This is a genomic window from Ensifer sp. ENS03, from assembly GCF_014852035.1.
GTDB lineage: Bacteria > Pseudomonadota > Alphaproteobacteria > Rhizobiales > Rhizobiaceae > Ensifer > Ensifer adhaerens.
The window spans coordinates 1-56,745 of the sequence record NZ_JACVAV010000018.1 but is presented as its reverse complement, the minus strand read 5'-3'; the positions used below and the strand labels follow the sequence as shown (position 1 = coordinate 56,745).

The 56,745-nt window shown below is 62.6% G+C and carries 53 protein-coding genes, 1 tRNA gene and 1 pseudogene (1 of these 55 only partly in view); 30 read left to right on the top strand and 25 right to left on the bottom strand.

Features of this window, described 5'->3' with window-relative positions; all coding sequences use genetic code 11:
• Positions 1 to 45, bottom strand: the 5' end (the start) of a protein-coding gene (locus tag IB263_RS33150) for a hypothetical protein (protein WP_246811158.1). 216 nt of this gene lie to the left of the window's left edge; only the first 45 of its 261 coding nucleotides appear in the window; it begins with the start codon at positions 43 to 45; the stop codon falls past the left edge of the window.
• A 160-nt stretch (positions 46 to 205) separates the two neighbouring features.
• On the bottom strand, positions 206 to 826 hold the full coding sequence (locus tag IB263_RS33145) for an FMN-dependent NADH-azoreductase (RefSeq protein ID WP_034795463.1): 621 nt from the start codon (positions 824 to 826) through the stop codon (positions 206 to 208).
• 137 nt (positions 827 to 963) lie between these two features.
• Here IB263_RS33145 and IB263_RS33140 point away from each other — a divergent pair, with 137 nt between their 5' ends.
• Positions 964 to 1,905, top strand: coding sequence for a LysR family transcriptional regulator (locus IB263_RS33140; RefSeq protein ID WP_043614179.1), 942 nt, complete (start codon positions 964 to 966; stop codon positions 1,903 to 1,905).
• A 196-nt stretch (positions 1,906 to 2,101) separates the two neighbouring features.
• Here IB263_RS33140 and IB263_RS33135 read toward each other — a convergent pair whose 3' ends face one another.
• On the bottom strand, positions 2,102 to 2,575 hold the full coding sequence (locus IB263_RS33135) for a hypothetical protein (protein WP_210338373.1): 474 nt from the start codon (positions 2,573 to 2,575) through the stop codon (positions 2,102 to 2,104).
• Between the two features lie 27 nt (positions 2,576 to 2,602).
• Here IB263_RS33135 and IB263_RS33130 point away from each other — a divergent pair, with 27 nt between their 5' ends.
• On the top strand, positions 2,603 to 2,929 hold the full coding sequence (locus IB263_RS33130; RefSeq protein WP_200949988.1) for a hypothetical protein: 327 nt from the start codon (positions 2,603 to 2,605) through the stop codon (positions 2,927 to 2,929).
• A gap of 106 nt (positions 2,930 to 3,035) precedes the next feature.
• Here IB263_RS33130 and IB263_RS33125 read toward each other — a convergent pair.
• A tRNA-Thr gene (locus IB263_RS33125) sits at positions 3,036 to 3,111 on the bottom strand.
• 157 nt (positions 3,112 to 3,268) lie between these two features.
• On the opposite strand from IB263_RS33125, the gene IB263_RS33120 reads away from it, so the two are divergent.
• Entirely contained in the window at positions 3,269 to 4,042 is a 774-nt protein-coding gene (locus IB263_RS33120; RefSeq protein WP_192439582.1) for an NAD kinase, read from the top strand.
• A gap of 102 nt (positions 4,043 to 4,144) precedes the next feature.
• Complete coding sequence (locus IB263_RS33115; protein ID WP_192439581.1) at positions 4,145 to 4,633, top strand: hypothetical protein; 489 nt, start codon at positions 4,145 to 4,147, stop codon at positions 4,631 to 4,633.
• A gap of 68 nt (positions 4,634 to 4,701) precedes the next feature.
• Here the strand turns inward: IB263_RS33115 and prfB are convergent.
• The 3 genes from prfB to IB263_RS33100 form a co-directional block, all read right to left on the bottom strand.
• Positions 4,702 to 5,833 (bottom strand): peptide chain release factor 2 gene (gene prfB, locus IB263_RS33110; protein WP_110818441.1). Its coding sequence is split into 2 segments (ribosomal slippage): positions 4,702 to 5,763 and positions 5,765 to 5,833, totalling 1,131 coding nucleotides; the frame shifts between segments, so codons are not numbered across the junction.
• A gap of 97 nt (positions 5,834 to 5,930) precedes the next feature.
• Positions 5,931 to 8,384 (bottom strand): penicillin-binding protein 1A, encoded by a 2,454-nt coding sequence (locus tag IB263_RS33105; protein ID WP_034795452.1) that lies wholly within the window; start codon positions 8,382 to 8,384, stop codon positions 5,931 to 5,933.
• A gap of 338 nt (positions 8,385 to 8,722) precedes the next feature.
• On the bottom strand, positions 8,723 to 9,943 hold the full coding sequence (locus IB263_RS33100) for an N-acetylmuramoyl-L-alanine amidase (RefSeq protein WP_051659335.1): 1,221 nt from the start codon (positions 9,941 to 9,943) through the stop codon (positions 8,723 to 8,725).
• Between the two features lie 771 nt (positions 9,944 to 10,714).
• Between IB263_RS33100 and IB263_RS33095 the strand changes: the two genes are divergently transcribed.
• Positions 10,715 to 13,519, top strand: coding sequence for a ribonuclease E/G (locus IB263_RS33095; protein ID WP_192439580.1), 2,805 nt, complete (start codon positions 10,715 to 10,717; stop codon positions 13,517 to 13,519).
• 113 nt (positions 13,520 to 13,632) lie between these two features.
• Here the strand turns inward: IB263_RS33095 and IB263_RS33090 are convergent, their stop codons facing one another.
• Positions 13,633 to 14,790, bottom strand: a complete 1,158-nt coding sequence (locus IB263_RS33090; protein ID WP_192439579.1) for a pyridoxal phosphate-dependent aminotransferase — start codon at positions 14,788 to 14,790, stop codon at positions 13,633 to 13,635.
• A 233-nt stretch (positions 14,791 to 15,023) separates the two neighbouring features.
• On the opposite strand from IB263_RS33090, the gene IB263_RS33085 reads away from it, so the two are divergent.
• The 5 genes from IB263_RS33085 (at position 15,024) to aat (ending at position 18,830) form a co-directional block, all read left to right on the top strand.
• Positions 15,024 to 15,791: a DsbA family protein gene (locus IB263_RS33085; RefSeq protein WP_034795449.1), complete on the top strand. Its 768-nt coding sequence runs from the start codon at positions 15,024 to 15,026 to the stop codon at positions 15,789 to 15,791.
• A gap of 106 nt (positions 15,792 to 15,897) precedes the next feature.
• Positions 15,898 to 16,344, top strand: coding sequence for a type II 3-dehydroquinate dehydratase (aroQ, locus tag IB263_RS33080; protein WP_034795448.1), 447 nt, complete (start codon positions 15,898 to 15,900; stop codon positions 16,342 to 16,344).
• A gap of 25 nt (positions 16,345 to 16,369) precedes the next feature.
• Positions 16,370 to 16,849 carry an acetyl-CoA carboxylase biotin carboxyl carrier protein gene (gene accB, locus IB263_RS33075; protein ID WP_090294493.1) on the top strand — a complete coding sequence of 160 codons (480 nt, stop codon included), beginning with the start codon at positions 16,370 to 16,372 and terminating at the stop codon, positions 16,847 to 16,849.
• A 12-nt stretch (positions 16,850 to 16,861) separates the two neighbouring features.
• Positions 16,862 to 18,205, top strand: a complete 1,344-nt coding sequence (accC, locus tag IB263_RS33070; protein WP_192439578.1) for an acetyl-CoA carboxylase biotin carboxylase subunit — start codon at positions 16,862 to 16,864, stop codon at positions 18,203 to 18,205.
• 10 nt (positions 18,206 to 18,215) lie between these two features.
• Positions 18,216 to 18,830, top strand: coding sequence for a leucyl/phenylalanyl-tRNA--protein transferase (gene aat, locus IB263_RS33065; protein ID WP_034795444.1), 615 nt, complete (start codon positions 18,216 to 18,218; stop codon positions 18,828 to 18,830).
• A gap of 37 nt (positions 18,831 to 18,867) precedes the next feature.
• Here the strand turns inward: aat and IB263_RS33060 are convergent, their stop codons facing one another.
• From IB263_RS33060 to gatB, 5 genes and pseudogenes are all read right to left on the bottom strand, one after another.
• Positions 18,868 to 19,320, bottom strand: coding sequence for a DUF2155 domain-containing protein (locus IB263_RS33060; RefSeq protein ID WP_034795441.1), 453 nt, complete (start codon positions 19,318 to 19,320; stop codon positions 18,868 to 18,870).
• 125 nt (positions 19,321 to 19,445) lie between these two features.
• Positions 19,446 to 19,841: an NADH:ubiquinone oxidoreductase subunit NDUFA12 gene (locus IB263_RS33055; protein WP_034795438.1), complete on the bottom strand. Its 396-nt coding sequence runs from the start codon at positions 19,839 to 19,841 to the stop codon at positions 19,446 to 19,448.
• 108 nt (positions 19,842 to 19,949) lie between these two features.
• Positions 19,950 to 20,418, bottom strand: a pseudogene (locus IB263_RS33050) (N-acetyltransferase family protein).
• Between the two features lie 126 nt (positions 20,419 to 20,544).
• Entirely contained in the window at positions 20,545 to 21,039 is a 495-nt protein-coding gene (locus tag IB263_RS33045) for a GNAT family N-acetyltransferase (protein WP_192439577.1), read from the bottom strand.
• Between the two features lie 2 nt (positions 21,040 to 21,041).
• Positions 21,042 to 22,544 (bottom strand): Asp-tRNA(Asn)/Glu-tRNA(Gln) amidotransferase subunit GatB, encoded by a 1,503-nt coding sequence (gene gatB, locus IB263_RS33040; RefSeq protein WP_034795650.1) that lies wholly within the window; start codon positions 22,542 to 22,544, stop codon positions 21,042 to 21,044.
• Between the two features lie 160 nt (positions 22,545 to 22,704).
• On the opposite strand from gatB, the gene IB263_RS33035 reads away from it, so the two are divergent.
• Both IB263_RS33035 and IB263_RS33030 read left to right on the top strand, forming a co-directional pair.
• Positions 22,705 to 22,983 carry a DUF1294 domain-containing protein gene (locus IB263_RS33035; protein ID WP_060583564.1) on the top strand — a complete coding sequence of 93 codons (279 nt, stop codon included), beginning with the start codon at positions 22,705 to 22,707 and terminating at the stop codon, positions 22,981 to 22,983.
• Between the two features lie 207 nt (positions 22,984 to 23,190).
• On the top strand, positions 23,191 to 23,445 hold the full coding sequence (locus tag IB263_RS33030; RefSeq protein WP_034795416.1) for a YjhX family toxin: 255 nt from the start codon (positions 23,191 to 23,193) through the stop codon (positions 23,443 to 23,445).
• A gap of 77 nt (positions 23,446 to 23,522) precedes the next feature.
• Here IB263_RS33030 and IB263_RS33025 read toward each other — a convergent pair whose 3' ends face one another.
• The 5 genes from IB263_RS33025 to IB263_RS33005 form a co-directional block, all read right to left on the bottom strand.
• On the bottom strand, positions 23,523 to 24,974 hold the full coding sequence (locus IB263_RS33025) for a diguanylate cyclase (protein ID WP_089045735.1): 1,452 nt from the start codon (positions 24,972 to 24,974) through the stop codon (positions 23,523 to 23,525).
• A 132-nt stretch (positions 24,975 to 25,106) separates the two neighbouring features.
• Positions 25,107 to 25,598, bottom strand: a complete 492-nt coding sequence (locus tag IB263_RS33020) for a GNAT family N-acetyltransferase (RefSeq protein WP_060522219.1) — start codon at positions 25,596 to 25,598, stop codon at positions 25,107 to 25,109.
• 87 nt (positions 25,599 to 25,685) lie between these two features.
• Positions 25,686 to 27,167 carry an Asp-tRNA(Asn)/Glu-tRNA(Gln) amidotransferase subunit GatA gene (gatA, locus tag IB263_RS33015; protein WP_034795412.1) on the bottom strand — a complete coding sequence of 494 codons (1,482 nt, stop codon included), beginning with the start codon at positions 27,165 to 27,167 and terminating at the stop codon, positions 25,686 to 25,688.
• Between the two features lie 50 nt (positions 27,168 to 27,217).
• Positions 27,218 to 27,505, bottom strand: a complete 288-nt coding sequence (gene gatC / locus IB263_RS33010) for an Asp-tRNA(Asn)/Glu-tRNA(Gln) amidotransferase subunit GatC (protein WP_034795408.1) — start codon at positions 27,503 to 27,505, stop codon at positions 27,218 to 27,220.
• A gap of 109 nt (positions 27,506 to 27,614) precedes the next feature.
• Positions 27,615 to 28,319 carry a metal-dependent hydrolase gene (locus tag IB263_RS33005; RefSeq protein WP_034795392.1) on the bottom strand — a complete coding sequence of 235 codons (705 nt, stop codon included), beginning with the start codon at positions 28,317 to 28,319 and terminating at the stop codon, positions 27,615 to 27,617.
• An 81-nt stretch (positions 28,320 to 28,400) separates the two neighbouring features.
• On the opposite strand from IB263_RS33005, the gene ruvX reads away from it, so the two are divergent.
• Positions 28,401 to 28,886: a Holliday junction resolvase RuvX gene (ruvX, locus tag IB263_RS33000; protein ID WP_090294502.1), complete on the top strand. Its 486-nt coding sequence runs from the start codon at positions 28,401 to 28,403 to the stop codon at positions 28,884 to 28,886.
• Here the strand turns inward: ruvX and IB263_RS32995 are convergent.
• Complete coding sequence (locus IB263_RS32995) at positions 28,832 to 29,173, bottom strand: DUF6105 family protein (protein WP_060522216.1); 342 nt, start codon at positions 29,171 to 29,173, stop codon at positions 28,832 to 28,834. The genes ruvX and IB263_RS32995 overlap by 55 nt on opposite strands.
• Positions 29,170 to 29,310: a hypothetical protein gene (locus tag IB263_RS32990; protein ID WP_089045732.1), complete on the bottom strand. Its 141-nt coding sequence runs from the start codon at positions 29,308 to 29,310 to the stop codon at positions 29,170 to 29,172. The genes IB263_RS32995 and IB263_RS32990 overlap by 4 nt, the downstream gene beginning before the upstream one ends.
• 241 nt (positions 29,311 to 29,551) lie before the next feature.
• Here IB263_RS32990 and IB263_RS32985 point away from each other — a divergent pair, with 241 nt between their 5' ends.
• Positions 29,552 to 30,487, top strand: coding sequence for an AEC family transporter (locus IB263_RS32985; RefSeq protein ID WP_192439576.1), 936 nt, complete (start codon positions 29,552 to 29,554; stop codon positions 30,485 to 30,487).
• Positions 30,488 to 30,512: 25 nt separating this feature from the next.
• Here IB263_RS32985 and IB263_RS32980 read toward each other — a convergent pair whose 3' ends face one another.
• Entirely contained in the window at positions 30,513 to 32,165 is a 1,653-nt protein-coding gene (locus IB263_RS32980; protein WP_192439575.1) for an acyl-CoA dehydrogenase family protein, read from the bottom strand.
• 157 nt (positions 32,166 to 32,322) lie between these two features.
• Between IB263_RS32980 and IB263_RS32975 the strand changes: the two genes are divergently transcribed.
• The 10 genes from IB263_RS32975 (at position 32,323) to rpmG (ending at position 44,256) form a co-directional block, all read left to right on the top strand.
• The gene (locus tag IB263_RS32975) at positions 32,323 to 33,264 is read left to right on the top strand and encodes an aspartate carbamoyltransferase catalytic subunit (protein ID WP_034795379.1); all 942 of its coding nucleotides are present in this window, start codon (positions 32,323 to 32,325) and stop codon (positions 33,262 to 33,264) included.
• Positions 33,261 to 34,553 (top strand): dihydroorotase, encoded by a 1,293-nt coding sequence (locus IB263_RS32970; protein WP_034795376.1) that lies wholly within the window; start codon positions 33,261 to 33,263, stop codon positions 34,551 to 34,553. The genes IB263_RS32975 and IB263_RS32970 overlap by 4 nt, the downstream gene beginning before the upstream one ends.
• A 30-nt stretch (positions 34,554 to 34,583) precedes the next feature.
• A complete protein-coding gene (gene plsY / locus IB263_RS32965; RefSeq protein WP_060583553.1) occupies positions 34,584 to 35,195 on the top strand; it encodes a glycerol-3-phosphate 1-O-acyltransferase PlsY in 612 nt (203 codons plus the stop codon).
• On the top strand, positions 35,195 to 36,343 hold the full coding sequence (gene dprA / locus IB263_RS32960) for a DNA-processing protein DprA (protein ID WP_192439574.1): 1,149 nt from the start codon (positions 35,195 to 35,197) through the stop codon (positions 36,341 to 36,343). Before plsY ends, dprA begins: the two co-directional genes overlap by 1 nt.
• A 229-nt stretch (positions 36,344 to 36,572) precedes the next feature.
• On the top strand, positions 36,573 to 39,239 hold the full coding sequence (topA, locus tag IB263_RS32955) for a type I DNA topoisomerase (RefSeq protein ID WP_060522211.1): 2,667 nt from the start codon (positions 36,573 to 36,575) through the stop codon (positions 39,237 to 39,239).
• Between the two features lie 2 nt (positions 39,240 to 39,241).
• Positions 39,242 to 41,614, top strand: coding sequence for a ribonuclease R (gene rnr / locus IB263_RS32950; RefSeq protein ID WP_192439573.1), 2,373 nt, complete (start codon positions 39,242 to 39,244; stop codon positions 41,612 to 41,614).
• A 26-nt stretch (positions 41,615 to 41,640) separates the two neighbouring features.
• Entirely contained in the window at positions 41,641 to 42,096 is a 456-nt protein-coding gene (locus IB263_RS32945) for a DUF983 domain-containing protein (RefSeq protein ID WP_034795645.1), read from the top strand.
• Positions 42,093 to 42,797, top strand: coding sequence for an NUDIX hydrolase (locus IB263_RS32940; protein WP_060583546.1), 705 nt, complete (start codon positions 42,093 to 42,095; stop codon positions 42,795 to 42,797). Before IB263_RS32945 ends, IB263_RS32940 begins: the two co-directional genes overlap by 4 nt.
• A gap of 13 nt (positions 42,798 to 42,810) precedes the next feature.
• Positions 42,811 to 43,995 (top strand): MFS transporter, encoded by a 1,185-nt coding sequence (locus IB263_RS32935; RefSeq protein ID WP_034795359.1) that lies wholly within the window; start codon positions 42,811 to 42,813, stop codon positions 43,993 to 43,995.
• A 93-nt stretch (positions 43,996 to 44,088) separates the two neighbouring features.
• Positions 44,089 to 44,256 (top strand): 50S ribosomal protein L33, encoded by a 168-nt coding sequence (rpmG, locus tag IB263_RS32930; protein WP_034795357.1) that lies wholly within the window; start codon positions 44,089 to 44,091, stop codon positions 44,254 to 44,256.
• A gap of 579 nt (positions 44,257 to 44,835) precedes the next feature.
• Here the strand turns inward: rpmG and IB263_RS32925 are convergent.
• Positions 44,836 to 46,203 (bottom strand): PleD family two-component system response regulator, encoded by a 1,368-nt coding sequence (locus IB263_RS32925; protein WP_113505879.1) that lies wholly within the window; start codon positions 46,201 to 46,203, stop codon positions 44,836 to 44,838.
• Positions 46,204 to 46,220: 17 nt separating this feature from the next.
• Positions 46,221 to 46,592 carry a response regulator gene (locus tag IB263_RS32920; protein WP_003537642.1) on the bottom strand — a complete coding sequence of 124 codons (372 nt, stop codon included), beginning with the start codon at positions 46,590 to 46,592 and terminating at the stop codon, positions 46,221 to 46,223.
• Positions 46,593 to 46,748: 156 nt separating this feature from the next.
• On the opposite strand from IB263_RS32920, the gene IB263_RS32915 reads away from it, so the two are divergent.
• From IB263_RS32915 to IB263_RS32900, 4 genes are all read left to right on the top strand, one after another.
• The gene (locus IB263_RS32915) at positions 46,749 to 47,018 is read left to right on the top strand and encodes a DUF3572 domain-containing protein (protein ID WP_034795349.1); all 270 of its coding nucleotides are present in this window, start codon (positions 46,749 to 46,751) and stop codon (positions 47,016 to 47,018) included.
• Between the two features lie 2 nt (positions 47,019 to 47,020).
• Positions 47,021 to 47,662: a hypothetical protein gene (locus IB263_RS32910; protein ID WP_192439572.1), complete on the top strand. Its 642-nt coding sequence runs from the start codon at positions 47,021 to 47,023 to the stop codon at positions 47,660 to 47,662.
• A 167-nt stretch (positions 47,663 to 47,829) separates the two neighbouring features.
• A complete protein-coding gene (locus IB263_RS32905) occupies positions 47,830 to 49,122 on the top strand; it encodes a DNA polymerase IV (protein ID WP_089045727.1) in 1,293 nt (430 codons plus the stop codon).
• 139 nt (positions 49,123 to 49,261) lie between these two features.
• The gene (locus IB263_RS32900; protein ID WP_192439571.1) at positions 49,262 to 50,491 is read left to right on the top strand and encodes a L,D-transpeptidase family protein; all 1,230 of its coding nucleotides are present in this window, start codon (positions 49,262 to 49,264) and stop codon (positions 50,489 to 50,491) included.
• Between the two features lie 109 nt (positions 50,492 to 50,600).
• Here IB263_RS32900 and dnaE read toward each other — a convergent pair whose 3' ends face one another.
• Positions 50,601 to 54,098, bottom strand: coding sequence for a DNA polymerase III subunit alpha (gene dnaE / locus IB263_RS32895; RefSeq protein WP_192439570.1), 3,498 nt, complete (start codon positions 54,096 to 54,098; stop codon positions 50,601 to 50,603).
• A gap of 418 nt (positions 54,099 to 54,516) precedes the next feature.
• On the opposite strand from dnaE, the gene IB263_RS32890 reads away from it, so the two are divergent.
• Both IB263_RS32890 and IB263_RS32885 read left to right on the top strand, forming a co-directional pair.
• A complete protein-coding gene (locus tag IB263_RS32890; RefSeq protein ID WP_192439569.1) occupies positions 54,517 to 55,086 on the top strand; it encodes a hypothetical protein in 570 nt (189 codons plus the stop codon).
• Positions 55,087 to 55,169: 83 nt separating this feature from the next.
• A complete protein-coding gene (locus tag IB263_RS32885) occupies positions 55,170 to 55,637 on the top strand; it encodes a DUF5680 domain-containing protein (protein WP_034795326.1) in 468 nt (155 codons plus the stop codon).
• Positions 55,638 to 55,801: 164 nt separating this feature from the next.
• Here IB263_RS32885 and IB263_RS32880 read toward each other — a convergent pair.
• Positions 55,802 to 56,745 (bottom strand): lipoprotein-releasing ABC transporter permease subunit (locus IB263_RS32880; protein ID WP_192439568.1); only part of this gene is annotated, 944 nt, incomplete at its 5' end.

Here is a 56,745-nt window from a genome sequence, read left to right as displayed (position 1 = left end):
AAGGGTCGCCTCGGCGGCGAGCAAAAAGGCCACCGCAGCGGTCATGCCCCAAAGGATCGTCCGCCCATCCATCATGAGGGCATTATAAAGCAGATATCGATATTCGAAAACGGACAATGCCGGCTGCTTGCGCAACCGGCATTGTCCGCACGTGGGGCATACGCCCCTCCCACCGGATCACCTCGGTGATCCGCTGAATTTGGTCTTAGCTCGCCAGGCGAAGCACGCTGCCTTCGGAGATGGTCTTTTCGGCCTCGGCGATCGCAAACTGCTTGCTGTCGGCGCTGAGGTTCAGGCCTTCGGCGCGCACGAATTCGACATCGGTGATGCCAAGGAAACCGAAGACCGTCTTCAGGTAAGATTCCTGGTGATCCATGACGGCTGCCGGGCCGGCGGAGTAGTGGCCGCCGCGGGTCGAGGCGACGATGATCTTCTTGCCCTTGGCGAGGCCTTCCGGACCATTCTCGGTGTAGCGGAAAGTCTTGCCGGAGACGGCGATGCGATCGATCCAGGCCTTCAGCTGGCTCGGAATGCCGAAGTTGTACATCGGAGCGCCGATGATGACGGTGTCGGCGGCGAGGAATTCTTCCAGCATGTCGCGGCCAAGCTTGACGTCGGCAGCGAGACCCGCGTCGACGCCTTCGAGGTCGGCCGGGGCCATGATCTGGGCGCCGGTCAGATGGGGCAGCGAGCTGGCAGCGAGGTCGCGATAGGTCACCTGCGCATCCGGGCGGTCAGCCTTGACCTGGGCGGCAAGGGCGGCCGTCAGACGGCGGGAAACCGAGTGGTCGCCAAGGATACCGGAGTCGATATGAAGAACGTTCATGGGAACACCTTTGTGTTTACGTTGCGGTGATCCACATATGAGGGGAAAACAATGGCCCGATAAGCCAGCGGATATTTGACATACTGTTTCCAGACGGAAACAATCATACCCATCATCCGCACCTCGGAGACAGGACAATGCAGGATCTGAACGACCTCGGGCTTTTTGCCGCCGTCGTGCGAAACAACGGCTTCAGTGCTGCGGCACGGGACCTCAATATACCCAAATCCAAGCTCAGCAAACATGTGGCCCGCCTGGAGGAGCAGCTCGGTGTGCGGTTGCTGGAGCGCTCGACCCGCAAGCTGCGTGTCACCGATATCGGCCGGGTCTTCTATGAGCATTGCCAGAGCCTTCTCGACGGGGTGGCTGCCGCCGAAGCCGAGATCGCCGCCGTGCGCGCCGAGCCCTCGGGCACGGTGCGGCTCGCCTGCCCGCTCGGTTTCACCCCTATGCTTGCCGACATCCTGCCGGCGTTTCACCGCCGCTACCCCGGCGTCCGCCTGCTGATCACCGCCACCAACCGTCGCATCGATCTGATAGAAGAGCGGGTCGACGTGGCGCTGCGTGCCCGCGGGCAGCTCGATACGGACAACCAACTCATCATCCGCAAGTTCGGCGAGGTTCGCGAGCGGCTTGCAGCCAGCCCCACCTTCCTCGCCCGCTCCGGCGAGATCACGATCGAGAACCTCAGCCAGCAGGCGACGCTGTCGATGAACGAACAGCACCCGACCGATGTCTGGCGGCTGGTTTCGATCGATGGCAACACGACGGAAATCACCCATCGTCCGATCGTCGGCTGCAGCGATTTCCTGATTCTCGAACGCGCCGCGATCGAAGGCATGGGGGTCGCCCTCTTGCCTGACCATATCTGCGAGCGCGCTTTCCGCGCCGGCGTCCTTGCGCCGGTGCTGCCGGAATGGACGTCGAACGACGTCGTCGTGCACCTCGTCTTCCCGTCCCGCCAGGGCATGTTGCCGGCGACGCGGGCGCTGATCGACTATCTCGCCGAAAACCTGCTCAACGCCCTGCAGAAATGCCGCGAGGTTCCTGTGCGCATGGGGCCGTCCTTCGACATCTGATGCCGCACGGCGCGGCTTTTCCGATCAGCAGCGGCAGATCATCAGCACGTTGCCGTCGGGATCGCGAATCGTGAACCATTGCTCGGACTGCACCGGCGTCACGATCTCGAGACGCACGGAGAGCGCCGGACCAAGCGATGCGGGAGCCGGTGATCGATCGAGCGTTGACCGCTTACTCCGACCAAGGCTCCGCATCTCATCGGCGGCAAAGCTCGCCGCCGTCTGCAAGCTCGGCAAAAGACTTGGCGCCGACGTCATATCGATAGGCGATCACCTCCACTGTGCAGGCGTTCGTCGATCGCGCGCAAGCCTCCATCGAAACGCAGAGAAGGCCTTTAGCACCCCAGACCTTCGCAGGGGGATTGTCATAGATGCCTTCGTAGATCGTCTGCGTCCGCTTACCGCCATCACGCCACTCAACCACGATCTCCGAACGAAAGTGGTCATAACCGATGTTGCTGTATCCCACGGAATAGCGGACCGCCCCCAAACCGGAAACTTGGGTCGCGCTCGAACTCATCTCAGTCCAATCGGATCCCTCCTGCGCGCTGGCAGGGCTCCAGACGACAAACCCACAAAGCAGAACGACCGCCCATCTGACCGGCGCCAGTGCCGCGGGGTTGGTAAGGCTGCTTTTGGCGGCAGCCGAAAGAACGTGTTCGATGACCAAGACCTTTCCAAGAGAGCCAGCTGACGAATGCTCGTCCTCCGTTCATCGGCGCTGGAGAAACAATCGGCGGTGGCCGAAACCACTGATTCCCTATATTTCAGGAGGATGAGAACTCTTGGAAGACTGATCATCTCCGCCGTCCTGGCGTTCCTTGTCAGCCTTATCGTCGCGGGGCTGTTCCTACCCGTCTACGGCATATTCGAGGGCGGGCCGTACAACTGCCTGAAGGATGGCATTGCGGTATGCATCGCCGGCATACCGCTGAGCGCGCTGATCTATGGGCCGCTATTTTCGATTGCCGGCGTTCTGATCGGCACACCAGTGTTCATGGCCATCTTTGCGATGCGTGACTAACTGCTCGCTTTGCGCCGACGGTGTACCCGCGGCAACACGCCGAACCTGAAATTCCGGCTCGAATAGCCGCCAAAAATTCGGAAAAAACAATGGGGAAGAAATGAAGTGGTGCCCCCAGAGAGACTCGAACTCCCGACCTACTGATTACAAATCAGCCGCTCTACCAACTGAGCTATAAGGGCACTTGCTTTGGTGGGAGTTACCATAATCTCATGTGGTGTAAAGCAAAATTGCGAATTCTCCCAATTTTTCAGATGCGTTCGGTTCCGGGCCATGCCAGAAACGACAGAGAGAGATTGCCGCTGGCGGCGCATAACATATCGAGCGGACTAGAGTTTCATGGCCCGAACGTTCACTTCCCTAGCCTTTCTCGCCTCGTCCGCGGAAGAGGCACAAAAGGCTGCGGCTGATCTCAAGACGATCTATGGCGACCATGATCCGTCGAAGGCCGATGTGATCGTCGCGCTTGGCGGCGACGGCTTCATGCTGCAGACGCTGCATCAGACCATGAACAGCGGCAAGCTGGTCTACGGCATGAACCGTGGCTCGGTCGGGTTCCTGATGAACCGCTACAGCACCGAGAACCTGACGGACCGCATCTGCCAGGCAGTCGAGAACGCGTTTCATCCGCTGGAGATGCAGACGACCGACGTCTATGGCGAGAGCTTCACGGCACTTGCGATCAACGAGGTCTACCTTTTCCGCCAGTCCTACCAGGCGGCGAAGCTCCGCGTCCTGATCGATGGCAAGACAAGGCTGGAGGAGTTGACTTGCGACGGCTTGCTGGTCGCCACCCCTGCCGGCTCCACCGCCTACAATCTCTCCGCCCACGGGCCGATCCTGCCGCTCGAGGCCCCGCTTCTGGCGATGACCCCAGTCAGTGCCTTCCGCCCGCGCCGCTGGCGTGGCGCGCTTCTGCCGAACCATGTCACAGTCGAGATCGAAATCCTTGAGGCCGACAAGCGGCCGGTAAACGCGGTGGCCGACCATCAGGAAGTGAAGTCCGTGGTCAAGGTGAAGATCGCCGAATCGGAAAACATGACGGCGCGCATCCTCTCGGATCCCGATCATTCCTGGTCGGATCGCATCCTCGCCGAGCAGTTTTCGAACTGAGCGCACGTTCTCCGCGCGACCTATGGTATCATCATGCCGGCCAGGTTTCCGCCGGCCCGCAGCAAACGGCAACCGAGCCGCCGCCTTAAGGACGACGACCCAATGCACAGATCCGCCCTCCTCGCGCTGTTCCTGTTTCTCAGCAGTGCCGGCGCCAAGGCTCAGGCTGCCAACATCGTTCCGCCTGAGGCGACCTTCGTGACCAGCACCGGCTACTGGGAGGAAAGCGGAGAGCCGCTTTCATCCCTCGATCCGAACGCGGCCGCCGAGAAGCCGGGCGACGCCCGGCGCGGTTACTACAAGCTGATCGCGCTTCGCCAGGCGGATGGAACCGCCCAGATCCATCTGCAGCAGGTAGCAGCGACCCCGGCCGGCCCTGTGGTGATTTCGTCGGCGGAACTCGAAGAATTCTCCGCGCTCAAGGCCTACGTCACCGACATCCGCCCGGAGACCTCGACCGGTGTCACCGCGCAGCCCGGCATGTTTGCGACCGTCTATCTGAAGACGGACCCGTCGGTGAGAGAGCCTGAGAGCTGGACCGTGCTCATCGACGATCTCGGCGACATCAAGATCGAGCGTGCCTCCAACTGAGCAAAAGAAAGGGCCGGATGCGAACACCCGGCCCTCTTCAATTGCACTGGTGCAGACCGCTGTCTGCCTTAGTTCAGATCATCCACGACGGCATCCGCGCCGCCGCTGACGCGGTGCGCAAGGGCGGCCTCCATGAACTCGTTGAGTTCACCGTCGAGAACGTCGCCCGGTGCCGTGCTTTCAACGCCGGTGCGCATGTCCTTGACCAGCTGATAGGGCTGCAGAACGTAGGAGCGGATCTGGTGGCCCCAGCCGATGTCGGTCTTCGACGCGGCTTCGGCGTTGGCGGCCTCTTCCCGCTTCTTCAGTTCGGCCTCGTAGAGGCGCGCACGCAACATGTCCCAGGCCTTCGCCCGGTTCTTGTGCTGCGAACGTTCCTGCTGGCACTGCACGACGATGCCCGACGGGATGTGCGTGATGCGCACGGCCGAGTCGGTCGTGTTGACGTGCTGACCGCCGGCGCCCGACGAGCGGTAGGTGTCGATACGGCAATCGCTCTCGTTGATGTCGATCTGGATCGAATCATCGACGACGGGGTAGACCCAGATCGAGGAGAACGAGGTGTGGCGGCGCGCGTTGCTGTCGTAGGGCGAGATGCGAACCAGGCGGTGCACGCCCGATTCGGTCTTCAGCCAGCCATAGGCATTGTGGCCCTTGACGAGCAGCGTCGCGGACTTGATGCCGGCCTCTTCGCCGTCCTGGATTTCCAGAAGCTCGACCTTGTACCCCTGGCGCTCGGACCAGCGGGTGTACATGCGCAAAAGCATGTTGGCCCAGTCCTGGCTTTCGGTACCGCCGGCACCCGAATGCACTTCGAGATAGGTATCGTTCTGGTCCGCCTCGCCCGAGAGCATGGCTTCGACCTGCTTCTTCGCCGCTTCGTTTCTGAGATCCCGCAACGCCTGTTCGGCGTCGGCGATGATGGCGGCGTCGCCCTCTTCCTCGCCGAGTTCGATGAGTTCGATGTTGTCATTGAGCTGCTGCTCGAAACGGCGCAGGCCATTGATGCCGTCATCGAGTTGCTGGCGCTCGCGCATCAGCTTCTGCGCTTCCGAAGCGTCGTTCCAAAGCGCCGGATCTTCCGCTTTGTTGTTCAACCAGTCCAGTCGTCTTACCGCCTGATCCCAGTCAAAGATGCCTCCTCAGCAGGCTTATGGCCTGCTTGATTTCGTCGACAATGTTCTCGATTTCGCTGCGCATGATCCTGCTTCTTGTGAACCGATAGGAAAGTGAGCGTCAAATAGCGATGCCCACCGCTGATGTAAAGGCGGCGGGCATCGCGTGAAGGGGATAAGGATTAGAACAGGCCGTTGGAACCGGAGGTCACTGCCTGGTTCGCCTGCGGCGAGTTCTTGAGGATCTCTTCTGGCGGCACGTACTGGTCAAGACCGCCGATGACCGAGAAGGTGTCGGCCGGGCCGGTGCCGGGCTTGAAGGCCTCGATGATCGTGTCCGGCTCGCCCTCTTGGGCGGCCATGCCGGTCTTGCGGTTGACGGCGACCATGCTCATGCCCTCGGGCACGACGAACTTGCTCGGGCGCGTGCCCTTCACTGCTTCTGTCATGAAGTCATTGAAAATCGGCACGGCGAGGCTGCCGCCCGTCGCGCCGCGGCCAAGCGGGGCCGGGTTGTCGAAGCCGAGATAGAGGCCTGCAACCATGTCCGGCGTGTAGCCAACGAACCAGGCGTCCTTTTCGTCATTGGTGGTACCGGTCTTGCCGGCAACCGGACGATCGAGCTTGATCTTGCCGGCAGCCGTGCCGCGCAGCACCACGCCCTCCATCATCGACGTGATCTGGTAGGAGGTCATCGGGTCGAGCACCTGCTCGCGGTTGTCGGTGAGAACCGGCTCTTCCTGGCTCTGCCAATCGCCGGCGTTGCAGTTGTCGCAGGTGCGGTCCTCGTGACGGAAGATCGTCTTGCCGTAGCGGTCCTGAATGCGGTCGATCAGCGACGGCTTGATCTGCTTGCCGCCGTTGGCGAGCACGGAATAGGCCGAGACCATGCGCAGAACAGTCGTTTCGCCCGAGCCCAGCGACATCGCAAGCAGCGGCGGCATCTTGTCGTAGATGCCGAAGCGCTCGGCATATTCGGCGACAAGGTTCATGCCCATGTCGTTGGCAAGGCGAACGGTCATCAGGTTACGCGACTTCTCGATGCCGAGACGCAGCGTCGACGGACCGGCCGAGCCGCCGCCGTAGTTTTCCGGGCGCCAGACTTGGCCACCGGCGACGATCTCGATCGGCGCGTCGAGAATGACCGATGCAGGCGTATAACCGTTGTCGAGGGCGGCCGCGTAGACGAAGGGCTTGAACGACGAACCCGGCTGGCGCATCGCTTGCGTCGCGCGGTTGAATTCCGACTGGCCATAGGAGAAGCCGCCGACCATCGCCAGAACGCGGCCGGTCTGCGGGTCCATGGCGACGAGGCCACCCTGCACCTTCGGCGGCTGGCGCAGGCGGTATTCGCCCTTCTCCGGCAGTGGCTCGACATAGATGACGTCGCCGGCGCCGAAGACGCCTTCAGGCGATTTCGCCGACTTGCGGTCGCCGCTGGCGGAACGGTAGGCCCACTGCATGTTCTTGGCGGAGATATGCCCGGTGACACGCTCGGCGACAATCTTGCCCGAGGCTTCCTTCTCCGGCTGAATGCCGATCTCGGCGCCCTGTCCATCGACGGAGAGAACGACGGCAAGCTTCCACTCCGGCACGTCGTTGAAGGCAACGACAGCGCCCAGTGGCTCGCCCCAATCGCCGCCGATTTCGATCGACTTGACCGGGCCGTGGAAGCCGCGACGCTCGTCGTAGCTGAGCAGACCCGCCTGCAGCGCCTTGCGCGCGGCGATCTGCAGCCGCGGATCGAGCGAGGTGCGGACCGACAGGCCGCCTTCATAGAGGGCGTTGTCGCCGTATTTCTGGATGATCTGCCGGCGGACTTCCTCGGCGAAGAAGTCGGAGGCGAAGAGATGCGCCCCGCCGCGACGCGGGTTGACGCCGAGCGGCTGCTTCTTGGCTTCTTCGCCATCGGCCTTGGTGACGTAGCCGTTCTCGACCATGCGGTCGATTACCCAGTTGCGGCGCTCAAGCGCCGCTTCGGTCTTGCGGAACGGATGATAGTTGGCCGGGCCCTTCGGAAGCGCTGCGAGATAGGCGGTCTCGGCAATGGTAAGCTCAGTCACAGACTTATCGAAATAGGTCAGCGCCGCACCGGCTATGCCGTAGGAATTCAGGCCGAAGAAGATCTCGTTGAGATAGAGTTCGAGAATGCGGTCCTTGGTGTAGGCCTGCTCGATGCGGAAGGAGAGGATTGCTTCCTTGACCTTGCGGTCGATCGTCTGGTCGGACGAGAGCAGGAAGTTCTTGGCCACCTGCTGCGTGATCGTCGAGGCGCCGACCGGGCGACGGCCGGAGCCGAAGTTCTGCAGGTTCACCGCGATGGCGCGCGCAAGACCGGTGATGTCAACGCCCGGGTGCTGATAGAAGTTCTTGTCTTCAGCCGAGATGAAGGCCGCCTTGACGCGATCCGGGATGGCCTGGATCGGCAGATAGAGACGCCGCTCACGGGCATACTCCGCCATCAGCGCGCCGTTGCCGGCGTGGAAGCGCGTGGTCACCGGCGGCGAATATTTCGCCAGCACCTCGTAATCCGGCAGGTCCTTGGTGACGACACCAAGATAGAGCGCCACGGCCCCGGCCACACCCAGCAGCAGAAACGCGCCAATCCCGAAGAAATATCCAATCAGCCTGATCATCAGTCAGATACCGGTACCTTAATTATCGTCCAATTGCCGAACCGCCCGACTGACAGTCCATGCTCTGTCCTGCCGGCTTCTATACAGCGGGCCGACCAAACTCTTTCACGAGAAATCGTCTGGCGTCGCAACGCCCTACCTAGCCCGGCTCCTCATATGGCGGGGAACTCCGGGCTTCAACTCGTTTCTCAACAAATCCGGGCGCAATTCCGGTTAGGTCCCGGATTGTGCGTAAAATAGGGCTGTTATGCGATAATCCCGTGCGCATCCCGTTGAAAAGCATAGCGCTGTTACCGGGGCGACACAAATCACTTCGTTCCCGGGCCTGCCTTCAAGCGTCAGCCGCCGCTGGCGATGGCCTGCTCGCGGTATCGCTGAACAGCGACCGCAAGACGCTCTGAAACCTTCTTGCGCCACTCCGGATCCAGCAGCAGCTTTTCGTCCTCCTTGTTCGACAGGAAGCCCAGTTCAAGCAGGATCGAGGGCACGTCCGGCGCCTGCAGCACGCGGAAGCCGGCAAAACGGTGCGGATTGTTGATGAGATTGATCTGGCCCTCGAAGGACGTAACGACGGCGCGCGCCATGTTGACCGAGAAGGCCTGCGTCTCGCGACGCGTCAGATCGATCAGGATGTCGGCCACTTCCGCCGGCTCGCTCTGAAGCGGCACGCCGGCGATTTCGTCGGACAAATTTTCGCGGGCGGCAAGACTTGCGGCCAGATGGTCGGAGGCCTTGTCGGAGATGGTATAGACCGTCGCGCCGCGGATGTCCTTCTGGCGCAGCGCGTCCGCATGAAGCGAAATGAAGAGATGGGCGCCCTTGTTGCGGGCGATCTGCACGCGCTGGGGAAGCGAGAGGAAGACGTCCTTGTCGCGGGTGAGGAAAGCCTCGATCCCGGCGCCCTTGTTCAGGGCCTCGACGAGATCTTTCGCGAAGGCGAGCGTTACATGCTTCTCCTCCGTCTTCGTTTCGCCGGCGAGCGCACCGGTATCGATGCCGCCATGGCCCGCATCGATCGCGATGATGAACGGCCCGCCTTCCCTCGTGGGAGCGACGGCAACCGGCCTGTCGGTCTTGGCGGCGGCGACCGATCCGGTCCACTGCTGTTCGCCGAGAAGCGCATCGAAGCGCGCCTGGTCGACGCGCTCGGCATCGAGCACGAGCCGGTAGCCCTTGCCCCCCTCTTCCGCGACGACTTCCGCATGGGTTACCGCCACAGGGCCTTTCGCCGAAAGAACGATGCGGGAGTTGCCCGCCCCCATGCCGCCGTAGCGGATCGCATCGAAGAGGCCGCGCGGTTCAAGACTGTCCGCCTTGAGACCGAAGGCCGTTTCCGGCAGGTCGACCACGACGCGAACGGGATCGGCTACGTAGTGCAGGGAGAATTCCGGTTTGCGATCGAACTCGACGACGACGCGCGTGCGTGCATCGTCACCGGCGATCCGCGCAGCAAAGGCGAGCAAAGGACCCGGCTCGGCGGCAACCGCCGCCGGCACGTTCAAAAGAAGACCGCCGGCAAGCAGCGATGCTCCGAGCAGAAGCCTGCCCGTGCGCGACATCAACGACAACAGCGAACCACGCATACAAACTGCCAAAGGCCTCACCTCGGGCTCTCCACCACTTTCTCAGAAAACCAAACAGCAGCCGACGCACGGCTGCTGGACGCACAGGTTGATCAATGAACCCTTATGGTTAACCAATGCTTGACAATGATCATCTTCCCCGCCCCGCCGGGACAATCGATTTACCGTTTATCGCCCTACTCCACGTGGACAAGCGAATCGATCATTATTGTGGCGGCACGGGCTTTTCCCTTGCCAATGTGACATAGAAAACATAAAAGCGTCACAAGGAGAAAGTGTTGACGGGATAGAACAGTCGACCGGGCAGCCGGAGCTTCTCCAAAGCTTGGCGCCAGGGTGCGGTCGAACCGGATTGACCGGTTAACTTATCGCAATTCCGCGGTCGCAAGTGTTCATCCGCCGTCGCTGCATTTCCTCCCCGTACACTGGATCGCAAATTTCCGGCGGTGGCCGGAGTTCTTGATGGTGATTTTTCACCGACGCCCGCAAGCGGGCGCATTCATCGGGTCTTCATGAGACCTTGGACATTGGCATTCTTGTTTGGTCATTGATGTTGACTCAGCAGTATCGGTCAGAAGTAGCGCGGCCCCGGGACACACATGTTCCGGCTGTCGTCTGGCTGCTGCACCATCGCCTGCGCCAAACAGGAACTTTCATATCCGGCGCACCTTCCGACGTGTTTGGCAGTCTTCCTAAGGAAGCAGGTCTGTCTCCCGTTCCGCTGGCGCGCCGAGGAGCACAGCTTAGATGGCAGAGAAAATGCTTATCGATGCGTCTCATTCTGAAGAGACGCGCGTCGTTGTCGTTCGCGGGAACCGCATAGAAGAGTTCGACTTCGAGTCGGAACACAAGAAGCAGATCCGCGGCAATATCTATCTGGCGAAGGTCACCCGGGTGGAGCCCTCGCTCCAGGCCGCCTTCGTCGACTACGGCGGCAACCGCCACGGGTTCCTGGCTTTCGCCGAAATCCATCCCGACTACTACCAGATCCCGCTGGCCGATCGTCAGGCGCTCTTGAAGGCCGAAGCCGAAGAAGCGCGGCGTGACGACGACATCGAGCATGTCGAGACCGCTCCTGCCCCGGCAAGCGAACTTTCCGTTCCCGTAGACCTCGAAGTCGTCGCGGAAACTGAAGCCGAGCCGGTCGCAGCCGTCGCTGACGCCGCACCGGTCGTCGAAGAGGAAGCGCCGGCCGAAAAGCCGAAGGCGAAGCCGAAGCGCACCCGCAAGACCAAGGCCAAGGCCGCTGAAGAAGCGGCTGCTGCATCGACCGACGGCGACGAGAGCAATGGCGGCGAAATGGCTGCCATGGTCGATACCGACGCCATTTCCGAGGATGTCGACAGCCGCCGTCGCCATGACGATGACGATGATGACGACGACAGTCACGACGGCGAAAAGGAAATCATCGAATCCGTCGGCGCCGAAGACGCCATGGAAGAAGTTCCGGATCGCCAGGTTCGCAAGCCGCGCAAGCAGTACCGCATCCAGGAAGTCATCAAGCGCCGCCAGATCCTGCTGGTTCAGGTCGCCAAGGAAGAGCGCGGCAACAAGGGCGCGGCACTGACGACCTATCTGTCGCTCGCCGGTCGCTACTCGGTGCTTATGCCGAACACCGCACGTGGCGGCGGCATCTCCCGCAAGATCACCAATCTGCAGGACCGCAAGCGCCTGAAGGAAATCGCCCGCGGCCTCGAAGTGCCGCAGGGCATGGGCGTGATCCTGCGCACCGCCGGTGCCAACCGCACCAAGGTCGAGATCAAGCGCGACTTCGAATATCTGATGCGCCTGTGGGAAAACGTCCGCACGCTGACGCTGAATTCCACGGCCCCCTGCCTCGTCTATGAAGAAGGCAGCCTGATCAAGCGCTCGATCCGCGACCTCTATAACAAGGACATCAGCGAGATCATCGTTTCCGGTGAGGAAGGCTACAAGGAAGCCAAGGGCTTCATGAAGATGCTGATGCCCAGCCACGCCAAGGTGGTTCAGCCTTACCGCGACGTGCATCCGATCTTCTCGCGCTCCGGCATCGAAGCGCAGCTCGACCGCATGCTGCAGCCGCAGGTAACGCTGAAGTCCGGTGGCTACATCATCATCAACCAGACCGAAGCCCTGGTTTCGATCGACGTCAACTCCGGCCGTTCGACGCGCGAGCACTCGATCGAAGACACCGCTCTCCAGACGAACCTGGAAGCGGCGGAAGAAGTGGCACGCCAGCTCCGCCTGCGCGACCTTGCCGGCCTCGTCGTCATCGACTTCATCGACATGGAAGAAAAGCGGAACAACCGCTCGGTCGAGAAGCGTCTGAAGGATTGCCTGAAGAACGATCGCGCCCGCATCCAGGTCGGCCGTATCTCGCATTTCGGCCTGCTCGAAATGTCGCGCCAGCGCATTCGCGCCTCGGTGCTCGAATCGACGATGCAGACCTGCCCGCACTGCAACGGCACGGGTCACGTCCGCTCGCAGTCTTCGGTTGCACTGCACGTCTTGCGCGGCATCGAGGAACACCTGCTGAAGAACACGACGCACGACATCACCGTGCGCACCATCCCGGATATCGCGCTCTACCTGCTCAATCAGAAGCGCGGCACGATCATGGACTACGAAGGCCGCTTCGGCGTTTCGATCATCATCGAGGCTGATGCCCATGTCGGCGCACAGCACTTCGCGATCGATCGTGGCGAGCCGGTCGAAAATCCGGTCAAGATCGAACAGCTGCTGCACTTCGAGCCGGAAGAGGAAGAAGACGATGTCGTGATCGAAGAGGATCTCGACGAGGAAGAAGCAGAAGAAATTGCCGGCGAACAGCGGCAGGAACAGCCGAAGGCTGCTGCCCAGTCCGACGATCAGAACGGACGCAAGCGCAAGCGCCGTCGCCGCCGGCGCGGCAAGGGCGGCCAGCAGGCCGAAGGCAGCGCTCTCCAGGTCTCCGAATCGGCAGGCGATGCCGACGACGGTTCCGATGAGGACGAAGGCGATGACGAGGGCGTCGATGCAGACGCCGCGACCGCCGATGGCGATCAGAAGCGCAAGCGCCGCCGCCGCGGCAAGCGTGGCGGCCGCCGCAACCGTCCGGAAGGCGAAGGCGAAGGCGAAGGCCAGCTTGAAGCCGGTGCCGATGCGGAAGCCGGCGACGATGGCGCAGAAGAAGCAGAAACCGTAGAGGCACCTGCTGTTGCGGCCGAGGTCGAAGTGGCTGTCGCTGTTGAGGAAACAGCTGTGGTTGCCGAAGAAGCCGAGGTGGCGGACGTAAAGCCTGCCAAGCCGAAGCGCACCCGCAAGAAGGCCGTCAAGGCTGAAGAACCGGCAGTAAGCGTCGACGAAGTTGCCCAGGCAGTGATCGAAGACCAGCCTGCGGTTGCCGACCCGGCCGTCGAAGCGGTGGAAGAGGCTGCGGCCGACCTTGCCGAAACCAAGCCTGTGCGTGCGAACCGCGACCTCTCGAAAATCGCTTCCGAACCGGTGGTGACGTCGAGCGCGACGAAGCCCGAAGAGGAAGAGCCGGGCAAGCCCAAAAAGGGCGGCTGGTGGCAGCGCCGCGGCTTCTTCTAAGAAGCCGCCCGGCCAGCGCCAAACTCTGAAAACACGAAAGGCCCGGAGCGATCCGGGCCTTTTCCTTTGGGCGGATGGCAGAAGGGACCTGCCCTGCCTGCCTGCTCAGAGCGTCACGCCAGCCACCGCGCGATCCTGTCCATGGCCTCGACCATGTCGGCCTCGGCGCCGGCATAGGAGAAGCGCATCGTGCGGTGCCCTTCCTGCGGATCGAAGTCGAATCCCGGGGTTGCCGCGACGTTGATCTCGGCGAGCATCCGCTTGGCAAAGGCCATGCTGTCATTGGTAAAGCGGGTGACATCCGCATAGGCGTAGAAGGCACCGTCCATCGGCGAGGCGATCGAGAAGCCGATCTCCGGCAATCGCTTCATGAGCATGTCCCGGTTGGCGGCATAGGCGGCCTTGTAACGGTCGAGCTCCTCATGCGCGTTGAGTGCTGCTTCTGCCGCGATCTGCGAGAGCTCGGGCGGCGAGATGTAGAGGCTCTGGGCGATGCGCTCGAAGCCGCGCACCTTGTCGGCCGGCAGCACCATCCATCCGATCCGCCAGCCGGTCATACAATAGTATTTCGAGAAGGAGTTGATGACGATTACCTCGTCGGTCACCTCCAGCGCGCTTGCCTCTTCGCCGGCAAAGGTCAGTCCGTGATAGATCTCGTCGGAGATGAAGGCGATCGATTCGGCCCGGCAATAGTCAGCCAGCGCCTTGAGGCCCGCCCTGCCCGTCACTGTTCCGGTCGGGTTGGCTGGGCTCGCCAAAAGCACGCCCTTCAATGGACGGCCTATTCTCGCAGCCGCACGCGAAAGACTTTCAGGCGTCAGAGTGAAGCCGGTCTCGGCATTGGCCTCGACCTCGACGACCGTCAGGCCAAGCGCTGCGAGGATGTTGCGATAGGCCGGATAGCCGGGCCTCGCGATCGCGACGCAATCGCCAGGATCGAAGAGGGCCAGGAAAGCGAGATTGAAGCCTGCGGATGAGCCGGTGGTGACCGCGACCCGCTGCGGATCGAGCGCGATGCCGTGGCGCTTTTCATAGTGCCGGGCGATTGCTGTGCGCAGCGACAAGGTGCCGAGCGCGTCGGTATAGCCGAGCCGGCCATGTTCAAGCGCTTTGCGCGCCGCTTCAAGAGCTGCCTTCGGCGCCGGGTGGGCGGGCTGCCCGACGGCCATCGAGATCACCGGGTGGCCGGCATCCCGGCGACGGGTCGCCTCCGCCAGTACGTCCATCGCATGGAAAGGTTCGACGGCACTGCGTTTTGACAAATCTACCAACGGAAAATCCTCGATATGCGGCTGTTCTCCAGCCCTTTGCCCGATGAAAATGACCTTCACAAGTCCGCGAGTGCCGTATTTCCGCCGATTTTGCCGTTTCGTTTCCGCGACACCCACCCTATGCTGCCGGCATATTACGGATACGAGGAATCCTATTGTCACTCAGAACAGCCGATTGACCCGGCGACACGCGATGGACGACACACGGGATACGCAAGGACAACGAGGTAGAAATGAACTTCAGCACCAAGATGATTGCCGCCGGGACGCTCGCAGCGCTCGTCGCCGGGGTCAGCCTGCCCCAGAACGCATTCGCGCTCGACGCGAAGCAGAAGGAAGAGATCGGCGCCTTCATCAAGGAATACCTGATCGCCAATCCGGAGATCATGCTCGAGGTCCAGGAGGCGCTGACGACGAAACAGCGCGCCAAGCAGCAGGAAGCGGCGGAAAGCGCGATCACCGAGAACAACAAGGCGATCTTCAATTCCGACTACGACATGGTGCTCGGCAATCCCAAGGGTGACGTCACCGTTGTCGAGTTCTACGACTACAACTGCGGCTACTGCAAACGCGCGCTTTCCGACATGGACGACATCCTCGCCAAGGACAAGAACGTGCGCTTCGTGCTGAAGGAACTGCCGATCCTCGGACCGGATTCGCTGGCCGCCCACAAGGTGAGCGCCGCCTTCCGCCTGGTCGCTCCGGAAAAATATGGCGACTTCCACCGGGCGCTGCTCGGCGGGGAAGACCGCGCCACGGAGGAGACAGCGCTTGCGGTTGCCGCCAAGCTCGGCGTCTCCGAAAAGGACCTGCGCGCGAAAATGGAAAAGGAGCCGCATGATGCGGCCGTGCGCGAGGCCTACAGCCTTGCCAACGACCTCGGCATCACCGGAACGCCCTCCTACGTCATCGGCAACGAAGCGGTCTTCGGGGCCGTCGGCGCCGAGGAGATCGAGGGCAAGGTCGCCAATATGCGCGAATGCGGCAAGACCGCCTGCTGACAAACCTTCCCATGACTGTGGACAAATCCCGCGGGGGCCCAAAGGGCTTTTCCTCGCGGGACCATCAGTCTATAGGTAACCCTCCATGACCGGACCGGAATCCCTTATGCCATCGACCATTTTCGTGCTGAACGGCCCCAACCTGAATGCGCTGGGCAAGCGCGAGCCGGGTATTTATGGCGGCCAGACCCTGGCCGACATCGAGGCCATGTGCAAGGCAGAAGGCAAGGCGCTCGGATTCGACGTCGATTTCCGCCAGTCGAACCATGAGGGAATGCTGGTCGATTGGCTGCACGAGGCCGGCAACGTCGCCGCGGGCGTGGCAATCAACCCGGCCGCCTATGGCCACACGTCGATCGCGCTTCACGATGCCATCCGCGCCATCGGCATTCCGGTCGTCGAACTGCACCTCTCGAACATCCATGCGCGTGAGGAGTTCCGCCACAAGTCGATGATCGCACCCGCCGTCAAGGGCGTCATCTGCGGCTTCGGCGCCCAGAGTTACATTCTTGCGCTGCATGCGCTAAAGAACCTGACAAATCCGTCGAAATAAAAAGAACACAAGAGGCTCATATTCCATGGCTGACAAGAAACCAGGTATCGACCAGGCGCTGATCCGCGATCTCGCCAACATTCTCAAGGACACCGATCTGACCGAGATCGAAGTCGAGCAGGACGACCTGCGCATTCGCGTTTCGCGCAACGGCACGCCGGTTGCCATGCCGATGGCCATGCCGCAGATGCCGGCTTACCAGATGCCCGCCGCAGCGGCCGCTCCTGCAAACGCCGTTGCTGCTCCTGTCGCCGAGAGCGCCCGTGCATCGAAGAATGCCGTGACCGCGCCGATGGTCGGCACTGCCTATCTGTCTCCCGCACCGGGAGCCCGCCCCTTCGTTGAGGTCGGCGCCACGGTCAAGGAAGGCCAGACGATCCTCATCATCGAAGCGATGAAGACAATGAACCAGATCCCGGCTCCGCGCTCGGGCAAGGTCACCGAAATCTTCGTCCAGGACGCAGCCCCCGTCGAATATGGCGAACCGCTGATCGTAATCGAATAAGGCGGCGCGGCGATGATCTCGAAAATTCTCATTGCCAATCGCGGCGAAATCGCCCTTCGCGTGCTTCGTGCCTGCAAGGAACTCGGCATCGCCACGGTCGCCGTTCATTCCACGGCCGACGCCGACGCCATGCATGTGCGCCTCGCCGACGAGAGCGTTTGCATCGGCCCGCCGCCCTCGCGCGATAGCTATCTGAACATTCACCAGATCGTCGCCGCCTGCGAAATCACCGGTGCAGACGCTGTGCATCCAGGCTACGGCTTCCTGTCGGAAAACGCCAAGTTCGCCGAAATCCTTGAAGCGCACGACATCACCTTCATCGGCCCGACGGCGGAACACATCCGCATCATGGGTGACAAGATCACCGCCAAGCAAACGGCGCAGGAACTTGGCATCCCGGTCGTTCCGGGCTCCGACGGCGAAGTGAAGCCGGAAAACGCCCTCGAAGTCGCCCGCAAGATCGGTTTCCCGGTACTGATCAAGGCGACCGCCGGCGGCGGCGGCCGCGGCATGAAGGTCGCCCGCAGCGAGGCTGACCTCGAGGAAGCCGTTGCGACGGCCCGCACCGAAGCGCTTGCCGCTTTCGGCAACGACGCCGTCTACATGGAGAAGTACCTCTCCAAGCCGCGCCACATCGAAATCCAGATCGTCGGCGACGGCGACGGCAATGCGGTGCATCTCGGTGAACGCGATTGCTCGCTGCAGCGTCGTCACCAGAAGGTCTGGGAAGAGGCAAACTCCCCGGCGCTCAACGTCGACCAGCGCATGAAGATCGGTCAGGTCTGCGCCGACGCCATGAAGAAGCTGAAGTATCGCGGCGCCGGCACGATCGAATTCCTCTACGAAAACGGCGAGTTCTATTTCATCGAAATGAACACCCGTCTTCAGGTCGAGCATCCGATCACCGAGGCGATCACCGGCATCGACCTGGTGCACGAGCAGATCCGCGTCGCCTCCGGCGGTGGCCTCTCGGTCCGGCAGGAAGACATCGTGTTCTCCGGCCACGCGATCGAGTGCCGCATCAATGCCGAAGACCCGCGCACCTTCGTCCCATCCCCGGGCACGATCACGCATTTCCATGCGCCGGGCGGTCTTGGCGTGCGCGTCGACTCGGGTGCCTATCAGGGCTACCGGATCCCGCCTTACTACGACAGCCTGATCGGCAAGCTGATCGTGCACGGCCGTACCCGCGTCGAATGCATGATGCGTCTGCGCCGCGTGCTTGACGAATTTGTCATCGACGGCATCAAGACGACGCTTCCGCTGTTCCAGGACCTGATCAATAATCAGGACATTGCCAACGGCGACTACGATATCCACTGGCTGGAGAAGCATCTGGCCGCCACGTCCGAGTAAGGACCAGACATTGAAGGGGACGCGCAGCAAGCAGCCCGATATTACGCCGGACATGCTGCTGCGCGCCTATTCGATCGGCCTCTTCCCGATGGCCGATTCGGCTGACGACCCGGAAATCTTCTGGGTCGAGCCGGAAATTCGCGGGGTGATCCCGCTCGCAGGCTTCCACACCTCTCGCAGCCTCGCCAAAACCATCCGCCGAAAGCCCTTCGACATCCGCTTCAACACCGCCTTCGAAGCGGTCATGGACGGCTGCGCTGCCCCTGCTCCCGACCGGCCAACCACCTGGATCAACAACAAGATCCGCACGCTCTACGCGACGCTGCATACGATGGGCTATGCCCACAGCGTCGAGGCGTGGGAAGGCGACCAACTGGTTGGCGGACTTTACGGTGTTTCGCTCGGCTCGGCCTTCTTCGGCGAAAGCATGTTTTCCAGACGCACCGACGCCTCGAAGATCTGCCTCGTCCATCTGGTCGAGCGACTGAAGGCGCGTGGCTTCGAACTGCTCGATACACAGTTCACCACCGAGCACCTGAAGTCGTTTGGTGCCATCGACGTGCCAAAGGCGGAATACGAAGTGCTTCTGGCGAACGCGATGTCGTCGCCCGACCTCGCCTTCTAACCAAGCCAAATCTCAAAGAATGGGAATACGCCGCCGCTCAGCGCTTCTGCGCGGTGTCCGGCGGCGGCAGGTCCGAGGTCGCCTTGCAGGACTGCAGCCAGACGTCATAGACCGGATGCTCGACGGCGTTCAGACCGGGGCTATCGGCAAACATCCAGCCGGTGAAGATGCGACGGATCTTGCGGTCGAGTGTGATTTCCTCGACCTCGACGAAGGTCGTGATCTTCTGCGCTTCCGTGTCGTCACGGCTGTAGCAGACGCGCGGCGTGACCTGAAGGGCGCCGAACTGCACGGTCTCGCCGATGTAGACGTCGAAAGTGGTGATGCGGCCGGTGATCTTGTCGATGCCGGAGAACACGGCGACGGCGTTGGAAAGGCGGGCTGCGTCAACCGCTTCCGCAGATGCGACCAGCGGCAAAGCGGCAAGCAGGGACAAGCCCAAACGCCGTGTTCCTTGGCCGATTGCCTTGCGCAGATCAGAACCTGCCATAGTCGCCTGTCTCCCGCGTATCCTGTTCGTCATCGATGGATTTCAGGCGCTAACCATCAATTGTGGCCGCGCCATGATCGAGGAACCCATTCCGCGGTCCGTCGTCGTCACTGAGAACAGATTGTTCAGGAGCCGGGCGTCCAGGCGTCGTAGTCGCCGGTCACGCGGGGACGCTTGCCGGTGGCGGCAATCGAGCCCTGCGGGCGGTAGGCGTTGGCCGTTCCGGTCGGATTGACGCGGTGCGCCTTCTGCCATTCGCGCGGCGTGTACTTTTCATCAGCCGGAGAAACGTCGGTCCGGTGATGCATCCAGCCGTGCCAGCCGGCCGGAATGGCGGAGGCTTCGGCGTAGCCGTTGTAGATCACCCAGCGGCGGGTGCGGCCTTCAGAATCCTTGCCGCCCTGGTAGTAGACATTACCGAGTTCGTCTTGACCGACCCGTTGACCGTGGCGCCAGGTGTGAAAGCGCGTTCCGATCGTCTGTTCGTTCCACCAGGTGAAAATCTGCAGCAGGAGCTTCATGGATGCCGTCCTTGACCGGCCGTTGGGAAGGCGGCCAGATACCAAAACAATGTTCCCGCTTATGCCCCGCCGCTCAGGGCTTGTCCAGTGATTCCGAGGCGGAGGCGGTCATTTCAACGGCAGCTGAAAGCCGAAGTGGCTGCGCGCAAAGCCGAGACGCTCGTAGAACCGATGCGCATCGGTGCGCACGGCGTTGGACGTGAGCCTTACCTTCTTTGCGCGCTTCTCCCGCGCCTCGCCGATGGCATGGCGCATCATGCGCTCACCGATCCCACGGCCGCGCATGTCCGCACGCGTCTGGACCGCTTCGACGATCAGGCTGGAGCTTCCACGCCCCGACAGAGACGTGTGCAGCGCGGTTTGAAAAGTGCCGACGGACCTGCCCTTCAAGAACCGCGACAAAGAGCGTCTGCAGCGTCGAGGCTTCAATCCGGTCGAAGGCAGCGGCGTAGTCCGCGAAGGCCTCGGGGTCGGTCGTGTCGCCGTGGCCGCCGAGCGGATCATTGGCGAAGAGCGCGACGATCGCTTCGAGGTCCTTACGCTCGGCCTTGCGGATCAAGAGTTCGGTCGCGTCCATGGTTTCCCCGCTCACATCGTTCATCGCCCGCGGATCAAACACCCGGAGGTAACGGCGCGATGACAGAGCCGTGCCTCTCAAGCTTGTCCACAGGCATGCGAAACTTCAGGCAATCGGACGGATCGCCTAGCCGAGAAGCGGCTTTTCCAGAGCGATGGCCGGCAGACCGGACGGGTCGTCAACCGGGATCTCGCCCACTTCGGCAAAGCCGTGCGCGCGATAGAAGGTGAGCGCGTGCAGGTTCTGCGGCTCGACCTCGACGCGCATGCGCTCGGCGTCCGGGAAGCAGGTTTCGAGTTCGGCGAAGATATCGCGACCGACGCCCTGGCGCTGGAACTTCGGAAGGACATAGAGCTGGTGCAGCACCACCGTCTTGGCTTGCGTGTCGGACATCGCCGCATAGCCCATGCCGCCCAGCTGCCTTCCATCGTCGGCAACAAGAAACTCGGCGTTCTTGCGCGCGAGCCGGGCTTTGAGCGCCGGCAGCGAATGCCAGCGCTCCGTGAGTTCGTTGACCTTCTCGACACCGTAGAAAGTGTCATAGGTCGCGTGCCACGTTTCGATCAGCAGAGCGCGAACCTTCTCCAGGTCGCGCTCGCTTGCCGTGCGCACGAAGAACATCGTTATTCCTCGATGCCGAGCTTGGCCTTGACGAGCGCCTGTACGGCCTGCGGGTTGGCCTTGCCGCCGGTCGCCTTCATCACTTGGCCGACGAACCAGCCGGCGAGCGAAGGCTTGGCCTGCACCTTGGCGACCTGATCCGGGTTGGCGGCGATGATCTCGTCGACGGCCTTCTCGATGGCGCCGGTGTCGGTCACCTGCTTCATGCCGCGCGCTTCAACGATCTCGGCCGGGTCGCCGCCCTCGTTCCAGACGATCTCGAAGAGGTCCTTGGCGATCTTGCCGGAGATGGTCTCGGCCTTGATGAGATCGATGATGCCGCCGAGCTGTGCCGGGGAAACCGGAGTCTCTTCAATGGCTTTGCCGGCTTTGTTCAAGGCACCGAGCAGGTCGTTGATGACCCAGTTGGCGGCAATCTTGCCGTCGCGCCCTTCGGCAACCGCCTCGAAATAATCGGCGATCGACTTTTCGGAGACGAGCACCGAGGCGTCATAGACCGAGAGGCCGAGGTCGCGCACGAAGCGCTCCTTCTTGTCGTCGGGCAGTTCCGGCAGGTCGGCCTTCAGCGCCTCGACGAAGGCGTCGTCGAACTCCAGTGGCAGCAGGTCCGGATCCGGGAAGTAGCGGTAGTCGTGCGCGTCTTCCTTGGAGCGCATCGAGCGGGTCTCGCCCTTGTTCGGGTCGAACAGGCGGGTCTCCTGGTCGATGCTGCCACCGTCCTCAAGAATGCCGATCTGGCGGCGTGCCTCGTATTCGATCGCCTGGCCGATGAAGCGGATCGAGTTGACGTTCTTGATTTCGCAGCGCGTGCCGAAGCCCTCGCCCGGACGACGCACGGAAACGTTGACGTCGGCGCGCATCGAGCCTTCGTCCATGTTGCCGTCGCACGTGCCGAGATAGCGCACGATCGAGCGCAGCTTCGTCATGTAGGCCTTGGCCTCATCCGACGAGCGCATGTCCGGCTTGGAGACGATCTCCATCAGCGCCACGCCAGAGCGGTTGAGGTCGACATAGGACATCGACGGATGCTGGTCGTGCATCGACTTGCCGGCATCCTGTTCCAAATGCAGGCGCTCGATGCCGATCTCGACATCCTCGAACTGGCCCTGACGATCCGGGCCGACCGAAATGATGATCTTGCCCTCGCCGACGATCGGATCCTTGAACTGCGAGATCTGATAGCCCTGCGGCAGGTCCGGATAGAAATAGTTCTTGCGGTCGAAGATCGAGCGATTGTTGATCGCGGCCTTGAGGCCGAGACCGGTGCGCACCGCCTGCTTCACGCATTCCTCGTTGATCACAGGCAGCATGCCGGGCATAGCGGCATCGACCAGCGAGACGTTCGCATTCGGCGCATTGCCGAACTCCGTCGATGCGCCCGAGAACAGCTTCGAATTGGAAAGCACCTGGGCATGGACTTCCATGCCGATGATGACTTCCCAGTCGCCAGTGGCGCCGGGGATGAAGCGTTTCGGATCGGGGGTGCGGACGTCGACAATGCTCATATCATGCTCTTCTTTGAAGCCTGAATTCTTGGTTTCTCGGTAGAACAATTGGTCCGCCGGTGCAAGTTGTTCGGCTGGGTCAGAAGCGCCATATGCAATCTCATGCGGACGGCGGGCGTCTCTTAACCACCGTTTAGCGCCTATCGGCAAGACTTCGCTCATGTCCATCGGCCCTGCCCTGCTCTCGTTCGCAATTCTCGTCAACTTGGCGGCCTTCGGGCTGTTCTGGTACGACAAGCAAGCGGCGCGCTCCGGCCGACGGCGGATCAGCGAGCGGACCCTGCTCACTCTCGCCTTTTTCGGCGGCAGCCCGGGAGCGATGGCGGCGCGCCATATCTTCCGACACAAGACGCGTAAGGAACCCTTTCGCACGCGCCTCGCGTTGATCATCGTCTTGCAAGTGGCGCTGGCGGCCATTGGCACCCTGGCGTTGCAATGACCCCTTGACGCGCGAACGACGGCCTTTTAGGAAGGCACCGTTCTATTGGAGTTTTTATGTTCCGTTCTTCGCCTGAGTCCCGGTAAAGCCCGTCCGCGTAATCCGCTTTGATTGCGCGCACGGGCCGGAAACGTCACCCCGCATCTTCAGTAATTTGCGGAACGTTTTCCTGCGTTCACACGAACGCGATTCCGGAACATTCAGACAATGGACATCTCGCGCGCAGAACAGCGCATTCTTCATCATTTGGCCCAGGGCGGCCGCATCGAAATCACCCGCGACGACAAGGCGATCACCGAAATCCGGTGCTTCACCCGTGACGGCTGGGTCTATCCCGGCTTCGACCTCGAACTTTTCCGCAAATTGAAACGGAAGAAGGCGATTTCATCGTCCGGCGGAAAACCCTACCGCATCACGGAACGCGGGCTGCAGCTCGTGCGCTCCGAACTTAACAACCGCTAGCGGCGAATACGAACGATACCGGGCATGCCAGCATGCCCGGTATCGTCAGATGCGCACTTTACTTTACGGAAAGCGACTTATGTTGCGTGAGCGCTCGATGGGGCCGCGCATTGCACGCGGTCGCGGCCCGCAGCCTTCGCCTGGTAGAGCGCGCGGTCGGCCGCAAGCAGCAAGCCGTCAAGGCCGGTGTCGCGGGTCAGGACTTCGGCAGCGCCGATGCTGATGGTGACGGCGATCCTTCCGCCCTGCTCCAGGTCGATATGGAGCGCGCGCACGGCCTCGAGCAGTCGCTCGGCGACCTTGAGCGCATCGGTCGGGGATTGCCGAACCAGCACAACGGCAAACTCTTCGCCGCCAAGCCGACCGACGAGATCCTCAAAACGCAGCGTCCCGCGAACGGCGCCTGCGACCGAGACCAGCACCTGATCGCCGACGGCGTGACCATAGGTGTCATTGATCGCCTTGAAGCGGTCGATGTCGAGCATCATCACCACCGTCCCGCCTTTTCGGGCGACCGGCGCTGCGATCAGCGCGGCCGCGCGCGCCATGAAGGTCGCGCGCGCCAGGCACTGGGTCAGAAAATCATAATCGACCGCATGGGACAGGCGCCCAATCAGCGCCCGTCGTGCGGCATCGACGCTGGCAACCGCCAGCGGGCAGAGCGCAAGAAGGGTCGTCCCCAGCCGGGTGGAGGTGAGCGTCTGCTCGGCAACGCCGCTGACGCCGAGATGCAGGGCGCCGGAGGCAACGGCAATCTGCGTCAACACACAGACGATCGCCGTCAGGATCGTCACCGGGAACAAGCCATAGCTGAGCGCGCACCACAAGAGTGCCGGCACCGGGAAAGCGAAAGCGCCTGGGCCGCCGATGACGAGCGCCGCAGCGCAGGACAAGACCAGGGAGACGAACGGCCAGACGGTTGCAGAAGCAGAGGCCGTTGACACCGTCATTCTCGTGGCACGGGATCGCAAACCGTCTTCAGGAAGCGGCGCTGCCAGGAAAACCGGGAGCAGAACCACATAATTGACCAGCTCGGTGGTGAGCCAGGCGACGAATGCGTCCGCGACGGGTTTGCCGAAGGACAAGTGAACCGCGACCGCTCCGACGAGCGAGGCGCCCATCGCCGCCAGAGAGGAGGCAGCGAACATGTAAAGGACCGAGCGCGCCCGGCGCAGGTGCCGATGCTCCGGCGAAAAGCGGCGATAGAGCAGGAAGCCGATGACGACGCCGACCATGTTGGCCGCATTCAGCGCCGCGGCTTCATAGAGATCCGCGCCGGTCACCAGGTCCGCAAGAACGTAGGCCAATGCCGCCGTCAGCCATCCAGCCGGGCTGGCGAGCGACGGTTTTCTGATCAGCAGACCGAGCAGGATCGCATTTGCCGGCCAGATCGAAGCCAGCATGCCGACCGGGCGACTCAAGATGCCGAGCACGCAGGCGGTGAAGACGATCACGCCCAGGCCGGCAAGCCAAAACGAATGGTGGAAAGGTCTCAGAACCAACGGTCGCGGAACCGTTTTATCCAGCATCTGCAACAAGCGCCCCCCTTGCGGTGCCCCACCACCACGTCATACCCCATAATATTTCATGGGCCTAATGAATGCGGTGTGAATAGGCCAGCCGGCTTTGCGCGTGGCTGCCATGCATGGGGTGGCGGCGTGTCAGTGATCCGGGCTTTGCTCCAGAGATTTGCTCAGACCGATGAAGGCAACGTCGCTGTCGAGTTGCGGCGCATAGGCGGTCGACAGCCAACTCACGCCATAGCCGTGATTGCGGAAGAAGCGCACGGCGCGGTCGTTGCGCGCGTGCGTCTTGGTGGTGGCCGCGTCGAATCCGTCCGCAGCAATACGACGCTCGATCTCGGCAAGCAGCAGCCCGCCGAAGCCCCTGCCCTGGAGCTGTGGCTCGATCCACAGATCGGAGATCGCATTGTCGAAGTTCTCGCACGCCACCCAACCGCAGATGGCGCCCTCGCCTTCGACGAGCAAAACGGAAAGCCAGTGATCGAACAGAAAACGGAGAAATGCGGCCTCGGCCACGCGCCGCATCTTTTCGCCATCGGCGAGGCCCGCAATTGCCGACTGCCAGGATCTAAGGCCGATTTCGGCCAGCCGGTCGACGTCGCCGGCGCGGGCATGGCGGATGACGGGCATGACGCGGTCTCCTTCCGCGACAAGAGTGGCTTTCAATGCAACCGAAGAAGAAAGGGCGGTACCTCGTCGGTACCGCCCCTCAAGAGATTACCACCACTTGGTGGGTGTGAAGCGGCCGGCCGCCTGTTCGATCACATGCGCCGTCTTGAACAGCGTCTCTTCCTCGAACGGCTTGCCGATCAGCTGCAGGCCAAGCGGCAGGCCCTTGTGGTCGAGACCGCCGGGAACGGCGATACCGGGAAGGCCGGCCATGTTCACCGTTACCGTGAAGATGTCGTTGAGGTACATCTTGACCGGATCGGATGCCAGGTCCTCGTCGGCGATGCCGAAGGCAGACGACGGCGTCGCCGGCGTCAGGATGGCGTCAACGCCGGCATGGAACGCCAGTTCGAAGTCGCGCTTGATCAGCGTGCGCACCTTCTGCGCCTGCAGATAGTAGGCATCGTAGTAGCCGGCCGAAAGCACGTAGGTGCCGATCATGATGCGGCGCTTGACTTCGTGACCGAAGCCGGCGGCGCGCGTCTTTTCGTACATGTCGACGATGTCCTTGCCGTCGACGCGCAGGCCGTAGCGAACGCCGTCATAGCGGGCAAGGTTCGAGGAGGCCTCGGCCGGAGCGACGATGTAGTAGGCCGGCAGCGCGTATTTCGTGTGCGGCAGGGTGATGTCGACGATCTCGGCACCGGCTTCCTTCAGCCAGGCAATTCCCTGCTGCCAGAGCGCTTCGATCTCTTCCGGCATGCCATCGACGCGGTATTCACGCGGAATGCCGATCTTCATGCCCTTGATCGACTTGCCGATCGCGGCTTCGTAATCCGGCACCGGCAGATCGACCGAGGTCGTGTCCTTGGTGTCGACGCTTGCCATCGACTTCAGGAGGATCGCGGCATCGCGCACGTCACGGGCGATCGGGCCTGCCTGGTCGAGCGACGAGGCGAAAGCGACGGTGCCCCAGCGCGAGCAGCGACCATAGGTCGGCTTGATACCGACGGTGCCGGTGAAGGCTGCCGGCTGGCGGATGGAGCCGCCGGTATCGGTGGCGGTCGCGCCGGCGCAGAGATGCGCGGCAACGGCTGCGGCGGAACCACCGGAGGAGCCACCCGGCACGAGATCCAGATTGGAGCCCTTGGCGCGCCACGGGTTCTTGACCGCGCCGTAGTAGGAGGTCTCGTTCGACGAGCCCATGGCGAACTCGTCCATGTTCAGCTTGCCGAGCATGACGGCGCCGTCGTTCCAGAGGTTCTGGGTCACGGTCGATTCGTAGCGCGGCGCGAAACCGTCGAGGATGTGGCTGCAGGCCTGGGTGTGCACGCCTTCGGTGGCGAAGAGGTCCTTGATGCCGAGCGGGATGCCTTCGAGCGCACCGGCCTTGCCGGCGGCGATACGCGCATCCGAAACCTTGGCCATCTCTCGTGCCTTTTCGGGCGTGACGGCGATGTAGGCGTTGATCGCCTCATTGGCGGCATCGATCGCGCCGAGATAGGCGTCGGTCAGTTCGACGGCGGTGATGTCCTTCGCGGCGAGCTTGCTGCGGGCTTCGGCAATCGTCAGGCTGGTAAGGTCGGTCATGGTAAAATCTGGCTTTCGCAATCAGAAACGTCGGGGCGGCTGGCGGGAGATTACTCGACCACCTTCGGAACGAGGAAGAAATTGCGATCGGAATTCGGCGCATTGGCAACGATGTCGTCGGCCTTGTTGCCGTCCGATACCGTGTCCGTCCGCTTCTTCATATCCATCGGCGTGACCGAGGTCATCGGCTCGACGCCATCGACATTCACTTCGGAGAGCTGCTCGACGAAACCGAGGATGCCATTGAGCTCACCCATCATCCGTTCGGCTTCTTCTTCGCTGACGGCGATACGGGCAAGGCGCGCGACGCGCTTCACTGTGGCAAGGTCTACGGACATGATCGTCTCCGGTAACTGGAACTTCCCCCGCTATAATGGCGCAGGGCGAGCCACGCAACGGGGGAATTGCCGGAGGACCGGGCCTCTCGTCAAAAGGCCCGGCGCAACATCAGATCTCGACGACGCCGCCGACGTGCGGCGTCGCCACCTTGGTCGACGCGCTTTCCATGCCGGCAACGAAGGTTTCCGGGGTCTGGTCGATGATCGGGAACGAGCCGTAATGGCAGGGGATGGCTGTCGAGAACTTGAAGAAGCGCTGGCAGGCCAGGGCCGCAACCGCCCCGCCCATGGTGAAACGATCGCCGATCGGCACGATGCCGATCTCCGGCTGATGCAGCTCGTTGATCAGCGCCATGTCGGAGAAGATGTCCGTATCACCCATGTGATAGAGCGTCGGCTCGTCCTCGAAATGCAGCACCAGGCCGTTGGCATTGCCGAGCGAGTGCGAGACGCCGTCCTCGGTCAGCTGCGCCGACGAATGCAGCGCGTTGACGAAGGTCGTCGAGAAACTACCGAGATTGATCGTGCCGCCGGTGTTCCCCATTTCCAGCGCCTTGACGCCATGCCGGCCGAGCCAGGCGGCAAGGTCGGCATTGGCAACGACCGTCGCGCCCGTCTCCTTGGCGATCGCAATGGTATCGCCGACATGGTCGCCGTGACCATGGGTCAGGAGAATGTGGGTGAGCCCGGCGGTCGCGTCCCGGCGCTCCTCGTCGCGGAACGCCGGATTGCCGGTAAAGAAGGGGTCGATCAGGATTTTGGACTTTGCCGTTTCGATGTGAAAGGCGGCATGGCCGAGCCATTTGATCTTCATGACGATCTCCCTGATGATTTGTCTGTCGCAACAGCATATGGATCAGACAACTCTCCGCGCAAAGATCGAATCGACAATCCCATGGCAATTCTCACTATCGAAGAACTCGCAGCCCAGCTACAGCCGAACCAGGCCATTGCAGGCCTCGACCTCGGCACGAAAACGATCGGTCTCTCGGTCTCCGATCTCGGTCGCCGCTTTGCGACCCCGCGCGAGGTGATCCGTCGGGTCAAGTTCGGCGTGGACGCGGAGGCGCTGCTGTCGGCAGCGACGAAAGAAAAGATCGCGGCCTTCGTCATCGGCCTGCCCGTCAATATGGACGGCAGCGAGGGGCCGCGCTGTCAGGCGACCCGCGCCTTCGTGCGCAACATGGAACAGAAAACGCCCCTGCCCTTCGTCTTCTGGGATGAACGGCTTTCGACCGTAGCGGCCGAGCGGGTGCTGATCGAGATGGACGTGTCACGACGCAAGCGGGCCGAACGCATCGATTCGGCCGCGGCCTCGTTCATTCTTCAGGGCGCGCTCGACAGGCTGGCGTCGCTGGCAAGAGACGGCCTCTCGGACTGAGGGGCCGCGGCACCGAAGCGGCGACGATACCAGGCGGCGATCTGGCGGCGCTTGCGAAAGCCGATGATGGCGAAAACGATCAGGCTGTCGACGACGATCGCGCGGGCTACGAGCGGCGGAATGGTTTCCGGCGGGATGCCGAGGACGTTTCCGTAGATCTGGAACACCAGATCATGGGTTTGGCGCGTCAGCATAAAGAAGCCGAAGCTCATGTCGTAGTACGACAGGCCGTACCAGGAGCCCAGCAGCAGGATCGGCCCGCCCCAAAGGATCAGAAACCACTTCATGCGGCTCCCCTTTCCGAGATCTGCCGAAAGACAACCGGGTAAATCGCGCGGTCAGCCAGCACGACGGCCACAAGAACCATAGCCGGAACTGCGATATCTAGCGCCAGTCCGGCAAAAAACATCATCATGATGATCATAAGACCAGTTCTCACCGAACCGCTCCATTCCGGAATCCATTAAAATGCCGGATCAATCTCCGCCCTTGCGGCGACCCGCGCAACGTAAACCATTTGTTAAGGTTAATTTTCACAGGGCAGTCCGGTCGCGGATCCTTGAAGGCGGGACACTCCCGTTTGATCGCCGCCTCGTGCCACCAGCGCATTCCGGTCGGCGATGATTTGAGGTAGCGATAGACGTCCCGCACGCAGGCCCTCCCCCATGACCGTCGTCTTTGAAAGCATTCTTCCCGTCTTCCTGCTGGTCCTGCTTGGCGCCTGGCTCAAGCGTTCGACCTTGATCGATCAGGGTCTTTGGCTCGGGCTCGAGCAGTTCGGCTACTTCATCCTTTTCCCGTCGCTGTTGTTTTCGACGCTCGCCCAGGCCGATTTTGCCGGATTGAAGGCCGATGCGACGGCTATAGCTACGATCGGAAGCGTCAGTTTGATGTCGGTCTTCGTGCTGCTGTTGTGGCCGATGCTGCGGAACCGCCAGGTATCAGGTGCATCCTTCACCTCGGTCTTCCAGACGGCGACACGCTGGAATGGGTTCATGGCGCTGGCGGTCGCGCAGAAACTCTATGGCCCGATCGGCCTGACACTGACCGCCCTGGTGATGACGCTCGTGATCATCCCGATCAATCTCTACAATATCGGTGTTCTCGTCTGGTTCGGCGGTGGCAATCGCGACTTCCGCCGCTTCTTCGCCAAGATCGTCTCCAATCCGCTGATCGTCGCCTCGGTGCTCGGTATTCTCGTCAACATGATCGGATTGAAGATCTACGGCCCAGTGATGGCCACGATCGATATGCTGGCAAGCGCCTCGCTCAGCCTCGGCCTGGTGATGGTCGGTGCGGGCCTGCGGGCATCCGATGCGCTGAAGCCCAGCAGGACGGCGTTGCTCGCGGTCTTCCTCAAGCTGATCGTGATGCCGGTCTTCATGGTGAGCGCGAGCTACCTGCTCGGCATTCGCGGCGATGCTCTGCTGGTCATCGCGCTCGGCGCGGCCGTGCCGACCGCGATGAACGGCTATCTACTGGCCAAGCAGATGGATGGCGACGCCGAACTCTATGCGGCGGTCGCGACCGTCCAGACGGTCGTTTCGTTCTTCACGATACCGCTCGTGCTCTGGCTGACGGCTTACGCCGCAGGGGGCTGACGGCTTACGCCGGACGTCCTGCGACTCAGGCCGCAGGGGGATAGAGAAGGTCCAGGATGTAGGCGGAATCGAAGCGCGAATCGAGCATGCCGTAGGTCGAGCGCCACCCGGCAGCCAGGCGCGATTCGAGGAAGGCATCGGCAATGCGACCGGCACCGAGACGGTAGAGCTCGGCGGCAGCGGCGGCGAGCGCCAGTTGCTCGACCAGCATGCGGGCCGCACCCTCATCACGCTCGCACAGCGACATGGCCGCGCGCAGCACGTCGATCGTCTTGCGACCGGACGGGCCGAGATCGCGGGCCAGCACGACGAAGAGCTGCTCGAACAGATCCTTGCCCTTGGCGAGAACCCGCAGCACATCCAGCGCCATGACGTTGCCGGAGCCTTCCCAGATGGCATTCACAGGCGCTTCGCGGTAGTGGCGCGCCAGTGCACGCTCTTCCACATAGCCGTTGCCGCCGAGGCACTCCATCGCCTCATAGATCAGAGCCGGCGCGATCTTGCAGGCCCAGTATTTCGCAACCGGCGTCATGATCCGCGCGTAAGCCGCGTCTTCCACGCTGCTGCGCGCCTTGTCGAAGGCTTCGGCCAGGCGGAACGAAAGTGCGCTTGCCGCGGCAACGTCGAGCGCCATGTCGGCGAGCACGCGCGTCATCATCGGCTGGCTGACGAGCGGCTTGCCGAAAACCTTGCGGCCGCGCGTATGATGTACGGCTTCGGCAAGCGAGGCGCGCATCATGCCGGCGGAAGCAAGCGCGCAGTCGAGCCGCGTCAGCGTCACCATGTCGAGGATCGTGCGGAGGCCGGCATCCGGCGCGCCGAGAATGAAACCGAACGTGTCTGAGAACTCGACCTCGGAAGACGCATTGGAGCGGTTGCCGAGCTTGTCCTTCAGCCGCTGGAACCGCAGGCCGTTGGCGCTGCCGTCTTCCAGGAGCCTCGGCACCAGGAAGCAGGCAAGCCCTTCGCGGGTCTGCGCCAGCATGACGAAAGCGTCGCTCATCGGCGCCGACATGAACCACTTGTGGCCATTCAGCCGATAGATGCCCTCGCCCACCCGTTCGGCCGTCGAAGTGTTGGCGCGCACGTCGGTGCCGCCCTGCTTCTCGGTCATGCCCATGCCGACGGTGACGGCCGACTTCTGCATCCACGGACGGTTGGTGGAATCGTACTTTCGCGACAGGATCTTCGGCGCCCACTCCTTCTGCACCGCCGGCGACGCAGTGATCGCTGCAAGCGATGCACTGGTCATCGTCAGCGGGCAGAGATGACCGCATTCGAGCTGCGCTGTCAGATAGAAGCGGATCGCCCGCGTCTTGTGCGACTGGTTGCGCTCGTCCGGCAGATTTTCCCAGGCGGACGCGTGCAGGCCCGAGGACATCGAGCGGCGCATCAGCGCATGCCAGGCCGGGTGGAACTCGACGACATCGAGACGCTCGCCGCGCGGCCCGTGGGTCTTCAGCTTCGGCGGACCTTCGTTCGCCATGCGCGCCAGTTCCTGGGCCTCCGGCGAGGTGACGTGGCGGCCGAGCACGTCGAACTCATCGCGCAGCGTCTTGCTAATGCCCGATGTGATGTCGACCACCAGCGGATCGGAGCGATAGGCGTTGACACCGGACCAGGGCTTGGGCTGGTTGAGCTCGGCGAGTTTCTGTTCAGTCCGGTTCATCTGATTCATGGGCCGGTTCTAGCGCAAGTTTCTCGACCACGGAACGGGGCGAAGAAAAGATAGGATCGCCGTTGCAAGTTTTCTGCGGACTGAACCGCGCAAGCCTTGCCGTGCCGGGGACCAGGTCTTATAGAGCGACCACATTTCCAGAGCGCAAGGGCGGCCCATGATCACTTTCCCGCATCGCCACCTGCTCGGCATCAAGGGGCTCACGGAGCAGGATATCACCTATCTGCTCGATCGCGCCGATGAAGCCGTCCAAATCTCCCGTCAAAGAGAAAAGAAGACGTCGACGCTTCGGGGGCTGACGCAGATCAACCTCTTCTTCGAGGCCTCGACCCGCACGCAATCTTCCTTCGAGCTTGCCGGCAAACGCCTTGGCGCCGACGTGATGAACATGTCGGTCGGCAATTCCTCGGTGAAGAAGGGCGAGACGCTGATCGACACGGCGATGACGCTGAACGCCATGCACCCGGACGTGCTGGTCGTGCGTCACTCCTCGGCCGGTGCCGCAGCCCTTCTCGCACAAAAGGTCTCCTGCTCCGTCGTCAATGCGGGCGACGGCCAGCACGAACACCCGACACAGGCGCTGCTCGACGCGCTGACGATCCGCCGCGCCAAGGGCAAGCTCTCGCGCATCATCGTGGCGATCTGCGGCGACGTGCTTCACTCGCGCGTTGCGCGCTCCAACATCCTGCTCCTGAACCAGATGGGCGCACGGGTTCGGGTCGTCGCACCGGCGACGCTGCTTCCCTCCGGGATCGCCGACATGGGCGTCGAAGTCTACCACTCGATGGCCGAGGGCCTGAAGGATGCCGATGTCGTCATGATGCTGCGCCTGCAGCGCGAGCGCATGGCCGGGTCCTTCGTGCCGTCTGTACGCGAATACTTCCACTACTACGGGCTCGATGCGGAAAAGCTGAAGGCAGCCAAGGCGGATGCGCTTGTCATGCATCCCGGGCCGATGAACCGCGGCGTCGAGATCGCCTCGGAAATCGCCGACGGGCCGCAGAGCGTGATCGAACAGCAGGTCGAGATGGGCGTTGCCGTGCGCATGGCGGTTATGGAAACGCTGCTTCTCTCGCAGAACCAGGGGCCGCGCACATGACCAGACCACTCGTTCTGAAGAACCTTCGCATCGTCGATCCCTCGCGCAATCTCGATGAAGTCGGCACTGTTATCGTCGGCGACGACGGCCTTATCCTTGCTGCCGGTGCCGATGCCCAGAACCAGGGCGCGCCGGATGGCGCCTTCGTCAAGGACTGCGCCGGCCTCACCGCCGTTCCGGGCCTCGTCGATGCCCGCGTCTTCGTCGGCGAACCGGGAAGCGAACACCGCGAGACCTTCGAGTCCGCATCGCGGGCCGCCGCTGCCGGCGGCGTCACCACCTTCATCGCCATGCCGGAGACCGACCCTGTCATCGACGACATCGCGCTCGTCGAATATGTGAAGAAGACGGCGCGCGACAAGGCGCTCGTCAACGTGCATCCGGCCGCAGCGCTGACCAAGGGTCTTGCCGGCGAAGAGATGACCGAGTTCGGTCTGCTTCGCGAAGCGGGTGCTGTCTGCTTCACCAATGGTCGTCGCTCGATTCACGACACGCTGGTCCTGCGCCGCGCCATGACCTATGCGCGCGAATTCGGCGCCGTCATCTCCCTTGAGACCCGCGACAAGTATCTCGGTGCCAACGGCGTCATGCACGAGGGCCTGCTTGCAAGCTGGCTCGGCCTTTCCGGGATCCCGCGCGAAGCGGAGATCATTCCGCTCGAGCGCGACCTGCGCATCGCCGGACTGACGCGTGCCGCCTATCACGCCGCCCAGATCTCGGTTCCCGAATCGGCCGCCGCGATCCGTACCGCACGCGAGCGTGGCGCCAACGTCACCTGCGGCGTGTCGATCAACAATCTCGCGCTCAATGAGAACGACATCGGCGAATACCGGACATTCTTCAAGCTTTCGCCGCCGCTGCGCAGCGAGGACGACCGGATCGGCATGGCCGAGGCACTGGCCGACGGCACGATCGATATCATCGTCTCCTCGCACGACCCGCAGGACGTCGACACCAAGCGGCTGCCCTTTGCCGATGCTGCCGATGGGGCGATCGGCCTGGAAACGCTGGCCGCGGCCGCGCTTCGCCTGCATCACAGCGGCCAGGTTCCGCTGATGCGCCTGATCGATGCGATGTCGACGCGGCCGGCGGCGATCTTCGGTCTCGACGCCGGTACGCTGAAACCCGGCGCCAAGGCCGATATCACCGTCCTCGATCTCGACGAGCCCTGGGTGCTTTACGAAGAGGCGATCGTTTCTCGCTCCAAGAATACGCCGTTTGAAAATGCGCGCTTTACCGGGCGGGTCGTGCAAACCTATGTTGCCGGCAAGCTGGTGCATTCGGCCTAAGCCGAAAGCGGTCGCGCGGGAGGGGAACCGGTGGATCTATTGTCCTGGCAGCTTGGGCTGCCCTTTACGCTCTTAAGCCTTGCCTTCGGCTATCTCCTTGGCTCGATCCCGTTCGGACTGATCCTGACGCGCATGGCCGGGCTCGGCGACGTGCGCAAGATCGGCTCCGGCAATATCGGCGCGACCAATGTGCTGCGAACCGGCAACAAGAAGCTTGCTGCCGCAACGCTGTTGCTCGATGCCCTGAAAGGCTCCGCCGCAGCGTTCATCGCATCCTACTGGGGCGTCGAGGCGGGAATCGCCGCGGGCTTTGCCGCCTTCATTGGCCATCTCTACCCGGTCTGGCTTGGCTTCAAGGGCGGCAAGGGTGTCGCCACCTATATCGGCGTCCTGCTCGGCCTTGCTCCCCTCATGGTGCTTGCCTTCGCGGTCATCTGGCTCGGCATGGCGAAAATCAGCCGCTACTCCTCATTGTCCGCCCTGGTTGCAACGGCTATCATTCCGGTTCTACTTTACGCGGCAGGCAACGAGAAGGTCGCCCTCCTCTTTACCGCCATGACGGTCATCACCTGGGTGAAGCACCGCGCCAACATTCAGCGGCTGCTCGCCGGCACGGAAAGCAAGATCGGAGACAAGGGATAATGTCTGAGGCCAGCGCAGGACGAAACGGAGTGGCGCTGACCGAACGACAGAAGATATCCTGGCTCCGGTTGATCCGCAGCGACAATGTCGGCCCCATCGCCTTCCGCGACCTGATCAACCATTTCGGCACCGCGGAAAATGCGCTCGACGCCTTGCCTGAACTGTCGCGGCGCGGTGGAACCAGGCAGACCTATCGTGTGGCTTCCGTAAGCGAGGTCGAACGGGAACTCGAAGCTGCCCGACGCCATGGCGCTGTCTTCATCGGCATCGGCGAAGCAGCCTACCCCTCGGCACTCAGGCAGATCGACGGTGCTCCCCCTCTGCTCGCGATGAAAGGCGATCTCAGCGCGGCTGGCCGCCCGTCGCTCGGCATTGTCGGCTCGCGCAACGCGTCGGTCAGCGGCGCAAAGTTTGCGGCGATGATTGCGTGCGACGCCGGCCGCGCCGGTTATGTCGTGACCTCGGGCCTTGCGCGTGGTATCGACACGGCTGCCCACCGCGCCAGCCTTGATACCGGCACGATCGCAGCCCTTGCCGGCGGTCTCGACCGCCCCTATCCGCCCGAGAACGTCGGCCTGCTCGAAGAAATCACGGCCGGTCGGGGCCTCGCGATCAGCGAAATGCCTTTCGGCTGGGAGCCACGGGCGCGCGACTTTCCGCGCCGCAACCGGCTGATCGCCGGCATCAGCCTCGGCGTTGCGATCGTCGAGGCCGCGCACCGCTCCGGCTCGCTCATCACCGCGCGCTACGCCGCCGATTTCGGCCGGCTCGTTTTTGCGGTTCCCGGCTCGCCGCTCGATCCGCGCTGCCATGGCACCAACGATCTCCTGAAACAGGGCGCGATCGTCACGACCGGCCCGGATGACGTGATCGAGGCGCTGGCGCCACTCAGCCAGCTGGAGCTGCCGCTGCCGGGCGTGCGGGAACCGGATGGTCAGGCGCGGGCTGGTGTTCCGGCGAGCGCGAGCGACAGCGACCGCGCCGCGGTCAGCACCGCGCTCGGCCCGACGCCGGTCGAGATCGACGATATCGTCCGCCACACCGGGCTTTCGCCGGCTCAGGTCTATCTGCTTCTGCTGGAACTTGATCTGGCCGGTCGGCTTGATCGCCATGCTGGCGGCCTCGTGTCGCTCGCGACGCCCGAATGATGACAAGCCACAGCCACAGGCGGGCACGCCAGCGGGACCAATCACGCGTTTCAGATCGCAGATTCAGCGTGTTTCCGCATGGTTCGCCCACTGGCCTCTCTTCGTTATTTTGGGCGAACCCCCTTGACCCCGTTCGAATCCCTGTCCATTTCGGGGCGTCGATATCAGGCGAAGTACGGCGCAAACGGCGCTGACGCCGAACCAGGACCGGTTGTCTCAGAAAATGACGATGAATGTTGTAGTGGTGGAATCGCCTTCCAAGGCAAAGACGATCAACAAGTACCTGGGCCCCGGCTACAAGGTACTGGCTTCGTTTGGTCACGTGCGCGACCTGCCGGCGAAGGACGGTTCGGTCCGTCCCGACGAAGACTTCGAGATGTCCTGGGAAGTCGACAGTGCCTCGGCGAAACGCATGAAGGACATCGCCGACGCGGTCAAATCCGCTGACGGCCTCATTCTCGCAACCGACCCGGATCGCGAAGGTGAAGCGATTTCCTGGCACGTACTTGACCTTCTGAAGAAGAAGAAGGTGCTCGGCGACAAGCCGGTCAAGCGCGTAGCCTTCAACGCCATCACGAAAAAGGCCGTTCTCGAAGCGATCGCTCATCCGCGCGACATCGACACCTCGCTGGTCGACGCTTACCTGGCGCGCCGCGCACTCGACTATCTCGTCGGTTTCAACCTCTCGCCGGTGCTCTGGCGCAAGCTGCCGGGCGCCCGCTCGGCTGGCCGCGTGCAGTCGGTGACGCTGCGCCTCGTCTGCGATCGTGAAAACGAGATCGAGCGCTTCATCTCCGAGGAGTACTGGAACATCTCGGCGCTCTTGAAGACGCCGCGCGGCGACGAGTTCGAGGCGCGTCTCGTTTCGGCCGATGGCAAGCGTCTTGCGCCGAAGGCTGTCGGCAACGGCGAAGAAGCAAATCGTCTCAAGACCCTGCTCGATGGCGCCGCCTATGTGGTCGATAGCATCGAAGCAAAGCCGGTCAAGCGCAACCCGTCGCCGCCTTTCACCACCTCGACACTGCAGCAGGCCGCCTCCTCCAAGCTCGGCTTCTCCGCTTCGCGCACCATGCAGGTCGCGCAGAAGCTCTATGAAGGCGTCGACATCGGCGGCGAGACGGTCGGTTTGATCACCTATATGCGTACCGACGGCGTGCAGATGGCGCCGGAAGCGATCGAAGCCTCGCGCCTTGCGATCGCCAGCCAGTTCGGCGACCGCTATCTACCGGAAAAGCCGCGCTTCTATTCGACCAAGGCGAAGAATGCCCAGGAAGCGCACGAGGCCATCCGCCCGACCGATTTCAACCGGACGCCGGACCAGGTTCGCCGTTTCCTCGATGGCGACATGCTCAGGCTATACGACCTCGTCTGGAAGCGCGGCATCGCCAGCCAGATGGCATCGGCCGAGATCGAGCGTACGACCGCGGAAATCACTGCGGACAATGGCGGCCAGAAGGCCGGTCTGCGCGCCACCGGCTCGGTCATCCGCTTCGACGGCTTCATCGCTGCCTATACGGATGCCAAGGAAGACGGCGAACAGACTGATGACGGCGACGAGGATGGCCGCCTGCCGGAGATCAATGCGCGCGAAAACCTCGCCAAGCAGAAGATCAATGCCTCGCAGCATTTCACTGAGCCGCCGCCGCGCTATTCCGAAGCAAGCCTGATCAAGAAGATGGAAGAGCTCGGCATCGGCCGTCCCTCCACCTATGCCGCCACCGTCACGACCCTGCTCGATCGCGACTACATCACCAACGACAAGCGCAAGCTCATCCCCCAGGCCAAGGGACGGCTGGTGACAGCGTTCCTGGAAAGCTTCTTCACACGCTATGTCGGCTACGACTTCACCGCGTCGCTCGAAGAAAAGCTCGATCAGGTCTCCGCCGGCGAGGTCAACTGGAAAGACGTGCTTCGCGACTTCTGGAAGGATTTCTTCGCCCAGATCGAGGAAACCAAGGAACTGCGCGTCACGAACGTGCTCGACGCGCTGAACGAGGAACTGGCGCCGCTGGTCTTCCCCAAGCGCGAGGACGGCGGCGATCCGCGCATCTGCCAGGTCTGCGGCACCGGCAAGCTGTCGCTGAAGCTCGGCAAGTACGGCGCCTTCGTCGGTTGCTCGAACTATCCGGAGTGCAACTTCACCCGCCAGCTTTCCTCCGACAGCAACGGCGAGGAGGCGGCGGTCTCGAACGAACCGCAGGCGCTCGGCAAGGATCCGCATACCGGCGAGGAAATCACGCTCAGGAGCGGCCGGTTCGGCCCCTATGTCCAGCGTGGCGACGGCAAGGAAGCCAAGCGCTCGAGCCTGCCGAAGGGCTGGACGCCGTCGACGATCGACCATGAGAAGGCGGTCGCGCTGCTGTCGCTGCCGCGCGATATCGGTGCCCATCCGGAATCCGGTAAGATGATCTCAACCGGGCTTGGCCGCTACGGACCGTTCGTGCTGCACGACGGCACTTATGCCAACCTCGAATCGATCGAAGACGTCTTCTCGATCGGCCTCAATCGCGCCGTCTCGGTTCTCGCCGACAAGCAGTCGAAGGCCGGTGCCGGCCGGGGCCGCACCGCTGCCGCGTCGCTCAAGGAACTCGGTGACCATCCCGACGGTGGCCCGATCACCGTTCGTGACGGCCGTTACGGCCCCTATGTCAACTGGGGCAAGGTCAACGCCACCCTGCCGAAGGGCAAGGATCCGCAGTCGGTGACGGTCGAGGAGGCACTTGTGCTGATCTCGGAGCGTGCTGCCAAGGGCGGAACGGCCAAGGGGAAGGCGACCAAGGCCAAGACGACCAAGGCAGCGGCGAAGTCCGAGGACGGCGCCAAGGCGACCAAGGCTAAGGCCAAGGCGCCCGCCAAGAGCAAAACAAAGACGGCCGCCAAGGCCAAGAAGGACTGATCTTGACCAGAATACCGCGCGACCCGACCGAACAGTCCGGCAAGAGAAGCCAGGGCAAGAAGCCTGCTCGCGCGGCAAAGGCCGGATCGGCCCAGCCAAGCGAGCCGATCATCCACGGCGCGGTCCCGCCGCGTGACGTGCTGATGCGCTTCATCGCTGAAAACCCGGACCGCGCCTCCAAGCGCGAAATCGCCAAGGCTTTCGGCCTGAAGGGCGAGACCCGTGTCGAACTCAAGGCCCTGCTGAAGTCGCTGGAAGTCGACGGCCTGGTCGAAAAGAAGCGCAAGTCGCTGGTGCGTCCGGGCGCCCTGCCCCCGGTGACCGTGCTCGACATCACCATCCGCGATGTCGATGGCGAGCTGATCGGCCGCCCGGCCGAATGGCTCGACGACGACGGCGTCGCACCGGCGGTGCTGATCAAGCAATCCGCCGTCGCCAAGGGTAAGGGCAAGGCTCCGGTCGGCGGTCTCGGCGACCGCGTTCTCGCCAAGATCTTCCCGGCCAAGGAACGGGGCGGCCCGGCCTATACGGCGCGCATCATCAAGGTGCTGGACAAGCGCAAGGATGCCGTGCTCGGCGTTTTCCGCTCGACGCCCGGCGGCGGTGGCCGCCTGATGCCGATCGAAAAGCGCGGCGAGGAAATACTTGTTGATCCGGAGTTCACGGGCAACGCTGAGGACGGCGATCTGGTCGAGGTGCAGCTGTCGCGTCTCGGCCGTTACGGTCTGCCGCGCGCGCAGGTGCAGACCGTCTTAGGTTCGGTCGCCTCGGAGAAAGCGATCTCGATGATCGCCATCCATGCCCACGGCATTCCCCACGTTTTCCCGGAACGGGTGATCGAGGAGGCGAACGCCGCAGGCCCCGCCACCATGGCGCACCGCGAGGACTGGCGCACGCTGCCGCTGATCACCATCGATCCGGCCGACGCCAAGGACCATGACGACGCCGTTTATGCGGAGCCGGATCCGTCCGAGGACAATCCCGGCGGCGTCATCGTCACGGTGGCGATTGCCGACGTCTCCTACTACGTGCGTCCGAAGTCCGCTCTGGACCTTGAAGCGCTGAAGCGCGGCAACTCGGTCTACTTTCCCGATCGGGTCGTGCCAATGCTGCCCGAGCGCATCTCCAACGACCTCTGCTCGCTCAAGGAAGGCGTCGATCGCCCGGCGCTTGCCGTGCGCATGCGCTTCTCCAAGGAAGGCCGGAAGGCCGGCCATACCTTCCATCGCATCATGATGAAGAGTGCGGCAAAGCTCTCCTACCAGCAGGCGCAGGCAGCGATCGACGGCAATCCGGACGACAAGACCGGGCCGATCCTCGAGACGATCCTGAAGCCACTCTGGGAAGGCTATCGCATCCTCACGCGCGGCCGCGACCGGCGCCAGCCGCTCGAGCTCAACATGCCCGAGCGCAAGATCATCCTGAAACCCGACGGTACGGTCGACCGTGTCTTCGTTCCCGAACGCCTCGACGCGCACAAGCTGATCGAGGAAATGATGATCCAGGCGAACGTTGCCGCCGCCGAGACGCTGGAGCAGAAGCGCCAGGTGCTGATCTACCGCGTCCACGACCAGCCCTCGCTTGCCAAGCAGGAAAGCCTGCGCGAATTCCTGGCGACTCTCGACATCTCGCTCGTCAAGGGCGGGAACATGCGCTCGAACCACTTCAACGGCATTCTCGCCAAGGCCGAAGGCAAGCCCTTCGAGACCATGGTCAACGAGATGGTGCTGCGCTCGCAGAGCCAGGCGATCTACAGCCCCGAGAACATCGGGCACTTCGGCCTCAACCTTTTGAAGTACGCGCATTTCACGTCTCCAATCCGGCGCTATGCCGACCTGATCGTGCACCGGGCGCTGGTTGCCTCGCTCGGCCTTGGCGAAGGCGGGCTGACACCGCAGGAAGAGGCCGTACTCGACGACATCGCCGCCGAGATCTCGACTTTCGAGCGCCGTGCCATGGCGGCCGAGCGCGACACGGTCGACCGACTGATCGCGCATCATCTCAACGGTCGCGTCGGGGAGGAATTCGACGGCCGCGTTTCCGGTGTCACCAAGGCGGGACTCTTTGTCACCCTGCCGGCCTATGGCGCCGACGGCTTCGTTCCGATATCAACACTTGGACGCGACTACTTCATCTACGATGAGGCGCATCAGGCGCTTTCCGGCGAGAAGACTGGGCTCGGCTATCGCCTGGGCGATCCGGTACGTGTCAAGCTCGTCGAGGCCGTGCCGCTTGCGGGTGCGCTCCGCTTCGAGATGATCAGCGAAGGACGCAAGATGCCGACGGCAACGCGCTCCTTCCACAAGTCCGGTCGCAGGGATCGCACCGGCGCCCGGAAGAAGCCGGGAACACGGCCGCCGCGCGGCCGGCGATAGGGTCCCGATAGGACAGAGGAATGCACATGAAAGCGGCGTCAGGCGAAACACTTCATCTGGGCGGGTCCAAAAGCGACGAGCGCTCCGTTGGTCTTTCGATGAAGCGCGGCTTTCTCGGCCGCTGTCCAGCGTGCGGCAGCGGCAAGCTGTTTCGCAGCTACCTCAAGTCGGTTGAGACGTGCGCGGCCTGCGGCGAGCGCATGGACCACCACCGCGCCGACGACTTCCCGCCCTATATCGTCGTCACGATCGTCGGCCACCTCGTGCTTGCCGGCTACATGGCGACCGACCTCATCCTTCCGCTCAACAGCTGGCAGCATCTCGCCATCTGGGCACCGATCACCGTCATCAGTTCGCTGGCGCTGCTGCAGCCTGTAAAAGGCGCCGTCATCGGCCTGCAATGGGCGCTGAAGATGCATGGCTTCGGCGGACACGAAGATGCGCCTGAGGACGTGTTGCCCCCGAGAGACGAACGGGCATGAGGCCGGCGCGGGAGACGGGCAACGAACCCAAGCCTCCGCGTCCCGCGACCATGCGGCCCCGGGATGCCGCTTCGATCATGCTGCTCGATCGCGTTGGCGGCCGCGTGCGTGTGCTTATGGGGCGGCGCCACAGTGCGCACGCCTTCATGCCGGATCTCTATGTGTTCCCCGGCGGACGCCGCGATACCGGCGATCATCGAATTGGCTTCGGCTCCGATCTCCATCCCTCCGTCCTGCGAACGCTGAAGGTGGCCGGCGCGCGCGGACTGTCGGATGCCCGGGCGCGCGCGCTCGCGCTTGCCGCCCTGCGTGAACTTTACGAGGAAGCCGGCATCGCCATAGGCGCGCCGCTTCCTTCGGCCGAAGCTCCCGTTCCCTTTCTTCCCGATCTTGCAAAGTTGCGCTATATGGCTCGGGCCATCACCCCTCCAGGCAACACGAGGCGGTTCGATACGCGTTTCTTCGCCGTGTTCGCCGACGAGGCCGAAATCGATCCTACGCGGTTCCTGGACAGTCGGGAGCTTCAGGATTTGCAGTGGATCGATGTGAACGTTACTCCGTCGCTACGGATACCTGACATCACCGCGGTCATCCTCGCGGACCTCAGGAACGGACTGGACGCCGATCCTTCGCTGCCCTGCGAACGACCGGTTCCACTCTATACCTCGCGCCATGGGCGCTTCGTGCGCACATTGCTCTAAGGATCCGCGTCAGATGTCACAGCCATCGCCCGGTACGGCTGCACCGGTTGAGGAAATTCACTGGCGGTCGCTGATCGCGGCCGTTGCTGCCATCAGCGCGGTCGGCATCGCCATCGGCCTCGGCCTGCCGCTGCTATCCATCATCATGGAGAAGCGCGGAATTTCCTCGACCCTCATCGGCTTGAATTCCGCCATGGCGGGCCTGGCATCGATGGTGGCTGCCCCCTTCACGACGAAGTTCGCCCACCGGCATGGCGTAGCGCCAACGATGCTATGGGCCGTGCTAATCGCGGCCACCAGCGCGCTCGGCTTCTATTACATCACCAATTTCTGGCTCTGGTTCCCGCTCCGAATCGTTTTCCACGGAGCGATCACCGTCCTCTTCATTCTTTCCGAGTTCTGGATCAACGCGACGGCCCCGCCGAGCAAGCGCGGTTTCGTGCTGGGGATCTACGGCACATTCCTGTCGCTTGGGTTCCTGACCGGCCCGCTGCTGTTTTCGATCCTCGGCAGCGAAGGCCTCCTGCCCTTCCTCGTCGGCGCCGGCGTCATCCTCCTGGCATCCGTGCCGATTTTCCTCGCGCGCGACGAAAGCCCCGTCATCGACGAGAAGCCCGAGCGGCATTTCCTGCGCTACGTCTTCCTCGTGCCCACGGCAACGGCTGCCGTCTTCATATTCGGCGCGGTCGAATCAGGCGGTCTCTCGCTGTTCCTCATCTTCGGGACGCGGTCCGGTTTCAGCGAATCGCAGGCAGCGCTTCTGCTAACGGTCATGGGGGTCGGCAATTTCATCTTCCAGATCCCGGTCGGCATGCTCTCCGACAGGGTCAAAGACCGGCGCACACTGCTCTCGGCGATGACGCTGATCGGTCTTATCGGCGCGCTGTTCCTGCCGCTGTTGGTCGAGAGCTGGTTCCTGATGGCAATTGTGCTGTTGTTCTGGGGCGGCTGTGTCTCCGGCCTCTACACGGTCGGCCTCAGCCACCTGGGCTCACGGCTTCAGGGCGCGGATCTCGCCGCCGCCAACGCGGCCTTCGTGTTTTCCTACGCCGTCGGTACCGTCGCTGGACCGCAGGCGATCGGCGCGGCAATGGACGCCACCGGCAACAACGGTTTTGCCTGGGCGATCGCCGGCTTTTTCGGTCTCTATGTCGCGCTTTCGGTGGTCAGGATCGTTTTGAAACCAAAACGGTCTTGACTTTTCGGCCGCGATTTGTAGTTTCGCGCCAACCTTGCCCGTGGCCCGCAACCGGTTGTCCACGGCTTTCATTGTTACAAAGGCAGGACGACCATGGCAAAAGCCACCACCATCAAGATCAAGCTGCTTTCGACAGCCGACACGGGTTTCTTCTACGTCACGACCAAGAACAGCCGTACGATGACGGAAAAGATGACGAAGACCAAGTACGACCCGGTCGTCAAGAAGCACGTCGAATTCAAGGAAACCAAGATCAAGTAAGATCGCCGGTTTACGGGAATTGAAGGGCGCCGACCGCAAGGTCAGGCGCCCTTTCCTTTTTAGGCCAATGCCCTGAGCATCTCGCATAGGCGCTGAGTGAAACGGGTTCCACGCCAGAGGGAGGAAACGGCTCGCCCGCCCCTGCTATTCCCCCAGAATCAAAACGCCGCCCCGAAGGCGGGACGGCGTGTCGGAAAGGGGGTCGGCTGGCCTCTGACTGCGGCACGAGGATTCCGCGGACGCCAAAAGCCAACCGACCGACCCCACGACCCAGGAGATGCGGCGGACCTGAGCATCATGGGGTAACGAATATCGCAGAAGGCTGGATGCCCCCTCTTTCATGAGCATCACCTGAAAATAAAAAAAAATCAACGAATTCTTAATGCGCGGAGCGGTGCCGCTCGGCGCATGGTTAATTCTGTATCAGACCTGGACAGGCACACTGCATGATCTCTGCTGCCACCCAAACTCCCCGGTAGCAACAGGTGACGCGAGAATACAACTTTGAATGCAGGCCGCAAGAGGCGGGCAAAGATATTCCCTGGGGTGCTTTGAGGCCAGAAACGCAGCAGGCGCGGCTCAGGCGGCGGCTGCCACCACCCGATTTCGGCCTTCGTGCTTGGCCTGATAGAGCGCCGTATCGGCGCGCTTCAGCAGCGCTTCGGCCGTGTCGCTGCCGGGCCTGAGCGTGGCAATCCCCATGGACGCGGTGACCTTCAGGGGGCCGTCCGCCTGCGGGATCGCAAATGGCAGGCTTTCGATGATCGTGCGCAGACGCTCGGCGACACCGGCCGCCATTTCGGCTGACGTATCCGGCATCACCACGATGAACTCTTCACCGCCGAACCGGCAGGCAAGGTCGGCACCCCGCACCGTCGTGCGGATGCGATTGGCGAATTCCCGCAAGACTTCGTCGCCAACGTCATGGCCGTAGGTGTCGTTAACCTGCTTGAAGCGGTCGATATCGGTCATGCAGATGGACAGCGGCCGACCGCGCGCAGCAGCCCGATCCATCAGCAGTTTCAGGTGCGTGTCGAAATAGCGCCGGTTATGCAGCCCGGTGAGGCCGTCGGTGACGGCAAGCTCGATGGTTTGCTGCACGCTCGCCCGCAGCCTGTCATTGCAGTGCTTGCGCCGGATCTGGGTCATCGACCGGGCAATCAGTTCATTGGGATCGACCGGCCGCATCAGATAGTCCGTCACGCCCAGATCGAGCGCGCGGACGACCAACTCATCGCTGCCCTGCTCGGCGATCAGCAGGATAGGGATGAAACGGGTGCGCTCCAGCGAGCGCAACTGCGAGCAGAGCCGCAGCGGATCGTAGTCGTCGAAATTCGCATTGACGATAACGAGGTCGAAATTGTTCTCCGCCGCCTCGAACAATGCCGCCTGCGGATCGGAGATGACCGAGACCTCGGCAATCGGCTTGAGGGCGCGCTGCAGCCGCTCCTGCGACGAGCCGCGGCCATCGACGAGCAGGACGTTGCCGGGCTCGTCAGGCCGGTCCGCCCGGCCAACATCTTCAAGCCCGATCGTCTGCGCCGTCTGGGCCCGCAGGCGCAGCTCGTCGCTGACGTTCTTCAGCCGCACCAGGCTCTTCACCCGCGACATCAGCTGCAGATCGTTGACGGGCTTCGTCAGGAAATCGTCGGCGCCGGCCTTCAGACCTCGCACGCGATCAGAAGGCTGGTCAAGCGCGGTGACCATGACAACCGGGATATGTGCCGTCTTCGGGTTCGCCTTCAGCCGCTCGCAGACTTCGAAACCATCGAGACCGGGCATCATGATATCGAGCAGCACCAGGTCGATGGGCGTCTTTTCGCAGAGCGCCAGGGCGGCATAACCGTCACTGGCCGTCAGCACGTCGAAGTACTCGGCAAGCAACCGGGCTTCGAGCAGCTTCACATTGGCCGGAACGTCATCGACAACAAGAATACGCGCAGTCATATCAATTTTCCCGCCGCTCAGGCATCGCCCAGGTAGGTTTTGATCGTCTCAATGAACTTCGGTACGGAGATCGGCTTGGAGACATAGGCTTCGCACCCGCCTTGGCGGATCCGCTCCTCGTCGCCCTTCATCGCAAAGGCGGTCACGGCGATGACCGGGATGACGTGCAGCTCATCGTCTTCCTTCAACCACTTCGTCACTTCCAGACCGGAAACCTCCGGCAGCTGAATGTCCATGAGAATGAGATCGGGCCGATGCTTGCGCGCGAGCTCGAGCGCCTCCATGCCGTTGCGAGTCTGGATCGTCGCATAGCCGGAGGCCTCAATCAGGTCGCGGAAGAGCTTCATGTTCAGCTCGTTGTCCTCAACAATCATCACCTGTTTGGGCATGTCGATCCCTTGCTGTCCATCGTCACCTTGCAAGTCTCCTCAGGACAATTAACGTGCGGAGCCGACGACTCGACCCATTTCCTCAACGTCAGAGATAGGCCTATTTGGTTGAAAAATAGGTAACTCCGCACGTAAAAACCATACGGGGACAAACCATTGAAGAGCGCCGACGAAATCGCCATCGACATTCTCTCCTGGCTTGCCGGCGAGCCTGAGCTTCTGTCCCGCTTTCTGGCGCTGACCGGCACGGACCCAACGGCGTTGCGCAACGCGATTGCCGAACCCGGCTTCATGGGCGGGCTCGTCGCCTTTCTGATGGACCATGAGCCGACCCTGATGGCATTCTGCACGGCGACCGGTACGGCGCCTGAAGACGTCGTGCGCGCCCATATGGCACTTTCCGGCCACGCAGGCTTCGAGGATTGAGGGTGGCAAACGCGCCGACAGCTCACAGCATCACGCTTGGAAACCGCCCGCTGATCGTCAGCGACATCGATGATGTCGTGCTTGAATTCATCAATCCGTTCAAAGCGTTCCTTGGGAGCTGCGGCCATGTCCTGCTGCCCCGATCGTTTCGCCTGACCGGCAACATCATCACCCACGCGGACGAGCAGCCGGTGACGGAGCCAGAGGTCAAGATCCTGCTCGACACCTTCTACGGCTCGCAGGATCGTTGGCAAACGCCCGCCGCCAAGGTCGTCGAGACCCTGGCCGCATTGTCGGAGGAAGCCGATATCGTCTTTCTGACTGCGATGCCGCCGCAGCACGCCGCCGTTCGTCGCGCTCTTCTTGACCGGCTCGGCCTGCCCTATCCGCTGCTTGCGTCCGAAGAGCCGAAGGGGCCGATCGTCCAAAAACTTCACGGCAGCCGTACCGTCCCCCTCGTCTTCATCGACGACATGCTTCGCAACCTGCGATCGGTGAAGGATCACGCGCCGACCTGCCTGCCGATAAACCTCATGGCCGACTCGGAGTTCAAGGCGCTCGCGCCGAAGCTCGACGCCGACATCCGCGCCGTCGCAGACTGGCCGGAGGCAGCTGCAGCCATTCGCGTGCACTTCCGCGGCTAACCCGGATCGGCTGCCCGTCGGCGCAAATTCAGGCGCCCCGGCGCTGCGCGAACCAAGCCCGGCGATCCTTTTCAACGGCGACAATTGCAATGTGATTTCCAATCTCGCCTCCTTGAGACTCGCTAGAGTAGAGCTTAAGGTCGCAATGTTCAATATTTGTTCCCGATATGCTCGACAGCGCTGCTCACTCTCCAGGCTTCTGCCGCGACTGCCTCAAGGAACAGGCGGCGTCGGTGCGGCGCTGCCTTGCCTGCGGCAGCCCGCGCATTCTGCGGCATGCGGAGCTCTATGACCTGACGCTGGCGCACATCGACTGCGACGCCTTCTATGCCTCGATCGAGAAGCGCGACAACCCGGAGCTTGCGGACAAGCCGGTGATCATCGGCGGCGGCAAGCGCGGCGTGGTCTCCACCGCCTGCTACGTCGCCCGCATTCACGGCGTGCGCTCGGCCATGCCGATGTTCAAGGCGCTGGAAGCCTGCCCCCAGGCCATCGTCATCAAGCCCAATATGGAGAAATACGCCCGCGTCGGCCGCGAGGTGCGCACGCTGATGCAGGAACTGACCCCGCTGGTGCAGCCGCTGTCGATCGACGAAGCCTTCCTCGAACTCAGCGGCACGGAGCGACTGCATCACGATCCGCCGGCACGCACGCTCGCGCGGCTCGCCCGCCGGATCGAGCAGGAAGTCGGCATCACCGTCTCGGTCGGCCTCTCCTATTGCAAGTTTCTCGCCAAGGTGGCGTCCGACCTGCAAAAGCCGCGCGGCTTTTCCGTCATCGGCCAAGCCGAGGCGCTGGAGTTCCTGCGCGAGAAGCCGGTGACCCTGATCTGGGGCGTCGGCAAGGCCTTTGCCGCCACGCTGGAGCGTGACGGCGTGCGCACGATCGGGCAATTGCAGACCATGGAGGAAGGCGACCTGATGCGGCGCTATGGCACCATGGGGCAGCGGCTCTTTCGCCTATCGCGCGGGCTCGACGAAAGAGCGGTCGAAATCGACGGCGAAGCCAAGAGCGTTTCCGCAGAGACGACGTTCAACGACGATATCGCGCGCTATGACGACCTGGTCACGCATCTGCGGCGCCTCAGCGAGCAAGTGGCCCACCGGCTGCGAAAGTCAGAACTCGCCGGCCAGACGGTCGTTCTCAAGCTCAAAACCGCCGACTTCAAGATCCGCACCCGCAACCGGCGCCTGGATAGCCCTACCCGCCTTGCCGACCGCATTTTCCGCATCGGCCTGCAACTTCTCGAAAAAGAGGCGGACGGAACGAAGTATCGGCTGATCGGCATCGGCGTCAGCGATCTCTCCGCCCCGGATCTCGCAGATCCGCCCGATCTCGTCGATCCCGCGGCCACCAGGCGCGCTGCGGCCGAGGACGCGATCAACAAGCTGCGCGACAAATTCGGCAAGGCGAGCGTCGAAACCGGCTACACTTTCGGCACCAGAAAACGCGATCCGTGAGACCGCAAGCGTGCTTGCCCGAGCAGGCACGCTTCGCAAAGCGATCACGCAACCTTGATCGACAGCCCACACAGCAGGATGAATTCCTTAAAGATTGAAGGCTAGGTTTGTTCGCCAAGTCACGTGTTGGGTTGAGTGTATGGTATCGCGTTTCGCTCTCACCGCCAGCGTCGTCGCACTGCTTTGGTCGCCGGCTACCGGCTTTGCAGGCAGTCGCGGGCCGCTGCAGATCATCGTCTCGAAAGATCAGCAATCGCTCGTCGTCTATGACGGCGACGCTGTCATTGCGACATCACCGGTCTCGACCGGCAAGGCGGGCCACACGACGCCATCGGGCATCTTTTCGATCCTGGAAAAGCGGCGTCATCACAAGTCGAACATCTATTCGAACGCGCCGATGCCGTTCATGCAGCGGCTCACCTGGTCGGGCATTGCTCTGCATGGCTCCAACCATGTGCCGGACTATCCGGCGTCCCATGGCTGCGTGCGGTTGCCGAGTGAATTTGCTGCCTCGCTCTACAAGTTGACCGAGCGCGGCGTGCACGTGCTGATCTCCGACCGGCAGATAACGCCCTTGGAGGTCAAGAGCGCCCTACTCTTCCGCCCGGCCCCGATCGATCTCCAGCCGCCGCTTTCCGACGTGCCGCTCAGACCGGCGATCAGCCAGGCCGGCGATGCGCCGGTGGAAGTGGCGATGCGGGAGCCGCCCGGCGGCGCCAATTCGGCGCGATCCACCGAGGAGCCGATCCGTATCCTCATCACCCGCAGCGATACCCGCGACACCATGCGCGAGGTTCAGACGTCCCTGGATTTCCTCGGCTACGCGCCGGGCGCGATCGACGGCCATGCCGGGCCGGCGACGATTGCGGCCCTGCGTGCCTTCCAGGCAAGCGAAGGCATCGACGGCGACGGCAAGCTGACACCGGACCTGACCGACAGGCTCCTGCGCAAGGCCGGCCGTACGCCGCCGCAGAACGGCAAGATCCTCGTGCGGCAAGGGTTCAAGCCGCTCTTTGAAGCCGGGCTTACGATCGACAAGCCGGAAGAGGCGCTCGGAACGCATTTCCTCCAGTTCCGGCACAATGAAGAAGAAGGTGCCGAAGGCAAATGGTTCGGCGTCTCGCTCGAGAACCACCTGCCCGCCTCGACGAAGAAGCGGCTCGGCATCTCCACGGAGGCCGATCCCTTCGCCTATAACGGTATCCAGCGCACGCTGGCGCGCATGACGATCTCCGACGATGTGCGCAGGCGCGTGGAAGCGTTGCTCGCCGAGGGCTCGTCGCTCTCGATTGCCGATGTGGAAAGCGGGTTGGAGACCGGTCAGGGCACCGACTTCATCACCATTACTCGGACACGTCCCGGCGACTGATCTGCGAGACCGGCAGACAAGCACCCGGCGAGCGTCCCGCCGCGGGTCGATAGGTTCCAAGCCGGCTCAATCGCCGCTCCACTGCAATTCAGCGGAGCCCCGCCTCGGATTACACCAGTTCGACGTCGATGACGCCCGGCGCCGAGCGCAATGCTGCAGCGATCTCCGGCGAAATCCGGAACTTCTCGTTCAGTTCAACCTCGATCTCGCGCTGGCCATTGTCCTTAATGACGACGAAGGAGACGAGCCCGTCGCCCTTCGTGTTGAGGTGCGAGGCGATCGACTTCAGCGGTCCGGAATCGCGCACATAGACGCGCAGCGCCTTCTGCAGTTGCAGCGATTCTTCTTCGAGCGAACGCAGCGTCTGGATGCGCAGGCCGATGCCTTCCGGCCGCTCTTCCGCAGCCACGGTCATGACCAGTGATTTGCCGGGCTCGAGCAGGTCTCGATACTGGTGCAGCATCTCGGAGAACAGTACCGCCTCGAACTGGCCGGAGGAATCCGAGAAGGCAATGATTCCCATCTTGTTGCCGGTGCGCGTCTTGCGCTCCTGCTTCGAGGTTACGGTTCCGGCGAGCCTTCCGGCCGTCGCCCCCTTCTTCACAGCGCCTGCGAAATCGCCGAAGGTCTGCACGCGCATCTTGGCGAGCAGCGCATTGTAGGTGTCGAGCGGATGGGCAGACAGATAGAAGCCCAGAACCTGGAACTCGCGGTGCAGCTTTTCCGAGGCAAGCCACGGCGTGTAGGTCGGAAGCGCAATGCGCTCCGGCCCGGTGGCCGCCCCTGCGCCGAACATGTCGCTCTGCCCGCTCGTCTTGTTTTCCTGAGCCCGCTGGGCAAACCCGAGAATACGATCGAGCCCGCCGACCAGCTCCGCCCGGTCGTAGCCGAAGCAATCGAAGGCGCCGGCGGCAATCAGGCTTTCAAAAACGCGACGGTTGAGCAGCTTGGGGTCGATCCGGAGGCAGAAGTCTTCGAGGCTTGCGAAGGCCTTGTCGCCTCGAACCTCGACGATGTGTTCGACCGCTGACTCGCCCACGCCCTTGATCGCCGCAAGCGAGTAATAGATGCGGCTTTCGCCCGTCTGGAAGTGCCGGAACGAGGTCTGTACCGACGGGGCGATCACCTCGATGCCCAGACGCTTGGCATCCTGGCGGAAGTCGTTGACCTTTTCGGTGTTGGACATGTCGAGCGTCATCGACGCCGCCAGGAACTCCACCGGATAGTGCGCCTTCATGTAGGCGGTCTGATAGGACACGATCGCATAGGCCGCCGCGTGCGACTTGTTGAAGCCGTAGTTGGCGAACTTGGCGAGCAGGTCGAAAATGAGGTCGGCCTGCGGCTTCGACACCTCGTTCTTGACGGCGCCGTCGACGAAACGGGCGCGCTGCTTGTCCATCTCCTCCTTGATCTTCTTACCCATGGCGCGGCGCAGAAGATCGGCCTCGCCGAGCGAGTAGCCAGAGAGCACCTGGGCGATCTGCATCACCTGCTCCTGGTAAACGATAACGCCCTGCGTTTCCTTGAGCAGGTGGTCGATCTTCGGATGGATCGACTCGACCTCTTCCTCGCCATGCTTACGGGCGTTATAGACCGGGATGTTCTCCATCGGGCCTGGGCGATAGAGCGCCACGAGTGCGATGATGTCCTCGATGCAGTCGGGCCGCATGCCGATCAGCGCCTTGCGCATGCCGGCACTTTCCACCTGGAACACGCCGACCGTTTCGCCGCGCGACAGCATCTCGTAGGTCTTCAGATCATCGAGTGGGATGCTCGCGAGATCGACCTCGATGCCGCGCTGCTTGACGAAATCGACCGCGACCTTCAACACCGTCAGCGTCTTCAGGCCGAGGAAATCGAACTTGACGAGACCGGCCTGCTCGACCCACTTCATGTTGAACTGGGTGACCGGCATGTCGGAGCGCGGATCGCGATACATCGGCACCAGCTGCGACAACGGCCGGTCGCCGATCACGATACCGGCGGCGTGGGTCGAGGCGTGGCGGTAAAGGCCTTCGATCTTCTGGGCGATATCGAGAAGGCGGGCGACCACCGGCTCCTTCTCGGCCTCTTCCTGCAGGCGCGGCTCCTCCTCGATCGCCTTGGAAAGCGGCGTCGGGTTGGCGGGGTTGTTGGGCACCAGCTTGCAGATCTTGTCGACCTGACCATAGGGCATTTCGAGCACGCGACCGACGTCGCGCAAGGCGGCACGGGCCTGCAGCGAACCGAAGGTGATGATCTGCGCCACCTGTTCGCGACCGTACTTGCGCTGAACGTAGCGGATCACCTCTTCGCGCCGGTCCTGGCAGAAGTCGATGTCGAAGTCGGGCATCGAGACGCGCTCGGGATTGAGGAAGCGTTCGAACAGCAACGAGAAGCGCATCGGATCGACGTCGGTGATCGTCAGCGCATAGGCGACGAGCGAGCCGGCGCCCGAGCCGCGGCCCGGCCCGACGGGGATGTCGTGCTGCTTGGCCCATTTGATGAAGTCGGCAACGATCAGGAAGTAGCCGGGGAATTTCATGCGCTCGATGACGCTCAATTCGAAGGCCAGGCGCTCGCGGTACTCCTCTTGGGTGTAGCCGGGCGCCATACCGAGTCTCGCGAGACGGTCTTCGAGGCCCTCCTCCGCCTGGCGACGCAGTTCGTCCGACTCGGCGCGCTCGGCCTCCTCCGGATCCGCCGTCGCGCCGGTAAAGCGCGGCAGGATCGGCCCACGGGTCTTCAGCATGAAGGAGCAGCGTCGGGCGATCTCGATCGTGTTTTCCAGTGCCTCGGGCAGATCGGCAAACAGCGCCGCCATTTCTTTGCGGCTCTTCAGATAATGGTCCGGTGTCAGGCGGAACCGGCTGTCGTCCGACACCATGGCGTTGTGCGCTACCGCCATCAGGGCGTCATGCGCCTCATAGTCGGAGGGCGACGGGAAGAAGGCTTCGTTGGTGGCGACAAGCGGAATGTCGAACTTGTAGGCAAGCTCGATCATCCGGCTCTCGTGCCGCCGGTCGTGGCCACCGTGGCGCTGCAGCTCGATATAGAGCCGATCGCCAAAGAGATCATGCAAGGCTTCGAGACGCGCTTCGGCGAGCGCCGTGGAGCCCGCCTTCATGGCGATATCCACCGGGCCACCGGACGCGCCGGTCAGCGCAATCAAGCCCTCTGTGCCGCATTCGCCAAGCCAGGAGCGCGTAATGCGCGTCGCCTGGCTGCCCTCGCCGCTCAGATAGGCACGACTGACGAGATCGACGAGGCGCGTATAGCCGTTATCTGTGGCGGCGATGAGCACGATCGATGGCAGCTTTGCGAGCTGATGCCCATGGCCGCGCCGATCTCCCTCGGTCTCGTCTTCCATGTCGATCGCCAGCTGGCAGCCGGTGATCGGCTGCAGCCCGTCACCGGCCGCCTTCTGCGAGAATTCAAGGGCTGCGAAAAGATTGTTGGTGTCGGCGATCCCGATCGCCGGCTGGTTATCGGCGACCGCCTTGCCGATGACCTTCTTCAGCGGCAGAGCGCCTTCGAGCAAGGAGAAGGCAGAGTGGACGCGCAGATGCACGAACTGCGGATCCGTGCCGAGCGCCTCACTCGATGCTGCCTTGCTGTCGTCTGCCATTGTCGCACCCTGATTCCTGTCCCGTCGGAAGGATATCCCGTTTATCGCCCGTCATGTCCAGATTCCCCTGGCATGTCGTCCCCCTTATTCAACGGGGATGAGACGCTTTGCGGAGGTGCTTGAGAGAAGATGTTGACGCCCGCCTTCAGAGGCCGAGCGCAATGAAAGAGATGCTTGCGATGAACAGGCTCATCGACGCGAAGGCGGCGAGGTCACGAACAAAATCAGTCATAACATGGCTCCTTTTCCGTTATGTTTTTACTTTGTTCTATTTTTGTTCGCGCGTCAAGCAGTGCACAGGCATTCTGTTCACGATGGTTAACATCGCGCCCGAATGCAGGTTAACTGACGACGAAGCCGCTTGAGGAAAGCGCGGCGCCCGCATATCAAGAGGAACGACCACGCGGAGCGCTCCGACATGCTTGCACGCCTGATTCTCCCCTTGCTGATCCTGCTTCCGACCACCGTCTCCGCAGCAGAGACGATAGACCCCGCCCGCATCGTCTCGGCGGCGAGCGGCGACTGGAACAAGGACGGGAGCCAGGATCTCGCGCTCATCGTACGACCCGCCCAAGGCAGCGACGAGGACAACGGCATCTATCTCTACCTCACCGGCGACAACGGCGCGCTGGCATTAAAGTCGGCCATTCCGAACAAGGTCTGGGGTCAGTTCGAACTCGTCGGCCAAGCGCCGTCGATCGAGGCGCTGCCGAGCGGCTCGTTGCTCATCACCAGTCAGAACGATGCCATCGGGCGCGACCGCTGGGAACAGAAGCTGACGGTCGCCTATCGCAACTTCGACTTCGTCGTGGCGGGCTACACCTACTCGTCCTACGATACGCTCGATCCGGACAACACCGCGCAATGCGACCTCAACGTGCTGACGGGCAAGGGCAAATCGAACGACAAGCCAATCACCGCGAAAGGCGAGCTCATCCTTCTCAAGGACTGGAGCGACGATCGCGGGCAGAAGGCGTGCGGTCCGTAATAACTGGGTGATTGTTCTCCATTTGTTCTTTACAACTTCAGCGGATCGCGACATCCTCCGGCGCGAACGTATGAGGAACAATCATGGCCGCGCTCGAAGCACTCAGAGAATTCATCGTTGAAGCCAAATCAAAAACCTATGTCGGCGGCGGCGGGCAGCGACCGTCGTCACGCCCGGGTTCCCACGACATCGGCTACGAGCGGGATAGCTGGCGCTACCTCGACAGCTATTTCGGCGGGACCGATTTCGCAGGCCAGGAGACCGTGTGGCAGAATGACGAGCCGCACTGGGCGATGAACTACTTCGGCCGGATCATCCGTCCTGACCTCATAAACGGCGAAAAGGCAGGCGTCGTCATCAGGGCGGCGCTTCAGGCGATGTACCGCGACAAGCGGCATTTCCTCGGCGGCACGGAGTTCCGGCACGCCCATGGCTACTACATCGACAACAGCCGCGGCGACACCTCACATTTTTCCGGGCATGAGGTCATCTTCGTCGACGGCGAGGAAGCCTACGAGCTCGACTATCGCGGCGGTCTGATCAGGCGTTGAGGGCAAGGCAGCAAGTGACGCAAGAGCGCGCAGCGGTTCGCGAATCTGAAGGATCGCGGCGCGCTTTGGACGCCAAACGCCGCGGATCGCCGGCGAAGCTGGTAATCGCTGTGTCAGACGCACGCATTCATTCAAGAAACGACGTTGCAAGTCACAGCGTGGGGTCAATCGTAACGCAAGGCTTGCACCGGATCGAGGCGCGAGGCGCGCCAGGCCGGAAAGATCGTGGCGAGGAAGGAAAGGGTCAGCGCCATGACGACGACGAGTGCGGTCTCGTCTGCGTTCATATCGGCCGGGAGCTGGTTGAGGAAATAAAGCTCAGGGCTGAATATCGTCGTTCCCGAGATCCAGGAGAAGAACTGTCGGATGGATTCGATGTTGAGGCAGACGACGACGCCGAGCGCCACGCCCGCGACCGTTCCGGCAACGCCGATTGCAGCCCCCGTCATGAAGAAGATGCGCATCACCGAGCCGGAGGTCGCGCCCATGGTCCGCAGGATCGCGATGTCGCTGCCCTTGTCCTTCACCAGCATGATCAGGCCGGAGATGATGTTGAGTGCCGCGACCAGCACGATCAGCGACAGGATCATGAACATCACGTTGCTCTGGACCTCGAGCGTCGAGAAGAAAGTCTTGTTGCGGTCGCGCCAGTCGGTGATGAAGATTTGCCGTCCGGCCGCATCCTCGATCGGCTGGCGCAACTCCTCAACGACATCAGGATGCTCGACGAAGATCTCGATCGACTGGACCAGTCCCTCGGCGTTAAAGAACAGCTGCGCTTCTTCAAGCGGCATGAAGATGATCGTCGCGTCATACTCCGACATGCCGATCTCGTAGATTGCCGAGACGGTATAGGCTTTCACACGCGGGTTCATGCCGAGCGGCGTCACGTCGCCGTTGGGCGAGGTCAGCGTGATGGTACCGCCGACCGTTATGCCAAGCTGTTCGGCCATGCGCGAGCCGATCGCCACGCCAGAGCCAGAGGCAAAGCCGACGAGATCACCGGACTGGATGTGGCCGGAAACCGACTTCATCTTGCTCAAGTCGTCGGCGCGGATGCCGCGCACCAGCGCGCCGGTCGAACTGTCACCGACCCCTTGCGCCAGAA

Excerpts from the sequence above, each read along its gene's own strand:
- dprA (WP_192439574.1), top strand. The coding sequence starts at position 35,195 with ATGTCTGAGGCCAGCGCAGGACGAAACGGAGTGGCGCTGACCGAACGA.
- IB263_RS32935 (WP_034795359.1), top strand. The coding sequence starts at position 42,811 with ATGTCACAGCCATCGCCCGGTACGGCTGCACCGGTTGAGGAAATTCAC.
- IB263_RS32925 (WP_113505879.1), bottom strand. The coding sequence starts at position 46,203 with ATGACTGCGCGTATTCTTGTTGTCGATGACGTTCCGGCCAATGTGAAG.
- IB263_RS33055 (WP_034795438.1), bottom strand. The coding sequence starts at position 19,841 with ATGAAGCTCCTGCTGCAGATTTTCACCTGGTGGAACGAACAGACGATC.
- gatA (WP_034795412.1), bottom strand. The coding sequence starts at position 27,167 with ATGACCGACCTTACCAGCCTGACGATTGCCGAAGCCCGCAGCAAGCTC.
- IB263_RS32975 (WP_034795379.1), top strand. The coding sequence starts at position 32,323 with ATGATCACTTTCCCGCATCGCCACCTGCTCGGCATCAAGGGGCTCACG.
- IB263_RS32905 (WP_089045727.1), top strand. The coding sequence starts at position 47,830 with ATGCTCGACAGCGCTGCTCACTCTCCAGGCTTCTGCCGCGACTGCCTC.
- IB263_RS33005 (WP_034795392.1), bottom strand. The coding sequence starts at position 28,319 with ATGAAGATCAAATGGCTCGGCCATGCCGCCTTTCACATCGAAACGGCA.
- IB263_RS32990 (WP_089045732.1), bottom strand. The coding sequence starts at position 29,310 with ATGATCATCATGATGATGTTTTTTGCCGGACTGGCGCTAGATATCGCA.
- IB263_RS33140 (WP_043614179.1), top strand. The coding sequence starts at position 964 with ATGCAGGATCTGAACGACCTCGGGCTTTTTGCCGCCGTCGTGCGAAAC.
- IB263_RS33025 (WP_089045735.1), bottom strand. The coding sequence starts at position 24,974 with ATGCTGGATAAAACGGTTCCGCGACCGTTGGTTCTGAGACCTTTCCAC.
- IB263_RS32985 (WP_192439576.1), top strand. The coding sequence starts at position 29,552 with ATGACCGTCGTCTTTGAAAGCATTCTTCCCGTCTTCCTGCTGGTCCTG.
- IB263_RS33095 (WP_192439580.1), top strand. The coding sequence starts at position 10,715 with ATGGCAGAGAAAATGCTTATCGATGCGTCTCATTCTGAAGAGACGCGC.
- IB263_RS32885 (WP_034795326.1), top strand. The coding sequence starts at position 55,170 with ATGGCCGCGCTCGAAGCACTCAGAGAATTCATCGTTGAAGCCAAATCA.
- IB263_RS33130 (WP_200949988.1), top strand. The coding sequence starts at position 2,603 with ATGCTCGTCCTCCGTTCATCGGCGCTGGAGAAACAATCGGCGGTGGCC.
- IB263_RS32995 (WP_060522216.1), bottom strand. The coding sequence starts at position 29,173 with ATGAAGTGGTTTCTGATCCTTTGGGGCGGGCCGATCCTGCTGCTGGGC.
- aroQ (WP_034795448.1), top strand. The coding sequence starts at position 15,898 with ATGCCATCGACCATTTTCGTGCTGAACGGCCCCAACCTGAATGCGCTG.
- IB263_RS33105 (WP_034795452.1), bottom strand. The coding sequence starts at position 8,384 with ATGATCAGGCTGATTGGATATTTCTTCGGGATTGGCGCGTTTCTGCTG.
- IB263_RS33120 (WP_192439582.1), top strand. The coding sequence starts at position 3,269 with ATGGCCCGAACGTTCACTTCCCTAGCCTTTCTCGCCTCGTCCGCGGAA.
- IB263_RS32900 (WP_192439571.1), top strand. The coding sequence starts at position 49,262 with ATGGTATCGCGTTTCGCTCTCACCGCCAGCGTCGTCGCACTGCTTTGG.
- IB263_RS33100 (WP_051659335.1), bottom strand. The coding sequence starts at position 9,943 with ATGTCGCGCACGGGCAGGCTTCTGCTCGGAGCATCGCTGCTTGCCGGC.
- IB263_RS33115 (WP_192439581.1), top strand. The coding sequence starts at position 4,145 with ATGCACAGATCCGCCCTCCTCGCGCTGTTCCTGTTTCTCAGCAGTGCC.
- accC (WP_192439578.1), top strand. The coding sequence starts at position 16,862 with ATGATCTCGAAAATTCTCATTGCCAATCGCGGCGAAATCGCCCTTCGC.
- IB263_RS33045 (WP_192439577.1), bottom strand. The coding sequence starts at position 21,039 with ATGTTCTTCGTGCGCACGGCAAGCGAGCGCGACCTGGAGAAGGTTCGC.
- IB263_RS33145 (WP_034795463.1), bottom strand. The coding sequence starts at position 826 with ATGAACGTTCTTCATATCGACTCCGGTATCCTTGGCGACCACTCGGTT.
- IB263_RS32980 (WP_192439575.1), bottom strand. The coding sequence starts at position 32,165 with ATGAATCAGATGAACCGGACTGAACAGAAACTCGCCGAGCTCAACCAG.
- rpmG (WP_034795357.1), top strand. The coding sequence starts at position 44,089 with ATGGCAAAAGCCACCACCATCAAGATCAAGCTGCTTTCGACAGCCGAC.
- gatB (WP_034795650.1), bottom strand. The coding sequence starts at position 22,544 with ATGAGCATTGTCGACGTCCGCACCCCCGATCCGAAACGCTTCATCCCC.
- IB263_RS32890 (WP_192439569.1), top strand. The coding sequence starts at position 54,517 with ATGCTTGCACGCCTGATTCTCCCCTTGCTGATCCTGCTTCCGACCACC.
- IB263_RS33020 (WP_060522219.1), bottom strand. The coding sequence starts at position 25,598 with ATGCCCGTCATCCGCCATGCCCGCGCCGGCGACGTCGACCGGCTGGCC.
- IB263_RS33035 (WP_060583564.1), top strand. The coding sequence starts at position 22,705 with ATGTCCATCGGCCCTGCCCTGCTCTCGTTCGCAATTCTCGTCAACTTG.
- IB263_RS32920 (WP_003537642.1), bottom strand. The coding sequence starts at position 46,592 with ATGCCCAAACAGGTGATGATTGTTGAGGACAACGAGCTGAACATGAAG.
- gatC (WP_034795408.1), bottom strand. The coding sequence starts at position 27,505 with ATGTCCGTAGACCTTGCCACAGTGAAGCGCGTCGCGCGCCTTGCCCGT.
- accB (WP_090294493.1), top strand. The coding sequence starts at position 16,370 with ATGGCTGACAAGAAACCAGGTATCGACCAGGCGCTGATCCGCGATCTC.
- dnaE (WP_192439570.1), bottom strand. The coding sequence starts at position 54,098 with ATGGCAGACGACAGCAAGGCAGCATCGAGTGAGGCGCTCGGCACGGAT.
- IB263_RS33030 (WP_034795416.1), top strand. The coding sequence starts at position 23,191 with ATGGACATCTCGCGCGCAGAACAGCGCATTCTTCATCATTTGGCCCAG.
- topA (WP_060522211.1), top strand. The coding sequence starts at position 36,573 with ATGAATGTTGTAGTGGTGGAATCGCCTTCCAAGGCAAAGACGATCAAC.
- IB263_RS32970 (WP_034795376.1), top strand. The coding sequence starts at position 33,261 with ATGACCAGACCACTCGTTCTGAAGAACCTTCGCATCGTCGATCCCTCG.
- ruvX (WP_090294502.1), top strand. The coding sequence starts at position 28,401 with ATGGCAATTCTCACTATCGAAGAACTCGCAGCCCAGCTACAGCCGAAC.
- IB263_RS32945 (WP_034795645.1), top strand. The coding sequence starts at position 41,641 with ATGAAAGCGGCGTCAGGCGAAACACTTCATCTGGGCGGGTCCAAAAGC.
- IB263_RS32940 (WP_060583546.1), top strand. The coding sequence starts at position 42,093 with ATGAGGCCGGCGCGGGAGACGGGCAACGAACCCAAGCCTCCGCGTCCC.
- IB263_RS33085 (WP_034795449.1), top strand. The coding sequence starts at position 15,024 with ATGAACTTCAGCACCAAGATGATTGCCGCCGGGACGCTCGCAGCGCTC.
- IB263_RS33060 (WP_034795441.1), bottom strand. The coding sequence starts at position 19,320 with ATGGCAGGTTCTGATCTGCGCAAGGCAATCGGCCAAGGAACACGGCGT.